The 42,952-nt window shown below is 47.9% G+C and carries 40 protein-coding genes, 1 tRNA gene and 2 pseudogenes; 7 read left to right on the plus strand and 36 right to left on the minus strand.

What is annotated here, in order from left to right; genetic code table 11:
* From ACLUXO_RS06895 to ACLUXO_RS06975, 17 genes and pseudogenes are all read right to left on the minus strand, one after another.
* Positions 1–467, minus strand: a pseudogene (locus ACLUXO_RS06895) (hypothetical protein); the annotation flags it as partial.
* An 18-nt stretch (positions 468–485) separates the two neighbouring features.
* Positions 486–581, minus strand: a pseudogene (locus ACLUXO_RS06900) (YSIRK-type signal peptide-containing protein); the annotation flags it as partial.
* A 306-nt stretch (positions 582–887) separates the two neighbouring features.
* On the minus strand, positions 888–2,207 hold the full coding sequence (murC, locus tag ACLUXO_RS06905) for a UDP-N-acetylmuramate--L-alanine ligase (RefSeq protein WP_412136907.1): 1,320 nt from the start codon (positions 2,205–2,207) through the stop codon (positions 888–890).
* A gap of 125 nt (positions 2,208–2,332) precedes the next feature.
* The gene (locus tag ACLUXO_RS06910) at positions 2,333–2,977 is read right to left on the minus strand and encodes a hypothetical protein (protein WP_412136908.1); all 645 of its coding nucleotides are present in this window, start codon (positions 2,975–2,977) and stop codon (positions 2,333–2,335) included.
* A 149-nt stretch (positions 2,978–3,126) separates the two neighbouring features.
* The gene (locus ACLUXO_RS06915; protein WP_412136909.1) at positions 3,127–3,918 is read right to left on the minus strand and encodes a hypothetical protein; all 792 of its coding nucleotides are present in this window, start codon (positions 3,916–3,918) and stop codon (positions 3,127–3,129) included.
* 6 nt (positions 3,919–3,924) lie between these two features.
* Positions 3,925–5,883: a type IV secretory system conjugative DNA transfer family protein gene (locus ACLUXO_RS06920; RefSeq protein ID WP_412136910.1), complete on the minus strand. Its 1,959-nt coding sequence runs from the start codon at positions 5,881–5,883 to the stop codon at positions 3,925–3,927.
* Positions 5,884–6,066: 183 nt separating this feature from the next.
* Positions 6,067–6,717 carry a hypothetical protein gene (locus tag ACLUXO_RS06925; protein ID WP_412136911.1) on the minus strand — a complete coding sequence of 217 codons (651 nt, stop codon included), beginning with the start codon at positions 6,715–6,717 and terminating at the stop codon, positions 6,067–6,069.
* A 136-nt stretch (positions 6,718–6,853) separates the two neighbouring features.
* The gene (locus tag ACLUXO_RS06930) at positions 6,854–8,605 is read right to left on the minus strand and encodes a hypothetical protein (protein WP_412136912.1); all 1,752 of its coding nucleotides are present in this window, start codon (positions 8,603–8,605) and stop codon (positions 6,854–6,856) included.
* Between the two features lie 102 nt (positions 8,606–8,707).
* Positions 8,708–9,466 (minus strand): hypothetical protein, encoded by a 759-nt coding sequence (locus ACLUXO_RS06935; RefSeq protein WP_412136913.1) that lies wholly within the window; start codon positions 9,464–9,466, stop codon positions 8,708–8,710.
* 143 nt (positions 9,467–9,609) lie between these two features.
* Positions 9,610–9,807 (minus strand): hypothetical protein, encoded by a 198-nt coding sequence (locus ACLUXO_RS06940; protein ID WP_412136914.1) that lies wholly within the window; start codon positions 9,805–9,807, stop codon positions 9,610–9,612.
* A 270-nt stretch (positions 9,808–10,077) separates the two neighbouring features.
* The gene (locus tag ACLUXO_RS06945) at positions 10,078–11,022 is read right to left on the minus strand and encodes a hypothetical protein (RefSeq protein ID WP_412136915.1); all 945 of its coding nucleotides are present in this window, start codon (positions 11,020–11,022) and stop codon (positions 10,078–10,080) included.
* Between the two features lie 405 nt (positions 11,023–11,427).
* A complete protein-coding gene (locus tag ACLUXO_RS06950; protein WP_412136916.1) occupies positions 11,428–12,822 on the minus strand; it encodes a TcaA 3rd/4th domain-containing protein in 1,395 nt (464 codons plus the stop codon).
* Between the two features lie 184 nt (positions 12,823–13,006).
* A complete protein-coding gene (ytpR, locus tag ACLUXO_RS06955; protein ID WP_412136917.1) occupies positions 13,007–13,654 on the minus strand; it encodes a YtpR family tRNA-binding protein in 648 nt (215 codons plus the stop codon).
* 22 nt (positions 13,655–13,676) lie between these two features.
* Positions 13,677–13,997 carry a thioredoxin family protein gene (locus tag ACLUXO_RS06960; RefSeq protein WP_412136918.1) on the minus strand — a complete coding sequence of 107 codons (321 nt, stop codon included), beginning with the start codon at positions 13,995–13,997 and terminating at the stop codon, positions 13,677–13,679.
* Positions 13,998–14,069: 72 nt separating this feature from the next.
* Positions 14,070–14,726, minus strand: a complete 657-nt coding sequence (gene trmB / locus ACLUXO_RS06965) for a tRNA (guanosine(46)-N7)-methyltransferase TrmB (RefSeq protein WP_412136919.1) — start codon at positions 14,724–14,726, stop codon at positions 14,070–14,072.
* A gap of 72 nt (positions 14,727–14,798) precedes the next feature.
* On the minus strand, positions 14,799–16,016 hold the full coding sequence (locus ACLUXO_RS06970) for an ABC transporter permease (RefSeq protein ID WP_412136920.1): 1,218 nt from the start codon (positions 16,014–16,016) through the stop codon (positions 14,799–14,801).
* Positions 16,009–16,749, minus strand: a complete 741-nt coding sequence (locus tag ACLUXO_RS06975) for an ABC transporter ATP-binding protein (protein ID WP_412136940.1) — start codon at positions 16,747–16,749, stop codon at positions 16,009–16,011. The genes ACLUXO_RS06970 and ACLUXO_RS06975 overlap by 8 nt, the downstream gene beginning before the upstream one ends.
* Before the next feature lie 103 nt (positions 16,750–16,852).
* On the opposite strand from ACLUXO_RS06975, the gene ACLUXO_RS06980 reads away from it, so the two are divergent.
* Positions 16,853–17,290, plus strand: a complete 438-nt coding sequence (locus ACLUXO_RS06980; protein WP_412136921.1) for an HIT family protein — start codon at positions 16,853–16,855, stop codon at positions 17,288–17,290.
* Positions 17,291–17,306: 16 nt separating this feature from the next.
* Positions 17,307–17,657, plus strand: coding sequence for a hypothetical protein (locus ACLUXO_RS06985; protein WP_412136922.1), 351 nt, complete (start codon positions 17,307–17,309; stop codon positions 17,655–17,657).
* A gap of 69 nt (positions 17,658–17,726) precedes the next feature.
* Here ACLUXO_RS06985 and ACLUXO_RS06990 read toward each other — a convergent pair whose 3' ends face one another.
* Together ACLUXO_RS06990 and ACLUXO_RS06995 are read right to left on the minus strand one after the other, a co-directional pair.
* Positions 17,727–18,143: a hypothetical protein gene (locus tag ACLUXO_RS06990; protein WP_279189187.1), complete on the minus strand. Its 417-nt coding sequence runs from the start codon at positions 18,141–18,143 to the stop codon at positions 17,727–17,729.
* Positions 18,144–19,073 (minus strand): dihydroorotate dehydrogenase, encoded by a 930-nt coding sequence (locus ACLUXO_RS06995; protein WP_279189186.1) that lies wholly within the window; start codon positions 19,071–19,073, stop codon positions 18,144–18,146.
* A 272-nt stretch (positions 19,074–19,345) separates the two neighbouring features.
* On the opposite strand from ACLUXO_RS06995, the gene pyrF reads away from it, so the two are divergent.
* The 3 genes from pyrF (at position 19,346) to ACLUXO_RS07010 (ending at position 21,734) form a co-directional block, all read left to right on the plus strand.
* Positions 19,346–20,068: an orotidine-5'-phosphate decarboxylase gene (pyrF, locus tag ACLUXO_RS07000; protein ID WP_412136923.1), complete on the plus strand. Its 723-nt coding sequence runs from the start codon at positions 19,346–19,348 to the stop codon at positions 20,066–20,068.
* Positions 20,058–20,681 (plus strand): orotate phosphoribosyltransferase, encoded by a 624-nt coding sequence (gene pyrE, locus ACLUXO_RS07005; protein WP_279189184.1) that lies wholly within the window; start codon positions 20,058–20,060, stop codon positions 20,679–20,681. Before pyrF ends, pyrE begins: the two co-directional genes overlap by 11 nt.
* 126 nt (positions 20,682–20,807) lie before the next feature.
* The gene (locus tag ACLUXO_RS07010; protein ID WP_412136924.1) at positions 20,808–21,734 is read left to right on the plus strand and encodes a peptidylprolyl isomerase PrsA; all 927 of its coding nucleotides are present in this window, start codon (positions 20,808–20,810) and stop codon (positions 21,732–21,734) included.
* A 73-nt stretch (positions 21,735–21,807) separates the two neighbouring features.
* On the opposite strand, the gene ACLUXO_RS07015 is transcribed toward ACLUXO_RS07010, so the two are convergent.
* From ACLUXO_RS07015 to ACLUXO_RS07060, 10 genes are all read right to left on the minus strand, one after another.
* Positions 21,808–22,893 carry a prephenate dehydrogenase gene (locus ACLUXO_RS07015; RefSeq protein WP_412136925.1) on the minus strand — a complete coding sequence of 362 codons (1,086 nt, stop codon included), beginning with the start codon at positions 22,891–22,893 and terminating at the stop codon, positions 21,808–21,810.
* Between the two features lie 41 nt (positions 22,894–22,934).
* Positions 22,935–24,224, minus strand: a complete 1,290-nt coding sequence (aroA, locus tag ACLUXO_RS07020) for a 3-phosphoshikimate 1-carboxyvinyltransferase (protein ID WP_412136926.1) — start codon at positions 24,222–24,224, stop codon at positions 22,935–22,937.
* A 52-nt stretch (positions 24,225–24,276) separates the two neighbouring features.
* Positions 24,277–24,804 carry a hypothetical protein gene (locus tag ACLUXO_RS07025; RefSeq protein WP_412136927.1) on the minus strand — a complete coding sequence of 176 codons (528 nt, stop codon included), beginning with the start codon at positions 24,802–24,804 and terminating at the stop codon, positions 24,277–24,279.
* Positions 24,804–25,970: a chorismate synthase gene (gene aroC / locus ACLUXO_RS07030; RefSeq protein ID WP_412136928.1), complete on the minus strand. Its 1,167-nt coding sequence runs from the start codon at positions 25,968–25,970 to the stop codon at positions 24,804–24,806. The genes ACLUXO_RS07025 and aroC overlap by 1 nt, the downstream gene beginning before the upstream one ends.
* Before the next feature lie 99 nt (positions 25,971–26,069).
* Complete coding sequence (locus ACLUXO_RS07035) at positions 26,070–26,606, minus strand: shikimate kinase (protein ID WP_270447606.1); 537 nt, start codon at positions 26,604–26,606, stop codon at positions 26,070–26,072.
* Positions 26,607–27,021: 415 nt separating this feature from the next.
* Positions 27,022–27,972 (minus strand): 3'-5' exoribonuclease YhaM family protein, encoded by a 951-nt coding sequence (locus ACLUXO_RS07040; RefSeq protein ID WP_412136929.1) that lies wholly within the window; start codon positions 27,970–27,972, stop codon positions 27,022–27,024.
* On the minus strand, positions 27,965–30,391 hold the full coding sequence (locus tag ACLUXO_RS07045; protein ID WP_412136930.1) for an AAA family ATPase: 2,427 nt from the start codon (positions 30,389–30,391) through the stop codon (positions 27,965–27,967). Before ACLUXO_RS07045 ends, ACLUXO_RS07040 begins: the two co-directional genes overlap by 8 nt.
* Positions 30,388–31,593: a metallophosphoesterase family protein gene (locus ACLUXO_RS07050; RefSeq protein WP_412136931.1), complete on the minus strand. Its 1,206-nt coding sequence runs from the start codon at positions 31,591–31,593 to the stop codon at positions 30,388–30,390. Before ACLUXO_RS07050 ends, ACLUXO_RS07045 begins: the two co-directional genes overlap by 4 nt.
* Before the next feature lie 2 nt (positions 31,594–31,595).
* Positions 31,596–31,949: a YlbF/YmcA family competence regulator gene (locus tag ACLUXO_RS07055; RefSeq protein ID WP_412136932.1), complete on the minus strand. Its 354-nt coding sequence runs from the start codon at positions 31,947–31,949 to the stop codon at positions 31,596–31,598.
* A 43-nt stretch (positions 31,950–31,992) separates the two neighbouring features.
* Positions 31,993–34,050 carry a transglycosylase domain-containing protein gene (locus tag ACLUXO_RS07060; protein WP_412136941.1) on the minus strand — a complete coding sequence of 686 codons (2,058 nt, stop codon included), beginning with the start codon at positions 34,048–34,050 and terminating at the stop codon, positions 31,993–31,995.
* Positions 34,051–34,220: 170 nt separating this feature from the next.
* Here ACLUXO_RS07060 and ACLUXO_RS07065 point away from each other — a divergent pair, with 170 nt between their 5' ends.
* Entirely contained in the window at positions 34,221–35,069 is an 849-nt protein-coding gene (locus ACLUXO_RS07065) for an RluA family pseudouridine synthase (RefSeq protein ID WP_412136933.1), read from the plus strand.
* Positions 35,070–35,163: 94 nt separating this feature from the next.
* On the opposite strand, the gene ACLUXO_RS07070 is transcribed toward ACLUXO_RS07065, so the two are convergent.
* The 7 genes from ACLUXO_RS07070 to ACLUXO_RS07100 form a co-directional block, all read right to left on the minus strand.
* Positions 35,164–36,075 (minus strand): ketose-bisphosphate aldolase, encoded by a 912-nt coding sequence (locus ACLUXO_RS07070; protein ID WP_003613944.1) that lies wholly within the window; start codon positions 36,073–36,075, stop codon positions 35,164–35,166.
* A 125-nt stretch (positions 36,076–36,200) separates the two neighbouring features.
* Positions 36,201–36,905 carry a L,D-transpeptidase gene (locus ACLUXO_RS07075; RefSeq protein WP_412136934.1) on the minus strand — a complete coding sequence of 235 codons (705 nt, stop codon included), beginning with the start codon at positions 36,903–36,905 and terminating at the stop codon, positions 36,201–36,203.
* A 174-nt stretch (positions 36,906–37,079) separates the two neighbouring features.
* The gene (locus ACLUXO_RS07080; RefSeq protein ID WP_412136935.1) at positions 37,080–37,649 is read right to left on the minus strand and encodes a sortase; all 570 of its coding nucleotides are present in this window, start codon (positions 37,647–37,649) and stop codon (positions 37,080–37,082) included.
* Complete coding sequence (locus ACLUXO_RS07085; protein ID WP_412136936.1) at positions 37,646–38,440, minus strand: hypothetical protein; 795 nt, start codon at positions 38,438–38,440, stop codon at positions 37,646–37,648. Before ACLUXO_RS07085 ends, ACLUXO_RS07080 begins: the two co-directional genes overlap by 4 nt.
* Before the next feature lie 279 nt (positions 38,441–38,719).
* Positions 38,720–40,270 carry a Rib/alpha-like domain-containing protein gene (locus ACLUXO_RS07090; protein ID WP_412136937.1) on the minus strand — a complete coding sequence of 517 codons (1,551 nt, stop codon included), beginning with the start codon at positions 40,268–40,270 and terminating at the stop codon, positions 38,720–38,722.
* A 15-nt stretch (positions 40,271–40,285) separates the two neighbouring features.
* Complete coding sequence (locus ACLUXO_RS07095) at positions 40,286–41,137, minus strand: NAD(P)H-hydrate dehydratase (RefSeq protein WP_412136938.1); 852 nt, start codon at positions 41,135–41,137, stop codon at positions 40,286–40,288.
* Position 41,138: 1 nt separating this feature from the next.
* Positions 41,139–42,425 (minus strand): D-alanyl-D-alanine carboxypeptidase family protein, encoded by a 1,287-nt coding sequence (locus ACLUXO_RS07100; RefSeq protein WP_412136939.1) that lies wholly within the window; start codon positions 42,423–42,425, stop codon positions 41,139–41,141.
* Positions 42,426–42,524: 99 nt separating this feature from the next.
* Between ACLUXO_RS07100 and ACLUXO_RS07105 the strand changes: the two genes are divergently transcribed.
* Positions 42,525–42,608: transfer RNA gene (locus ACLUXO_RS07105), tRNA-Leu, on the plus strand.
* Positions 42,609–42,952 lie beyond the last annotated feature (344 nt).

Genomic DNA, 42,952 nt, shown 5'->3' on the forward strand with positions numbered 1-42,952 from the left:
GGGGCAGCCTTTGCTGGGGCAGTTGAATCAGTACCTGCTGAGTCAACTGATCCCTTATTTTCACTCGGCTTTTCTAAAGCTTTGTCAGTACTGGTCTTAGGATTGGGATTGGTTGCAGAAGTATCAGTTGTACCTGCAGCCGCATCAGTACTCTTATTCTCGGGTGCAGTAGGTGTGGTTGGATTATTACTTGCGTCATTAACTACTGAACCAGCACTGTTCGTAGTAGCGGCTGCTACAGTCTTAGTTTCAGCTGTCGAATTGTTAGCTGGAGTTGTAGCCGTTGAGTCGGTCTTAGTTTCAGCAGCTAAAGTATCAGTTGTACCTGCAGCCGCATCAGTACCCTTATTCTCGGTTGCTTCTGAACTAGACGTAGCAGCTGAACCAGCACTGCTCGTAGTAGTGGTTGATGCCGTTTCAGACGGAGTAGGCGTATCTGCTGAAACAGTATTGCCAGTTCCCAGCATGAATGACACACCAATCAAGGCTGAAGCTAAACCAAAACTATATTTTCTAAACCCAAAGTGTTGCTTTTCTTCAAGCTTGCGCTCTTGCAACTTTCGATTGTTCTTAGACAACATTTTGCTAATCCCCACTTTCTATGAAAAGCAAAATTGTTATAATTATAATTACTCGAAGGCTATAACATCATGGTAAGCAAACAACCCGGCTAAACCACAGCTTAGTTATAAATCCATTATTTACACTATATATTGCCTTCACACTATATTTTAAATCCGTTCACATTATTGTCAATACTATTACGTATCGCGATAATCAGCCCTTTCATCATAAACAAGTAACAATATTATTATGCTTTTGCAAACAAAAAGACAAGATCTTCAACAACGATCTCGTCTTTTGAATTTTTACAATAAGAAAGATTTCTATTCTTCCAGCATCTTCTCAAATGCTACTTCGTATTTTGGAATATCCCCGGCCCCCATAAAGACGATGCATTCGCCCTTGTAGGCCAAAAGATCCTTCAAGTTATCGAAGTCGATAACTTCCGCACCTGGAATCTGACTGGTAATATCTTCGCTCTTGATATCGCCAGCCTTCTCTCTAGCTGACCCGTAGATCGGCGTCAAGAAGGCCTTGTCGACTCCCTTCAGAATTTCCACGTATTCTTCTGCAAACTCCTTGGTTCTAGAGTAAGTGTGCGGCTGGAAGATCGTTACCAATTTCCGATCGGGGAACTTCTGCCGGGCAGCTTGAATTGTTGCCCGCAGTTCCGTTGGGTGGTGAGCATAGTCATCAATTACCACCGTGTCGCCAAAGTCCTTTTCACTAAAACGACGCTTTGCCCCGGTGTACTTGACTAAACCCTTTCTGACCAAGTTTAGGTCAATTCCTTCAGTCACGGCAATTGCAATAACCGCCGTAGCGTTCATCACATTGTGGTCACCAAAGAGGTGGATCGTAAATTCGCCCAAATCTTCCCCGTGGGCCCGAACATGGAACTTAGCACCCTTGGTGGTCTTCACCACGTCAAAGGCTTGGAAGTCATCGCTGTCCTTCAAGCCGTAAGTGTACTTCTTGGCGGTCTTTGGCGTGATCTGCTTCAAGCGCTCGTCATCGCCCCAAACGAACAGTGCCTTCTTGGTTTGGTCAGCAGCAGTTTGGAAGGCGCTGGCGTAGTCGTCACGGTCTTTGAAGTAGTCTGGGTGGTCAAAGTCGACGTTGGTCATGATCTGATAGTCCGGGTGGTAGGCTAAGAAGTGCCGGCGGTATTCGTCAGCTTCGTAGACGAAGAAGCGAGAATTTTTAACGCCTTTCCCCATCCCGTCACCAATCAAGAAGGAAGTTGGTGCGGCTTCACTCAAAACCGTTGCCAAGAGGCCAGTGGTTGAAGTCTTGCCGTGTGAGCCAGCAACGCCAATACTAGTGTATTGTTGGACAATTTCTTCAACCGTGTCTGGGTAGCTTTGCCAAGCAACGCCCTTTTCTTCGCAAGCAGCCACTTCAATGTTGTCGCTCTTAAAGGCGTTACCCTTGACGATGACTTGCCCTTCGCCTTTGATGTTGTCCTTTGAAAAAGAAGCAACTTCAATCCCAGCTGCCTTGAGCGGGTCTTGAGTAAAGGTGTACTTGTCGATATCACTGCCGGCAACGTTGTAGCCTAAGTCGTGCAAGATCAGGGCTAGGGATGCCATCCCGGTACCCTTGATACCAATAAACCAAATTTGTTTTGTCTTATCTAACATTGTATTGCTCCATTATCTTCAATCATTCGCTTCTAATTTTAGCATTAATAGGAAAAGAAAAAAGAGCTCTAGCCGAGCTCTTTTGAAAAAATTGAGGAAAAATCAGGTTTGGATTAAGTAAGTGATTAGTAGTCTTCGTCTTGGTTGCTGCCTTGCTCGCTGATGTAGTCATCGATTTCTTGCTTATGCTGAGCAATGGTTTTATTTAGTTCTTCCTTGGTAAAAGTTTTCTGGTCCATTCCATGTGGGTGGGCTCCTGGAACAACGTCGTACTCTACCAAGACATCGTTGGCATTAACTGTAATATGGGTCTGATTGGCATATTTTTGCCCCTGATAAATGTACATATTAGCGACCTTGTCTGAATGGTAGAAGACACTAGATTCGCTAAAACCATATTTTGCATTTTCACCAGTTAGCCAAACTGCAGCAGCGTATTCTTCATCAGCATACTTCTGTGTTTGACTGCTGCTGGATGAGCTAGAAACCGCGCTTGATGATGACTGACTGCTTGTAATGCTACTGCTACTTGATTGTGAAGTCTGGCTACTTGAACTAGAAGAGCTAGCTTCAGATGAGGAGCTCTCACTAGATTGCTTTTTTACAGTCTTCTTGGAAGATGATTTCTTGCTAGAACTCTTCTCAGAAGACTGCTTTTTGCTGCTTTGCTTCGCTGTCTTTTCAGAGGATTGTTGGCTGTTGCTGCATCCCGCAACTAGTAACAGCGCACTAGCTGCCGACAATACTGTCAAAAATTTTCTTGCTTTCATTTATTTCTCTCTTTACAAACAAATACAATTCCAATAAAAGAGGATTAACAATTTTACCAAACTTAAATATTATTCCAGATATAATCAAGAAACTTGGATCATTATGAGAGGGTCAATATACTCATAACTTCTATCTAAATAATAAACTTCTAGTTTTGTAATTTACCGACCGTAGCAGCCATCGCATTATCAAACTCAACGGGCACAAGACCAGTAGCATAATAACAAAGTAAAAGCTTTACCAGGTCATCACTTATATCCCATTCATTTTTATCGCTTAAGTATGTAGCCATCACAGAGCCATACATCGTAATAACTGAATCTCTCCGCTTTAGTTTATGAATATCACAATTCGTATTATTCAGCGCTTCGGAAATAAAGCGCTTATATTCAGGCCGGATGACATAATCACCATCATCGCCAATAGGCTGAACAAAGTCAGTGAATGACAATTTGCCTTGAGCTATCGACACCCTGAATTGTGGATTCTCTTGCATCATATAAATATCAGACCTAATAATAGAATCAGCAAATTCGAGTTGACTTTTGTAATAATCATCTTCGACTTCGTCATCTTCGACTTTGTCTTCATCGGCATCTTCGACTTCATCATCTTCGGCATCGCCATCTTCATCGATACTTTTAAGTTTATCGACAGCTACCCCCAATGCATCATCAAACTCAACTGGCAAAATATCAAAATAAGCAAAATCACCCACCAAAATTTTTACCATATCATCACTTATATCCCATTCATTTTTATCGCTTAAGTATGTAGCCATCACAGAGCCATACATCGTAATAACTGAATCTCTCCGCTTAAGTTTATGAATATCACAATTCATATTATTCAGCGCCTCAGAAATCAAAGGCTTACAATCAGGCCGGATGACATAATCACCATCATCGCCAATAGGCTGAACAAAGTCGAATAAAGACAATTTACCCTAAGCCATTGGAAGACCATGATCTATCGGATCGTCATATATCGGATTGGTCTTTCTTCCTTTCTTAACGGTATCAATAACACATTTAATATTAACATCTGTAGATTCAAGCTCTTCAGTCAACGCACGTTTACCTTTTTTCACTTCCAACATGTGCATTTTCTTATTGTATTCTTCTATACTTTCAAAAGAAGGTACACCTTTTTTCTCTACCTTTCTAGGTAGAGAAAAGGGCTGAATATTTGCAATCATAAAATAGAAAGGCATAGTCTTACAGCAGATCGGAAGACTTGATTGATTCCTTCCTAACATTTTTTGCGTGACAAGGGAACGGAAAAGATATACTGTATTATCACCTTTATAAGATAACTCTTTTTTTGTAATTAAGCCTGCTGACCGGCTTTCTAGGTAGTCAATAGTTTTACCATCACCAGCAATAAACATGGTATTGGAGCAGTTAGCCAAGATACTGCTTGCCTCACTTCCATAGCGGTTTTGCAACTGGTCAATGTCCTGTATTGCCAAATCAAAGAGCAATTGACTACCTAGCCCACTGGCCAATTTGCCGCTGAGATTTGGAATTCTGTTTAAAAGCGGCAACTCATCAATCACAAAGTGTACACGGCGGTGGTCACCCGGCTTTTGGGTCTGGCGGTCTTGATCAAAGACATAATTGTAAAAACGGTTGATAAAGAGGGTCAAAAAGCCGTTCAATTGCGGCGCCCGAACGGAACTTTGTAGGTAGATCGCGCTTGGTTCTTTTAAAAGATCTGGGAAATTGATTTCATTATCGCTAGTGATTTCAAACAAACTAGTTGATTCCATTTGTCCCATAGGCCCCGTCATGCAGCCTAGAATGCTGGACCGCATTTTCTCGGAACTCGGCTGGTTTTTAATCCACATATCTTGTGCACTAACAATTTGCTGATACCAGAAGAATGAATGTGGATCAAGGCCAAATTTTTCCATATTTTGACATAAACATGCAAGCCTTCCGTTCGTGGTCAAGATAGGTTCAATTCGTAGGTAGTCGGAAGTTTTATTATTCAAAAAAGTTTCTCTTTCTTCCTTACTCCCCGAATAAAACTTACTATAGTTTTTCAAAGTGTAAAGTGTCAGCCTGTCAAGAAGATCTTCCTGCCTGTTATTGCTTCGCGACACGCACTCAGTTACAAAAGTAACAAAATCTCGATACACAGGAGGCTTTTTTGCCAAAGTTAGACGAATAGTATCATCAAATTCACCAACTATTTGATAGGTGTTGGTAATTAAAAAATATCGTAATAGTGCTTCACAGACATTTCTAGCAGCATCATTCCAATACTTATCATAACTGGATTCATCAACAGGCACCAGAATATCAACTAATTCATGGATAGCTTCATCAAAAGCATCAGCATTTTCTTTAACGATTGCCTGATATGCCGTTTCAAAAATATTCCAGTGGGAACTGGTGCTTGAATCGCTTGGATTAAAGTTGTAGATCTTATATCCATTGTCTTTGAAAAAGTTGCCACTATCTCTAAGCAGTTCACCTTTAGGATCATGGATAATAACAGTTGGTTTTTCTTCGCCTCTAGCCAAAATATTCAAAAGAGGCATGATAATCTTTTGACCTTTACCAGACCGGGTGACCCCAATAATCATCGAGTTAACAGTTGACTGGTCGATATAGTAATACCCATTGTTATCCACATGATGGACAGCATCCTGAAGAATTTCCCTCGTATCAGTATTTACTTTTTCATCTGGAGTCAAGAGTTCTTTGACAGCCCTATTATCCGGCTGATACCAGATGGGCAGGCCTCCATAACCAGGAAAACTGCCTTTCTGATCATTTATCTTGAGATATTGTGTTAAAATGGCTGGATCAATCTCATTGTCTTGAACCTGCTTGACGCCAAAGCCAATGTCAACATTATCGTTGTCCTTACCGATGACTCTATAGTTATTTAACATTAAGCAATTCCTTTTAATTATCTATTTCTAAAAGCAGCATTTCAAAAATAGGATGTCCCAAACTAATCTTGTAAAGACTATTTTGGTAATAACACAGTTGTTTATCGTTTATTTAAAGCAACTGTGCCAACTATCTTAGCATCATCATCTCCAACACCAAGATATATTTCTCAAAGTTGCAATTTACTTATGCCGGAAAAAACCTCCCAATTTTTTTAATGGGGATGAACTGCCTCTTTTTTCTTGACATATTTTATTTGCTAATTCAAACTCAGTTAGTCCAATTTCTACTGCTCCCACATGATTCAAAGTCCAAATTGGAATATTTTCTTCGAACAAAATATTTTTGGAAAGCTCACAATCCTTTAGGACCATAACGCCTGAAGTAGGCTCAGCCACGTAACCCATTTCTTTTCGCTTCTTTGAAAAATCTTTTGACCATTTAGAAATTTTTTTAGCATACTTATGATAAAAATCTTCCTGATTACGAAGTGCAGCTTGTATTTCCACACAATGTTCTAATGGATTAGATATATTAGGGACACCGGTTTGGGAAATTTCTTGATAAAATTCACGATCTAATTGGTCTAAAGGATCAAATCGTGGGGTCACAAATAAAGGCAAATTATCACTCTCTCCATATATTTGCCGGTGTCTCAGGTGCTCTAAAGCACTATCTAGCAAGTCAGCAGATACTTCATTCTGAGAAATTACCTGGTAGAGTCTATAGTACACTGGATCAGTTATGTCACTTAGATTTTTTGTACCGATATCTATTCCCAAAATATGACCAGAATATGGAATCATAGAATATACTGCGATGTTTGTTTTCATTTTTTATCTTTCTTAATATATATGTAACACATTTATTTTATAGTAATGATAAATTTATCTAGATTGTCAGTAATTCAACATTATTACATCCTTTATTTTTTCTAATAATCTACTATTAAATTGAGCTTCCTATCACCTATTCATTTCCACCATATCCTGATAAATCATGATAGTACCCTGCCTCTGAAAGCATATATTCCTGGTATTCCAAATATATTTTGTGCCATTGTTCCGAGGTAAACTCTTCTCTAAAACTTCTAAAAGGATAATCGCTGTGGATGATAATGATGTTGTCAAGGCGTTCAGCCGTTTTATGCTGATCTGCCCACTTTAAGAAATATTGAACGTCTTGATAGTGGGCGCTTTCCAAACGGATTCGTTCCTGGTCATTACGTTCTTGTGCACGGTGCAGGTTGGCTACTGTTTTGGCCATATACGGGAAGATTTTGACAACGTAGAATGGGGGGACATCTTCATGAACTGATTCGTCAAGAAGGTGACTTGTCATTAACTGGTAGCCCTGCTTATACCAAAAAATACGATCGTATTCATCGTCTAAACGATTGACGAGAGTAATGACTTCTTTAATATGCATGAGATTCTTATCGATAGTAAAACTATCGCCCCAAGCTTTTATCCGGCGATTTAACTCAGCCTCAATCTCGACATCACTTTCATCTGGATAATCATCATATATATTTTCATCTGAAGCAGTATCAAAAGAGTCTTCATCTGAGAAATCATCAAAAGACTCCACATCCTCAAAGTTATCATCTTGAACACCTTGTTGATCTCCATCTGAAGCGTCAGCAATATCTTCCTCAACATTCTCTTGGGCATTAAGATAGTTTTCTAATGTAACAAGCTTTAAACTATTTGGATAAAGCTCTGCCACTTTACTTAAACCGGTTTGTCGCTCAGCATTATCAACGTAGACGTTGGAACCAATAATTGTCCAATTCAGATTCTCTTCGGCACCATCATTTTTAACTGTTGAGTTTTCTAATATTCCTTTGTATTCATACGGTCTGTCTAAACTCCCAACAATCCCACCTGAAAAAGTAAGGTTAACATTTGATGCATTAACAATTGTATCGTCTGCAGGTGCATTGATGACATTAATTCCCTTTGTTATGGTTACATCGGAAATATGATCACTATTGAGAATCGGGAACCGAATAACATCAGATTTTTCTTCAAATCTTGGGGAAACGATATCGATTTCAAAATTGTCAATATTCCATGAACCATCAAATTCGGCGGGTCCTGACAAGACTTTCATCTTTTGCAAGTTGCCACTTTGTATTGAAGCAAAATAGGTAGCAAAGCCATCATTAATAATAGTAGCCTGCGATGCATCAAAATGTCTTGCCAGAACAACGGTTGTATACCCGTCTGTTTCATTCCCACGGGTATTAATTCTAACCTCTCCAAACATCTGGCACCTATCAGATACACTCATGACGCCATCTATGGTCGAATTAATAACCTTTAAAACATCAAAAGTACTATCAAAACTTTCAGTTGAAATCGCAACACCGTCACGTGCACCTTCAATGGCTCTAAATCTAATTATTGAATCCTTGATTGTTAAAGTACCAATAAAATCTTTGGCTATATAGATTGCAGAATTTCCAAGAGTTGTATTCATAACTTCTGCCGTATCAAAAGTTACATTTATATTGCCATGTAAACAAACAGACATGCTAAATTTACCTTTAAAGGTAACATCCCGCATCACGTCAATTGACCGAACACTTGTAGAAGTACTATTAGAAACAACAGTCATCTCTTCGCCTGGTGTTGACATAAGCCTAATAGCGTCACCAAAACTGGTAGATCCATGCATACCCATTAAGTCCAACTCTGGACAAATATTGATAATCAAAATTTAAGATCCTTTCTTGCAATGTTCAAATTAGGTAGATAAATCATCAAATATAGGCAATATGTTTTTATAATGAATTGCAAATAGACATAACTGATCCCATTATTCAATGTGCAAAGACCCCTTAATAGTGGTATTAACCATTGAAAACTTGCAGTTTTGCAAATACACATAATACTTATCCCCTACTTCTGTATTTTCGGGTACAAGAAATGCTGAATTCATAAATTCAACTTTTGACTCTCTTCCAATAAAATCACATTCTTTATTTCCTGAAACAAATTGAACACAGTTATTGAAAGTTGTCTCTGCATTATTCATAAGAAAGATTCTTGAATTAAATACTGTATCAATTACTTCTAGCTTACTGTTAACCACACTTAGCCCTGAAGTACTCCCCATAGAATAATCCTTATTAAAAAAGCAATTGTTGATCCTACCTGTTGACCCTTGTAACTCTACACTCGGACTTCCATCCTCTGAAGTTTTGATAAACGATACATTATCAAACTCAAATGTTGAATTAACAAATAAGCTTCCATAGCCCTGAGATCCAATTGCTATATCTTTAAGAGCTACACTAGTATCATCTGCATAAAAAAAGCCTAAAATCCCTGAGCCCGTGGTTCCTTTAATTGTTATTCTTTTACCCAAATTAAACAGTAAGTCACAGTCATTATTCGCAACAAAATTATTTAGATAGTAAGGCTGATAAGAACTAAGATCCACAATTACATTACTTTGAATTTCTAAAACATCACCATCTTTTGCGTCATTATATGCTTCTGGAAAGTTCCAAATTACCTCTCCATATTGACCAATTCCGCTATGTTCAACATTATCTATTCTATAGATAGCCATTTTTATTTCCTCGATTCTAAGATCATTCGATCGAACTTATTTTTTCGTTATGAATTTTTTATCAGATGACCACTCGTTACTATTGGACAATTGATCTCTTAATGGTCTTCCTTCTACATTCCAGTTCAAAAATAACATCAGAGTTAGTGAAATAATGCTATAATTCCCTTAATTCCCCAAATAATCAAGTTAATGAAGATATAAAGAAAAACAGCTGAAATTACCAAAATATTTGCTACAAACCAAACTTTATTACGAAGAATTCTTTGCTTTCTTTCAGACTCATACTGTCTTTCCCAGGAGCTTTTTGCAAAATATTCGTCCCAGTCTCTTTTACTCATAATTTTCAGCACCTTTCAGTATCTGTTAAATGGTCAGTTAGTTTGCTAGATACATTTGACCACATAGTATTTTTGGCTAACAACACGCATTAATCCAAGTTAAATTGGGTTCGCAATACATTCCAAGTTTTCAATCTTCAAAATAAGCGCACCTAACACGAAAATTAATTCGATATAAGTGCGCCTTTTTTCTTCAAAATAAATCTTGAATCCAAGTATTGTAGCTTTATCAGTGTAGCAACGCTATTTGATATTCAGATTATCTAGTATTTATTCACTATATTTCTTTTTCCAACTTTCGAAATCGTTCTGAGTCTGGCTTGACGTTGTATTAGCATTTTGAGCACTCTTTGCAGCATTTTGAGCATTCTTTGCAGCACTTTCAGCTGTACGTCTAGCATTCATTGCAGTAGTTGCAAGTTTATCTGCCATAAAGTTAGTTCTAGAACGATCTTCATCTTGTTGTTGACGAATATCATAAAGATCGTTTCGAAGCTGTTCATACTTCCCATCTTGTTCATTCAGCTTGTTTTCAACACGTTGATTATGTTGTTCTTGACGCCATACGTTCACAGCTTCTTTAAAGTTATCTGCACGATAATCAGACAGTACTTGATGAATCCCTACAATATCATCCAATGTAAAGTTCTTCGGAATTAGACTAAGATATTGTTGGTATCTTTCATCATTTACTAGGCTGCTATATTCATTCTTATAAGCATTACTTAGGGAATCTGTATCAGCTTCTACATCAATGTCAGTATCTAAATCGCCACTTTCAATCTTCTTTTTAAACCAGTGTTCCTTATAATTTTTTCTTCCCATGAAGTACCCAATACTCCCTAAAAGCAATCCAGCTAGAACCTCAGTCAGATTATCTACAAAGTTATTAGCTAAATTAGCTAAGTTACCAGTAAATAAATCTGAAATAATCTCATAAATAAAAGCGAATGCAAAAAGAACACCTAAGGCACCCCAGAAGTCAAAAAAAATCGCTAACCATCTAAGCTTATTTGCATAAAATGGTGCTAGTAAAAAATTCTTAATCATATTCTTGGGCTTTTTATACTCGGCCAACAAACGACTATCTCTAATCTCGTCATATCGATCAGAATACTTATTCTCAGCTTCATTAATCTGTTGAGTGTGGTTAATATAACCACCCAACAATGTAACCAAGTCTTCACGGCCTAAATTATCAATGGATAATGCCATCTTCTTACCTCACATTTACAACTTAATCTTTAATGGTTGACAGTTTAAGTATTGATCGTAGATCAATACTTTGTTATTCGTAGTATAACAACGACTTTTCGATTTAAGATTTTATAAAGTTTTTCTTTTGACTATATGAAAATCACAAAATCGCTTGTCTATTGCCATTCTTGCCTTTAAGTTTGTCTTTTGTTTTCTCTTTCATCTTTTCAAATTCAGTAGAAGCTGTATATTAGATACTAAGCACGCATTATCGTTTCATTCTTTTTTAAGCTTTAAATTATTACTGTTAAATTATCATTTTACCCTGCCTCAATTTTGAAGAATAAATAAAAGATCATATATCAGCTATATTTTCCTAACCCAATCAAAACAAAAACCAGAGCTCCTAAGAGCTCTGGTTTATTAACCATCCGTCGTAGTATCAGAAATCTTCTTAGCACCGCCTAATGACTGGATCAGGTACTCGCTGCCAGATTTCTCCACCACGCCGCTATATTCAAAAATTTGCTCGTGGACGTCACTTTCATGAACGAAGGTGTAGTCGATCCGGTAGATGACCTGACTCTCTGTGTCGCTCAGCGGATAAACGCCAGACACAGTCGCCGTTTGCGAGTAGCTCAAGATCTTGTCAGACTCATCCCACCGGTTGTTTTCCGACTTAATCTGCTGGTAGCCACTATTAGAGCTGCCGCCCACAAAGCGGTCTGGGTCAGGATCGTTATAGTTCGTATCAAACAAACTCTCCGCAACGCTTTTCCCAACTAGCCCTGACCACTTAGGCTGGATTAGGTAACCATCATCTTGCACCGTCACAGTCTCACTGCTCTCGTCGCTAGCCAGGTCGCTATAATCAGCATCACTGCTATCATAGCCCTCACTAGCTTCTTCAAAAGCACTGCCCAGATCAGTCACGGGACTAGACTGCACCACGTTATCCCCATTTTGGTAGGCCACATAAAGGCTCATATTCTTGGTCACCGGGTAGTCTTTCAGCGTCAAGACGCCGCTGTCATCCAAGCTGCCGGCATTTTGCCCATCGAGATAAACCACCCCATTGGGCACGCTTTTGACGGTAAAAGTCTTGGTGCTGATGTTCAAGTTGATGGTGTCGTTACTGTTGATGTTCACGGTTGAACTGGCAGAAAGCCTGCGGCCTTCAACTTCCGCAGTCACTTTTAGCCAATATTTCCCAGGAAATAGCAGCCCAAGCCGCTTGGTATAGGCATTCTCGCCTTTGGCAGTCAATTTCCCAACCTTTTCCCCATTGACCGTCACCTGCGAACCTTCATGGTTGGTCACGACCGACGGCTGGTAGGTTCTTACCTGTAGCTTGTATTTTGGAAAAATCCCCGCATAATGGCCGCTTTGAATCAAACGGAAGTCGCCATACTTGTTGTCACCCGCCTTAAAATTCTGCCCCATCCGGTTGGCGGCCGTTTGGTGCTCCTTGTAAAACTTCTGCAAGGGTGCCAAATTCTCATGGTTGACCGCTAAAGTAGCGCTGTCGGCCACAATGTAGCGGGTGGCATCCTCGTCTGGATTAACTAGCGTCGCCATGATCCAATCGACCTGCTTGTCCTTGCTGTACTGGCTGCTCCCCCACAAGTAGTAGCCATCAATAGCTAGCAAGGCTAGGGCTGCTAAGGCAATCGTCGTTTTCTGCTTCTTACCCTGCTTGCGGCCTACCCGGCTGGTCTTTTGGCTTTGGTCGATCAAGCTGGTTCCGCAATTTGAGCAAAAGGCACTGCCCTTTGCTAGTTCCTGGCCACAGTTTGGGCAGTATTTGACGTTTCTCATTCTTTTTTCCTCGACTTGTCTTTTATCTTTATAAAATTATAGCAAAGGTACAAGTGTTCGCTCAACTCCAACTTATACTTTTATGTTCTTTCTTCTATTTTTCCTTCCAAACTTTCCTCTTTTTTACAAAAGAAAAAATCCAGCACTAGCTTAGCTAATGCTGGATTTCTGATTTCTAGCGATCTTACAGCGTAATCACGCCGCTAGCGAGCAATTCGTCGCACTTGGTTGGTTCGAATTCGTCCCCAACCTTGAAGCTGTCAGGCACAACCATGATGCCGCGCTTTTGCGGAGCGTGGGCCAAGCCCAGTTCCCGGGCTGAGCAGATCATGCCGTCTGATTCAACCCCGCGCAAGGCGCCTGGCCAAATCTGTGCGCCATTTGGCATCAAGGTGCCAGGCAAAGCGACAACTACCTTTTGCCCTTCAGCGATGTTAGGCGCCCCGCAAACGATTTGGTGGTCTTGCCCGTCACCCACGTCAATTTGGGTGATGTGCAAGTGATCGCTGTCTGGGTGCACTTCACAGCTCTTAACGTAGCCATAAACCAAGCTTGGCTTGGCAACTTCCAGCTTGTCGCTAAAGCCGACTTCTGCCAGCTTCTTGTTCAAGGCAGCTACTTGTGCTTCGTCCAACTTGACTTCACCGTTTGGCAGCTTGTCATAATCCAATACCTGGTCAACGTTAAAGAAGTTAAAGCCAGTCAATTCGCCCTTGCCGTCCGTAACCCGGGTTACGTCAGCCTTTTCTTCGAAATTGCTTTCACCATCGCCCTGCGCCAAAATGACGATCAAAGTGTTGGGATAGCTTACTTTGTTAATGCTAGTGATCATTAGATCTCAAGTCCCCTCTTATCTAGTCAAGCGACCGCAAAAATGCTTCCACTTCCTGCTTGGTCTTGCGGTCTCCATTAACTAGTCTACCAATTTCTTGCCCATCTTGGTAGACAACAAATGAAGGAATTCCCATAATGTTCATTTCCTTGCATAAGTCGATTGAACCATCCCGGTCAATCTTGATAAACTTGCTGCTTGCGAAGTCAGCTTCAATCGCTGGCATGGCCGGTTCCAAAAAGCGGCAATCTGAGCACCAGTTGGCTGAAAATTCGACTACCGTCCGACCACTCTTGACTAAGTCGGCCAGTTTCTTTTGGTCAACTACTTTATATTCTTCCATCTTTACCTCCTGCTTACTTTTAATAAGGAATACTTTACTAGCTATTTTAACCGATTTTCCCAGCAAAGGGAATTATTTTGCTGAAAAGCCCGCGTGCAGGCAGTAGATCGGCTGCCCCTTGCTGGCAAACTTGTGCTCATACTCAGTTTCCACGTTCTTTTCCACGATGTCTTCGCTTTCATGGTGGAGGTCAACTGAGACGAAGTCAAAGTGCATCCCGTAATTGTTCATGCTCTTGACGCTGTAGGCAAAAAGGCCAGAGTTGTCGGTCTTAAATTCAATCACCCCATCACCCGTCAAAACTGCCTGGTACTTGGCCAAAAAGTCCTTGTAGGTCAGACGGCGCTTTTCATGCCGGCTCTTTGGCCAGGGATCGCTGAAGTTGAGGTAGATCTTGCTAGTGGAGTTTTCCCCGAAGTAGGCTACCAGGTTGGCCGCGTCGGCGCAGAGGATCTGCAGGTTGTCCAGCCCTTCATCTAGCTTCTTTTTCAAGATGATGCCGGCTGCCGTCTTCTGGATTTCCATAGCTACAAAGTTGCGGTCCGGGTTTTGCTTGGCCAAAGTGGTAATAAACTGCCCCTTGCCTGAACCAACTTCAATTTCGATCGGCTTATCATTGCCAAAGCGGGCCGCCCAGTCAATCTTTTCTGCTGGATCCGGCCGGTCCAAGGCGCTTTCCGGGTGCTCTTCTACCAGTTCATTTGCCCAAGGCTTGTTCTTTAAACGCATGTCTTTCTCTCTGTTCTTTCTATTTTTTGTCTATATCTGTTTTACTGTTTGCTTTATTTTTTATTCTTTTGCCTATTTTCTCCGCTTCTTGTAGCGGGCCTTTTTCGCCAGCTGCTGGGTCTTATTTGGCAGGTAGACTTTAGCCAAAAGCCCGCACCAGACTAAGAGCAGGAGGCTCCAGGCAAATTGGCCCGGCATAATGGCCAGCCAGAAAATTATAATCAGCCCCGTCTGCAAAAGCAAGGCCCAGGCCAAAACCCGGCTGACTTCCTGCCCCCGGTCTTTCTGGGCAATCGGGTAGACCCGGTACATGATGTTCTGGTCATATTTTTGCCCTAAAGGCAGAAGCTGCCAGACGGTTAAGTACATGACCAAGGCGGACAAAAGCAGGGCCCAGACCGGATCCTGGATCATGGCCGTCAATAAAACGGCAAAGGCCGTCATCCGGGCCAAAAGGTTCAAGTATTCCGGGTCCCGCAAAAGGCTCCGCCGGTACAAGAAGCTGTTTGGGCTTTCCTTGCCAAAAGGCGGCAATAAAAAGTCCAGGTACTTCCGCCGCTTGATGTTGGCCTGTCTTTCCTTGACGTCGGTAAACATGGCAAAGCCGGCGTAAACCGTCTCTTTCCGCCTTGCTTCATAGTCAATGGCGTACTGCCAGTCAAAGGCGGAATTTTTCCAGGCCCGTAAGGCCAAAACCGCGATAACGGCAAGAGCCAAAAGCAGGTACAAGGCATTTGGCAAGAAATACAAACTCGCCAAAAGCAGGGCTAATAGGACTAGCCTGATCAGCCAGGTCACCTGCTTAACCCTGTGGTCAAAGGTTAGGCTGCGGCTGACCGCCCCCTGCTCAAAGACCTTGGCAAAAAAGAGGGCCAAGACCAAGGAAAAGTAGTTGAGATTGGACAGGCCCATTTTTAAACTGGCGAAGGGATACATAATCCCGCCAGCTAAGGCCAAAAGCAGGGCCGGCAGGACTAAGCTGTAGCGGCGCATGGGAGCCAGGTAATCATCCAGCCGGTCGTCAGTGGCCAGCAGGAATTGCCGGTCAGCCGTCTGCAAGAGGGTCACCAGCTTGCCCGGCAAGTAGGCCAGCCAGAGCAAGGCGGATAATAGCAGGGGATAGTACCAGGCCTTTACCGGCAGGACCTTCATCACCTGGGCATACCAGAACATGACTGCCCCAAAGATGAAGATCAGAGCCAGGACAAAGAAATCGTTGAAAACCAGGGCCAAATACTTGGCTGACTGCTGGAAGTTGCTTTGCAGTCTCTTCTTCGCCAGCTCACGCATTTTTCTGCTCCTGGTACAAGAGCTGGTAGAGCTTGTCAAAGGAGTCGCTGGCCTTTAAGCCATAGTGGTCCCTGATTTCATCCAGGCTGCCGGTGAACTCGATCGTGCCCTGGTTTAAGATCGCGTAGGTCTTGATGGCCTGCTGGGCATCGGCTAATACGTGGGTGGTCATCAGAATTTCCTTGCCAGACTCTTGCGCTTCTTTGATGAGGCCGATGAAGTTGGCTACAGCCAGAGGGTCCAGGCCGGTAAATGGCTCATCGATCACTAAAAGCTGGGCGTCAGTCAAGAAGGCGGCCACGATCATCACCTTCTGCTGCATCCCTTTTGAAAAGTGCACCGGCAGCCAGTCCAATTTGTCTGCCAGGCGGAACATGGTCAAAAGCTCTTGAGCCTTTTCCCAGGCCTTATCCGGATCCAGCTGGTAGGCCAGGATGGTCAGTTCCAGGTGCTCTTTCAAGGTCAGTTCCGGGTAGATGACTGGCGTTTCCGGGATGTAGGCCACCAGCTTTTTAAATTCAGCTGGCTTTTCAGCTAAGTTGATCCCGTTTAAAGTAATTTTGCCGGCTTGCGGGCGCAGCAGGCCCAATAAGTGCTTGATGGTCGTGGACTTGCCGGCCCCGTTCAGGCCAATCAAGCCGATCGCCTCACCGGAAGCGATGGTCAGATTGACGTCTTTGATTACCGGGATGCCGCTGTAGCCCCCGGTCAAATGCGATATTTCTAGAGTCATATTTTCCCTATCTTTCTTCATGTTTTTCTCTGCCTCTTATGATAGCATGGAGACATAGAGAAACTGAAAAAATAACTCATTAAAATTGATCAGAGGTAACACAATGACTAAGGCTGAATTAATTGACGACTGTTTATTCTGTAAGATTATCCGTGGCGAAATTCCCAGCTACACCGTTTTTGAAAATGACGACGTGAAGGCCTTTTTGGACATTTCCCAGGTCAACGAAGGCCACGTATTGATGGTACCAAAGAAGCACTTGACCAACTTCTTTGACTACAGCGCTGAAGATGCCAGCCGCTTTATGCAATACGTGCCGGAGATCGCCAAGGCCATCAAGGCTTCTGACCCGCGAATCCAGGCGATGAACATCACCAGCAACAATGGTGAAGTTGCCGGCCAGGTGGTCATGCACTCTCACATCCACTTCATCCCCCGCTGGGAAGGCGACGGCATCAAGTTCTTCACCAGAAACAATGCCGACCAATACGACGAAAAGAAGTACCAGGAAGTCTGCGACCGGATCAAGGCCCAGTTTTAACTGAGGGGGAAGAAAAATGCGGAATTTCAAGCACTTTGGCCTGGGCTTCTTGCTCGGGGCAGCAGCAGGGGCGGTCTTCGCCTTTTTGCCAGATGAAAACGGCAAGAGCACTAGGGAATATCTCAAAGAAGACGCGGAAGACTTCAAAGAAAGCCACAAAGACCTGCAAGACGGCCTCTCCCGGGCCCAGGAAGCCGGCAGCCGCTTAGCCAGTGAATTGCCAGCAGCTGAGCAGATGGTCAGCGACCTCAACACCGACGTCGACCGCTTCAAGCAGGAAGCTGACGAGGAAATCGCCCGCCTGCAGGCCAAGATTGACAGACTGAGCAGCGAGCTCAACCAGGACCTGAACGAGAGCGAAAATTAATCAGAACATAAAAAAGTGTTGAATGATTACTCTTACCATGAAGTAATTACTCAACACTTTTTTCTTGCTCTAAACATATCCGCCATGGATAGTATCGTTTACTTGCAGTATGTCATACCGTTCAACGGCAATCTTTATCTTAGATCCAATTTTGTCATCAGTGATTCCTTGATTGTCAGGTTCTAGATAAAAAATATTATTTTTGGCATCTTGCAAACGTCTGAAGAATACATCTCCAATTTTTTGATTTTTGCCAAGAATAAATTCTTCCCCCGTTTCACTAATTTCACCCAGAATACCAATCTTGACATCATAAGACTGACCTACTTTTACAAAGTCAAAATCATTATTTCCGAGCAAATCAGAATCGTCAAAGACCGTAATTTCACTACCATCTGGTGATCCAAGAACTATATCCCTGGTAAATTCATATTGGACTATTTCTTTAACCTTATACATGTACTCTCTATAGTAATTCTTAGCCATTTAAGCCTTATTTGACTGCCACTGGCCAACCAAGCTGGTAACGTCACTTGCGCCCATGTCCGCCAAAACTGCTGGCAGACCGTCAACTACGTGCTTGATGGCCAATTTGTCATGGAAGGCCATGCTGCCGATCTGGACAGCGCTGGCCCCAGCCAAGATGAATTCAGCCGCGTCTTCCGGGCTGTTGATCCCGCCGACTCCGATGATCGGCAGACTAGTTGCCTGCTTGACCTGGGCCACCATGCGGACAGCCACTGGCTTAACCGCTTGACCGGACAAGCCGCCAAAGTCATTGCCTAAAACCGGCCGCCGGGTCTTTAAATCAAGGTGCAGGCCCAGCAAGGTGTTGATCAAGGTCAAGCCATCAGCCCCGCCTCTTTCCGCCGCCTGGGCAATTTCCACGATGCTGGTAACGTTTGGCGTCAATTTCACGTATACCGGCAGGTCCACTTTTTCCTTAACCAGGCGGGTGATCTTTTCCACCATTTCCGGCACGATGCCAAAAGTCATCCCGCCTTCAGACACGTTCGGGCAGGACAAGTTAAGCTCTAAAGCGTCCGGCTTGGCCGCGGCCAGAATTTCCGCGACTTCCACATAGTCTTCCACGCTTTCCCCGCCCACGCTGGCCAAAATTGGCAGGTCCGGGTGCTTTTCTCTTAAAGCCGGGATCTTTTCACTAGCCACGACCTCAGCGCCTGGGTTGGTTAAGCCTACGGCGTTCATGACCCCGTCAGCAAGCAAGGCAATCTGCGGCTGAGGGTTGCCGGTCCGGGAATGCCGGGTGGCAGTCTTTAAGACGATCGCCCCCATCTCGTCCCAGTTAAAATTCTCTGGCAAGTCGCCAAAGGCAAAGGTCCCACTCGCTGGCATTACCGGATTCTTCAGCTTCAAGCCTGGCAGTTCAACAGCCAAATTAACTTCTGCGGTCATTTTTCCTCCCGTGTGACTTCATGTGACTTCTTTAACTTTTCAATTCGCCAAAATTATCCTACAAAAAAATAAAAAAGGCAAGCTGGCCGGGCCCTTGATTTTTCAGAAAGTTCGTGATAGGCTTTTGTTAACTGAGCTTTAATTGGTACAGAGAGACCACAAGCAGCACAATCTTTTTGATATGCACGCATTCTGCCCGCCTGGGGTCTCTGTAGACTCTGGCGGGCTTTTCTTATGCGGTCATACGCGCTTTGTAAATTTAAGGAGTCGCAATGAACAAACCGTTATTTATCGCTTTGGACTATGATGATCAGGAAAAAATGTGGCTGTTCCTCAACCAGCTGAAGGACAAGCAGGGCCTGCACGTCAAGCTGGGAATGGAAATGTTCTACCAGTACGGGCCGAAAATTGTCCGTGATTTGTCCGCCAAGGGCTACCAGATCTTCCTTGACCTCAAGTTGCACGACATTCCCAACACCGTCAAGCGGACGGCCCACCAGCTGGCTGCTTTGGGCGTTTACTGCACGACTGTCCACGCCCTGGGCGGCAAGCAGATGATCCAGGCCGCTAAAGAAGGCCTGATCGAAGGTACCCCGGCCGGCAAGCCGGTGCCAAAGCTTTTAGCCGTGACTGAACTGACTTCCATCTCTGAAGAAGTCTTGAAGAATGAACAGCACTGCTCACTCAGCCTGGCTGACGAAGTAAAGAGCCTGGCCCACCAGGCCCAAGAAGCCGGGGCTGACGGGATCATCTGCTCACCACTAGAAGTCAAGGCGATGAAGAGTGAATTCAGCGACGACTTCATGTTCGTCACTCCGGGCATCCGGCCAAAGAGCTACCAAAAAGACGACCAGGCCCGGGTGGCAACACCTGCCCAGGCGCGGGAAAACGGGTCAACCGCCATCGTTGTCGGCCGGCCAATCACCCAGGCCGCTGACCCGCAAAAAGCATATGAAGAGATTTTGAAGGATTGGAGCAAGAACGATGCAAAATAACGAAATTATCCGCCAGCTGATCGACAAGAAGATTGTGACTATTTCCCCAGACAAGGACTTTGTCTACGCCAGCGGGATGCACTCCCCGATCTACACTGACCTGCGGCAAACCATCTCCTTCCCGGAACTGCGACAGGCAATCGCTGAAAACCTGGCCGCCTTGATCAGGCAAGAATTCCCGGAAGTTACGGTGATCGGCGGTGTCGCTACGGCCGGCATCCCGCACGCCGCCTGGGTTGCCCAAGTCATGAACCTGCCAATGGTTTACGTCCGCTCTAAGCCAAAGGACCACGGCCAAGGCCGGCAAATCGAAGGCCGCCTGTCCATGGACGACCACATCGTTTTGATCGACGACCTCATTTCAACTGGCGGCAGCGTTTTGTCAGCCGTGCAAGCAGTCAAGGACACCGGCGCCCACGTTGACGGGGTCAGCTCAATCTTTACCTACCTCTTGCCAGACGCTGACGAAAACTTTAAGAAGGCCGGCACCAAGTTTGCCCCGCTTTTGAACTACCGGGAACTGATTGAACAAGAAATTGCTGAAACGGTCAGCGAAGAACAATATAAGGAATTGTTGGCTTGGCACCAGGATCCTTGGAACTGGAAGCGGTAAGAGCTAGTAAAGAAATTCCTAAGAAAGGCGGATTTTTTCATGAACTTTGCCTCCAGTAACTCTCTAGCTGGAAAAATATGTTATATTAGTAACCAGTACGTATGAAGGATGTGGAGATTTAATTTTATGAAAAAGCATTTGAAGAAAATCGCCGTTTTGGCAGGTGCCGCAGCTATCGGTCTGTCCACTGCCGCTTGCTCAAGCAGCTCAGCTACTGTAGTTAACTACAAGGGTGGCAAGATCACTCAGGACGAATACTACGAAGCTATGAAGGACACTTCAGCCGGCCAATCAACTTTGGTCAGCCTGATCATCTACCGCACGCTGAAGGCCCAATACGGTGACAAGGTATCTTCAAAGAAGATCGACGCCGAATACAACAAGTACAAGAAGCAATACGGCTCAAGCTTCAGCACTGTTTTGAGCTACAGTGGCTTGACTACTAAGTCATTCAAGCAAAACCTGGCAACCAACCTCTACTCAGTTGCCGCTTTGAAGGACTTGAAGAAGCCAACTGCAACTCAAGAAAAGAACTGGTGGAAGAGCTACCACACCAAGACCACTGTGCAACACATTGTAGTTGCCAAGAAGTCAACTGCTGAAACTGTCATCAAGAACTTGAAGAGCGGTACTAGCTTCGCTACTCTGGCTAAGAAGTACTCAACTGACACTGCTACCAAGAAGAAGGCCGGCAAGCTTGCAGCCTTCGACTCAACTGACACCAGCTTGAGCAGCACTTTCAAGTCAGCTGTTTGGAAGCTTAAGGAAGGCGAATACACTACCACGCCAGTTAAGACTTCAGCCGGCTACGAAGTCATCAAGGTTTTGAAGACTACTGAAAAGGGCTCATACACTAAGAACAAGAGCTTCATCGACAAGCAGCTCTACGCTAAGTGGGCAGCTGACTCCAACACGATGACCAAGGTTATCAGCAAGGTTCTGAAGAAGGCCAATGTCAACATCAAGGACAAGGACCTGAAGGACAAGAACCTGCTGGCTAACTACTTGAACTCATCATCTTCATCATCAGCATCATCATCCAGCGCAAACTAATGCGGGCTGACGATTAGATGATAAAAAGACGCGATTCAAACGATCGCGTCTTTTTTCTTTGTTTATTTTGATGCTACTTTTTCATTTCATAAGCGGCCAGGATTTCCTTAGCCTGCCGGCGGTCGGCCTCTCTGGCAAAAGTCAGTTGCAGGACCCCGTCGATTTCTTCTCTGATTTCCAGAATCTGCAGGCTGACGATGCTGATGCCAGCTTCGGCCAGCAGGCGGGTCACATCAGCTAAAGCGCCAACTTGGTCGGGAATATTGACAAAGAGGTCGTAGTGGCCTGGCGCTGCCCCGACCTGGTCTGGCCCCAGCTTGTCCCGGCTGATTTTAGCCTTTTGGAAAAAGTCATAGAGGGCTGCCGCATCCCCGGCTCTAATCTCTTCAGCTACTTCCTGGAGCTCAGTCTGAAACTCTGCCAGCTGCTTCAAAATGTCCTCTGAATTGTTCAATAAAATCTGGCTCCACATGGTCGGGTCTGATGAAGCAATTCTGGTGATGGACTTAAAGCCCCCGGCAGCCAGCCTGGTTCCTAGCGGCTGGCCAGCAAAAGTCTCTTCAGTCTGGTTGACCAGGCCGGCAGCGATAATGTGCGGCAGGTGGCTGATCTGGGCCACGATCTTGTCATGTTCTTCTGCCGTCAGCTGCAACCATTTCACTCTAGTGGCTTTAAGCAGGTCTTCTAATTCCGGCAAGCGCTCAGCTGACTGGTCACTAGCTGGGATCAAGAAATAAAAAGCATTCTCGAAGAGCAAGGCCCGGCCGGCCCAAACCCCGGTTTTATGCGACCCGGCCATGGGGTGACCGGCAATAAAGTCGACCCCCTTTTTGGTCAAGGCTCGTGCCTGGTCAACAATCGCTTGCTTGATTGAGCCGACGTCAGTTACCAGGACTCCCTTTTTCAGCTCCATCTGGCTTAATTGCCGAATATCTGCCTTGATGGCTTCAACTGGTCCGGCCAAGATGATGTAGTCCGCCCCTTCTGCCCCTTGTAAACCTGGAAATACTTGGTCAGCCAATTGCTGGCTTAAGGCGTATTCCTGGGTTTTAGGGTCGGGGTCAGAGGCCAGGATTCTGATATCCGGATGCCCCTCTCTGATTGCCCGGGCCAGGGAGCTGCCGATCAGGCCCAAGCCCTTGATAAAAACTGTCGTCATTGCTATTCCTTCTGTTTTTGTTTTTGCTTGCTGTCTATAGATTACCTAACCAGCTTTTCCAAGTCGCTGAAAAAGCCCGGGTATGACACTGAGATGCTGTCTTCATTAGCCAGACGAAGCGGTTGCTCGCTCTTTAATGCCGCAATGGCCGCCATCATCCCCAGCCGGTGGTCGCCGTGGCTGTCCAAGGTGTCATCTTTGACCTGCCAGTTTTTCCGGCCCTTGATGATCATCCCGTCTGGCAGTTCCGTGATTTCTACGCCCAGTTTGCCTAATTCCTGGCTAACCGTCTTGATCCGGTCAGTCTCCTTGACTCTGAGCTCCTCTGCTCCGCGGATCTCGCTGGTTCCCTCCGCGCAAGCCGCTAGCAGCGCCACCAAAGGCAATTCATCAATGACGGCCGGGATGTCTTCCACCGTCAACTTAACTGGAGCCAGCTGGCTGGTTTCAATCGTCAAGTTGCCCAATTCTTCACCCTTGCTTGGCACTTGTTCGATGGAAATTTTTGCTCCCATCTGCGCTAAGACCTTGACGATCCCTGTTCGGGTCGGGTTGAGGTTAACGCGGGACAAAGTAACTTTTGAATTTGGCACGATGGCTCCGGCCGTCAGCCAAAAAGCCGCCGAAGACATGTCACCGGGCACTTCCACTTCCTGGCCCAGCAATTCTTGCCCCGGCTGGACATGGATGGTTAAATTGTCAGCTTCAGTTTCGATATCCGCCCCAAACTGCCGCAGCATGATCTCAGTATGGTTTCTGGTCGGCAGCTTTTCGATGATGGTTGACGGGCTATCTGCTTCCAGGGCGGCAAAAATCGCCGCGCTTTTGACCTGGGCGCTGGCAACTTCCAGCTGGATTTCCGCCCCGTGCAGCTTTTGCCCCTTGACCGTGGCTGGCAGGGTTCCGGCCGGGCTCAAGGCAATCTCTGCCCCGAATTTAGCCAAGGGCTGGCTGACCCGCTTCATCGGCCGCTTGCTTAAAGAAGCATCCCCGATCAATTGACTAACAAAGGAGCTACCGGCCAAAATTCCCAGCAAAAGGCGGGTTGTCGTGCCGGAATTGCCCATATCTAAAGCTTTATCCGCAGCCTTAAGTCCGTTTAATCCTTGCCCGTGAACGAGCAAGTTTTCTCCTTCCCGGTCAATTCTGACCCCTAAATCCTGGAAGGCCTTGACCGTGGTCAAGCAGTCCTGGCCGGGCAAAAAGTGCCTGATCCTTGTCTCGCCTTTGGCTATCGCCCCCAGCATCACGGCCCGGTGGGAAATGCTTTTGTCGCCGGGAACGGTTAAGCGGCCAGAGAGGCCATTTGGGGCCATCGCTAATTCTTTCATGCTTTTTTCTTTCTCTATTTTCTTGTCTGTCTTCGTATTTTGCCTAAGTTTACTACTTGATCTGGTAGACGCACCAGACCATGGGAATTTTGATCCGGGCGAGGACTTTTTCAAAAGGGCGCAGGGTCACGTTCTGCTCATTGGTTAAAACGTACTGCCCCCGCCGGCGGTATTCCTGGTAGGCCAGGTACTTGCTGGGACAGGTCACAATTTCTGCCTCTGGCACGTACTGGAGGAGCAGCTTGGCCACGGCGGCATGGGTAAAGGCTAAGCGGTTGTGGACATAGGAATTTTCCAGCAGCAGCATAGGGTTCAAGTTCATGACAAAGGCTTCTTTTAAACCCAGCTGCTTTTGGTAAAGGTAGTGCATGTCCCCCCAGGCCAGGCCCAGTTTCTGGGACTGAAAAGCTGCCGGGATCACGAGATAGTCACCAGCTAAGTCCGCCAGGTTTTCCAAGATGTCTTCAAAGCTGGCATGGCCGATGATTTCGATATCTGCTTTATCTTTATTATTTTCCCGGTAAAAAACTGCCGCCTTCCAGCTGTCGGTTGCCTCCGGCCCTAACGTGTGCAGCCTCACTAGTATTCCCGGCACTCCTGCCGGTAGCGGGCCAGTTCTTCTTGCAGTCTCTGCAGGCTGCTGGATTCAAACTGGTCACAGATGGCCTTGGCCAACTCCAGGGCAATTACGCTTTGAATAACCAGGGAGGCCGCCACGATTGAAGTCGTGTCTGACCGCTCGACGCTGGCCAGGTGCTTTTCCTTAGTGTTGATGTCCACCGTCTGCAGGGGCTGGTAGAGGGTCGGAATCGGCTTCATGGCTACGTTCATGACTACTGGCATCCCGTTGGTCATTCCTCCTTCAAAGCCGCCCAGGTGGTCGCTGAGGCGGCTGAAGCCTGCCCCCTTTTCCCAGTCGATCTGGTCCATGACCTGGCTGCCGAATTTGGTTCCCAGTTCAAAACCATCCCCGAAGCTGACCCCCTTCATGGCATTGACGCCAACAGCGGCCGCGGCAAGCTTGGCGTCCAGTTTCGTGTCCCAGCTGACGTAGCTGCCCAGCCCTGCCGGCAGGCCAGTTGCTACCAGGCGGATAATCCCGCCTAAGGTGTCACCATTTTCCTTAGTCTCTGAAATCAGCTGATGCAACTCTTCCACCTTGTCCTGGTCGATAACGTGCATGTCATTTTGCAAAATCTTCTGCCGGATCTCACTGACGTCCAGGGGCTTTTCAGAATCGGCTTCTACTGGCCCGACTTGCGCCACATAAGCCACCAGGTCGATATCCAGCTGCCGCAAAAACTGCTGGGCGATATTGCCCAAGGCTACCCGCAGGGTAGTTTCCCGGGCTGAGGACCGCTCCAAAACATTGCGCAGGTCCCGGTGCCGGTACTTCATCCCGCCGACCAAGTCCGCGTGGCCTGGCCGCGGGTGCACGAGTTTCCGCTGGGAGTTTTCCGCCGTTTCCTCAGCAGTTGGCGACATGATCTCGCCCCAGTTGCCATGGTCCCGGTTCTTGACCACCAAGGCTACCGGCCCGCCTAAGGTTACCTGGTGGCGGACCCCGCCGACGAATTCAACCTGGTCTTTTTCGATCTTCTGCCGGTCACCCCGGCCAAAGCCCCCCTGCCGCTGGCTTAAAGCAGCGTTGACTTCAGCAATGTCGATCTTCAGGCCCGCCGGCAGGCCTTCAATAATCGCCGTCAATTGTGGTCCATGGGATTCCCCCGCGGTTAAGTAGTACATGTGAGCTCCTTTGTTTCTATGCTTTGTCTTTTGTGTTTTCTCTTTTTACTTTGTTTCTTTTTTGCCATTTGCTTTTTTCTTCAACAATCATGGCAAAAGTTAGCGGACAGCCGTCATGAGATCGTCTTCTTCATTCCAGGCCTGGCAGAAGTCCAGGATCTGCTGGCAGATTTCCTCCGGGGTCAAGTGGTCAGTCTGGATCTTCAAGTTGGCCACCTGCTCGTATCTTTCCTGCCGGCTGGCCTTGAGCTTGGCCATGCCCTCTACGTCCAGGCTGTTGGCAAGCGGGCGATTCTTGTCATTGCCGATCCGGTCAACGATGGTCTGGATCTCCGCGTCCAAAAGGATTACCGGAGCACCGGAGTTGATCAGGCAGGCCGCGTTATCGTCCCGCATCGGGGTTCCGCCCCCGGTCGTGATCACCGCGTCTTTGCCAATATTGGCCAGCAGGGCCCGGTGCTCGCAGAGGCGGAAGTGGTCTTCGCCGAACTTGGCAAAAATTTCCGGGATGGTCAGCTTTTCTCTTTCCACAATGGCCTGGTCTAAGTCGATCTGCAGCTTATTCAGCTTTTTCGCCAGCAAATCGCCAACCGTCGTTTTCCCGCATGCCATGAAGCCAACTAATACAATTCTCATCTTGTCCACTCTTTCTAATCTAAAAAATAAAAACCACCTGTTTGGAAGACGTCTCCAATCCAGATGGTTGCATATCTATAAAAAAGTGGGCCCTTGCCCCAGCCATGCTAGATTGAATGTGTATCTAGCAGGCTCAACAAACATTGGCTAGCTGAGATACGAACGTCTCGCGTCCGTATCCGCGGACGCTTTAGTCGAAATAAGCATAGCCATAAAAGAAACTAGTCATGTTTGTCTTGAGCAAGTTCATTGTTAGATCCTCTCTTTTTAAATGATTTTTTAATTAAAGTAATTAAACCATCTCTCATTTAGTCTGTCAAGAGTTTAATCTAAAAAATCAAACAAGGAAAGAGAGAAATATATAAGGGAATAGAAAAACAGGAAAATATAGAAAATAGAAAAAGAAGAATTTTTCCTATCTTTCCTGTCTTGGCCGGTAATAGCGGCGGCCGTCCTGGGACATCAGCGGCGGGGTGAATTCGCCCGGCTTGGTCGTGGACAGTTCAGTCGTAATGGCGTTGACCGCCGCGTCCAGGTCGTCGATCCGGTGCAGAAGCTCTGCTTCAAGCAGCGCCGGCAGTTTTGGTGACCCGTACTCATAGCGGCCGTGGTGGGATAAGACCATGTGCCGGAGCAGTAGCAGGTCTTCACTGGCCAGGTCGATTTTCAGTTCCTGGGCAGCCAGCATCAGCTGCTCATCGATCAAAACCAGGTGGCCAACTAAATTGCCTTCTGCCGTGTACTGGGTCGCGACCGGGCCGGACAATTCCAGCACCTTGCCCATGTCATGCAAGATGCAGCCGGCATAAAGCAGAGACCGGTTGACGGCTGGGTAGTTGTCAGCCAAACCTCTGGCGTCTTTCAGCATGGTCAAAGTGTGGAAGGCCAGACCGCCTTTGTAGGCGTGGTGGTTGGACTTGCCAGCCGGGTAAGCGAAGAAGCGGCTGGACCACTTTTTCAAAAGGAAGTCCACCAGGTCATGCCAGTTCTTATTGTCGATCTGGGCCACAAAGGCCTTGATCTCCTTCTCCATGTCATCTGCCTTTTCCGGAGCAGAGGCCACCAATTGGCTCAAGTCCACCTGGTCGTCCGGGCTGACCGGATGAATGCTGAACAGCTTGATCTGGTCATGGTTGTGGTAGTCCTCAATCATCCCTGAGGCCTCAACCACCGTGCCGGCGTTGAAGCGGCTGGCATCCTCAGCCTTAGCCTGCCAGTAATTGGCCCGGATGCTGCCGGAAGAGTCAGCCAATTGCATGAGCAGGTAGTGCTTGCCCCTCTTATCTTGGCGCAGCTGGGAATTCTTGACCATCAAGACCAGGTCAAATTCTTCCCCTTCATTGTAATCCAGCAAACGTTTAAGCATCCTGCTCCTTCTTTCTGTATCTGATTGGCGCGCAGCTGACGGCTTCAGCCAAGTCTTCTCTGGCCGTAAAGACCAGGATCTGCTTGTCTTCGCTCATCTTCTTGAGCATGTCCACAATGTAGCCGGTCCGCGGGCCATCGAAGTTGACGAATGAATCGTCGATCAAGACCGGCAAGTCGATCTTGTCCTTGATCTGCATGACAAAAGCCAGTTTCAAGGCAAAATAGAGCTGTTCCTGGGTCCCCCGGGACAGGTAGGCCAGGGGGATCTTCTTTTTGTCTTTTCTGACCACCTTGAGCGGGGTCTTCTTGGACAATTTGGCCGGCAAAAGGATTTCCCGGTAGCGGCCGCCGGTCAAAATTTCCAGGTATTCCTGGGCTAATTTCAGCATCTTCGGGAAGCGGTCATTTGAGGCCAGATCCAGGGTCCGGCCAATGACTTCCCCGGCCAAAAGGCTGGCCAGGTAGTCCTGGCTGTCTCTTCTGAAGCTGTCGGCGATTTCAGCTAATAGCTGCTTGTCTTCCGCCACCTGGCTGGAAGAAGCATAGCGTTTTTCCTCAGCCAAAAGGTTGGCCATTTCCTGCTGGCGGGCTGAGACAGCTCTTTGCTTGTCAGCCAGCTCTTTTTCCAGCTCCGGCTTTTGCCCCAGCAATTTACTTGCATCCAGGCCATTTTCTTCAAAAGCCGCTAACTGGTCACCCAAGTTGTTCTTCAAAGCAGTGATCTGGGCAGATAAAGCCTTTTGTTCTTGCAGCTTTTGCGCTAATGCCTGGTAGGCTGCCAGGTTTTCTACCCCGGCAGTCTGGTAGATGGCCAAAAGCTGTTCAGTTAAAGCACTGATTTGCTTTTGGTAGTTCAAGTTGGCCGCCTTGACCTCCTGGCTGGCCCTTAGAGCCGCACTCTCAGCTTCCACCTGCTCTTCCAAGCGGCCCAGCTGCTGGCTGACAGCTGTAAGGTCACTGCCATCCAAGCCCAATTGCCGGGCCAGGTCAGCGGCCTGTTTTTCTTTTTGAGCGAGTTCTGCCTGGGCATTTTCCAAGTCCCGCCGGTTGATGGCCAGGTCCCGGTAAGGGGCAAGCAAGGAGTCGACCTTAACGCTGGCATCGATACCGTACTTTTCCTTAAAGGCTCCCGCCTTGTCCGGCCCCTTGGCGGGCTTTTTGAAGTAGGCATAAGCCGCTAAAGCCGCGCCGGCAAGGATTAACAATATTGCCAAAATCCGGTTTTGCCCGATCAAAGCCAGGCCAATTACCGCTACGATCAAGCCGACATATGGCGGCAGGGTCTTTGGTTTTTCTTCAGTTTTCTGACTGTCTTCCCAGTCAGCCTGCATCTGCTGGAACTGGTCCATGGATAAATCTGCCACTTGCGCTAAATGCGGGGTCAATTCTAAGAGGCTGGCCTGCTTTTCTTCCAGCTGCCCCACCTGCTGCTTGAGCATTTCCAGGCTCTGGCTGATTTGCCCCAGTTCCTGCCGCCAGGCCCGGACCTGGTCCTTTCTTTTGGCCAAAAGGGCTGGGTCAACCGCTGCTTTTTCTTCCTTGATGGAAGCCTTGAGGGCCTTGATCTGGGCACTAAGGTCCAGGGCCTTCTGGTAGAGCTCCTGGTCAAAAGCTACCGGGCTGACCTGCTTTTTCAGGTCCAGATAAGTCTGGTAGTTCTGCACCTGCTCCAGCTGCTTGTCCAGCTTCTGCAAACGGCTGGAGATTTCCTGGACCTCTTTTTCCAGCTTTTTAGCTGCTTTTTCTTCAGCCAGCCGCTGGCCTTCCAGCTGCTGGTAGGCATCGAATTCCTGGCCGTCAGCGGCCACCTTGTCTCTTTGCTCAGCTAATTTAAGCAAGTCCTGGTTGACCGGGGCCTTCTTCCCGCTTGGCTTGAAGAGGTCCTTGGCTTCCTTGTCAAAGTCAGCCCGGATGGCCAGAAGCTGGCTGCTCTGGGCCGCCCCCAGATAGTAGATGTTCTCCAGGATCTCGCCTTCAGACAGGGAGCTGACCTGGCGGAGGAGGTCTTCGTTAAAGATAAAGCTTTCAGCGTAAAAGCCCCCGTCGATATTTTGGATCTGGTCGTAAAAGAGGCTGGCCGGGACTTCCTGGCCGTTTAACAGGACCTTGACTGCCCCGGTCTTGCTCTTGTCCCCCTTGCTCCAAGTCCGCTCTAAGACATATTCCCCTGCATCGCTAGTAAAGACCAGCTGCCCGCCCATCGGGTAGCTCTTGGTCAAGGGTTCGTAGTCTTCAAAAAAGACTGAGCTGGTATTTTTCAAATTGAAGCCAAAAAGAATCTGCTTGATGAAGGCTACGGTCGTGCTCTTGCCGGCCTCATTGCCCCCGAAGAAGGCTGCTAAATTGCCCTCTGGCAGGTCAAAAGTCTCCTGGCTGAACTGGCCGAAATTGTAAATTTGAATCTGCTTGAGTCTCATTCTTCTCCCCCAGTCATTGCCTGCAGGCGGCTGGCCAGCTTGACGGCGACCAAGTCCCGGACCTGGCCGCGGAATTCCCCATCCTCTAAAAGCCGGCGGGCATATGGGTCCTTCTTGGCCCAGGAAGCGGCCAGCTGCTGGATCTTCTCGTCAGTCAAAACTTCTGCTTCAGCAGCAGCCAGGGCTTCCCGGTCGCTGTTGTTGAGGCTGACCAGGCCCCGGACGGATAAGCGGACGTCAACCAATTGTGCTGGGGCTAAAGCCGCGGACAGACCAGCCCAGGCCTCCTGGTCCTGCCAAAGGTCTATTTCTTCACTGGTCAAATATTCTGAGCCCGAAATCTTCAAGCTGAAGTAAGTCTTGCCTTGGATGTTTTCTTGCAAAAGTTCCAGGGCTTTGGCATGCAGGCTGCTCTTATCAATTGCCTGGTCCAGCTCTAAACTCAGCTGCTTCCAGGTAATCGGCGCTGTTTGGACAAAAGTCAGGCTGGTTTGCCCGCTGGTCTCATCGACTTCAGCCAGGTAGCAGCCCTTCTCCCCCAGTTCGCCGACATCCCGGCCTTGGATGTTGCCGGGGTAAACAATTAGCGGCTTCTCGCTTAAAATTTGCCGGGCGTGGATGTGACCGAGAGCAAAGTAGTCATAGCCCAGTTCCTTCATCTGGCTTAAGTCAAAGGGAGCGTAAACATTGCCGCTGGCCGCTCTTTGGGCCGCGTGCATTAGGCCGATGGTATAGCCCTCTTTTTCCGGGAACTGGTCCAGGAGGTCAGCTTCAATATGGTTCTGGCTGTAAGAGAAGCCGGTCACATTGTAGGCAAAGCCAGTCTTAGTCTTAAAAAATTCCCGGGCAACTTTTTCCTGGTCGCCCAAGAGGCAGAAGTAAGGACTGTTTTCGACCAAGAGATCCTGCCGGGTCATGTAATCGTGGTTACCGAAGATCATGACCACTTGTATCTGGGCGTCAGTCAGCCGCTTCACCTGCCGGGCTAAAAAGAGCTGGCTGGCCGGAGACGGCTTGTTTGAGTCAAAGGTATCGCCGGCGATTAAAACCAGGTCGACCTGCTCTTTTAAGGCCAGGTCCACGATCTTGGTCAAAGACTGGGCAGCTGACTGGCGGATTTCAGCATATTCCCTGTTTGGCAAAAAAGATAGTCCACGAAAGGGGCTATCTAAGTGCGCGTCAGCTAAATGAATGAATTTCATGATTAGGCTTTTCTCAAATCCTCGTATGCTTCAGACAAAGGCTGGCCGATATTCTTTTGTACGTCGTTGAGCAGGGTGTAAACAGCTTGTTCGGCCAAGAGCATGCTTTGCAGGGTGGTGTTTTGGCTGACCCGTTCGTTCAAGCTCTTGAAGTGGTCTTGCTGCTCCTCAGTCAATTCCTTGCCGGTTTGCTGGGCTTCCATGATTTCCATTTGGGCCGCGTCCAGTTCCTTGAACAAGGCCAGGCTACCCTCATCCGCCTTAACAGCGTTCATGGCTTCCTTCAAAGCCAAAAATTGCTGGGTTTCCCGCAAGTCGTTAGCTAATTGGTTGGCAGTGTCGTAAATGTTGACCATTTTTTCTTTTCTCCTTTTTTATTCCATAAAAAATTCTGTTTGCTTATTTTCCAGTAATCTTATTGTACCATGACTTAATCGTTGATTCGGCATTCTTTACCCCATCGCTGATCGATTCTTTCAGCTTCTTGCTCCAGTCCGAAGAACTTGAAGAAGAGCTGCTTGTCCCATTGCTTTGGGCCATGGAGTCAGCTGACTGGACGGTAAAGCTGGTCTGCTTGCTGTAAGGAAGGATCCGGGTCATTTCGTCTTTATAAAGGGTGGTAATCCCGGTTTCTGAAATCCCCTGCATGTAGTGGCTCTTGTCGGTCTTGTCAAAGCCGACCCAGGTAGCCACGACCACGTCCGGGGTGTAGCCGACGATCCACTGGTCCTTGGTCCCGTATGCAAAAGATACTTCAGTTGACCCGGTCTTGCCGGCTACTGAGTAGCCAGACGGCTTGGCGTTAACGGCCGTCCCGGAAGTGAAGACGCTGAGCAGCATCTGGGTCATTTCCTTGGCCGTGTCAGCTGAAATAATCTGGCTGGTCCCAGTATTGTTGTTTTCCGCGATCACGTTGCCGCTGGCGTCGGTGATCTTGGTGATCATGTATGAGCTGTCCGGCAGCTTCCCGCTGTTGGCAAAAGCTGAGTAGGCCCGGGCCATCTGCAAAGGACTGACCCCGGTGGACACCCCGCCCAGAGCTAGGGCCAGGTTCTGGTCACTCTTGGAGACGGTAATGCCGAACTTCTTCAAGTATCTGACCCCGGTGGACACCCCGATCTTGTTTAAAAGCCAGACAGCCGGGACGTTCTTGGACTGGGCCAGGGCCTGGTACATCGGAATCGTGGTCGAGTACTGGTTGTCGACGTTGACCGGCTCATAGCCGTTCTTGCCGAACTTCTGCCGCTTGTTGGAGAGGTCAGAGTCATAGTGGTAGCCGTTCTCCAGAGCCGGCGCGTAGACAGCCAGGGGCTTGATGGCACTGCCGGGCTGGCGCTGCATCTGCGTGGCCCGGTTGTAGCCTCTGAAAACGTGCTTGCCGCGTCCTCCGACCAGGGCCTTGACCGCCCCGGTCTTGGGATCCATGGCCACGCTGGCCCCTTGGGCCCGGGCCGTGCCGGCCGGGTTGACCGGGAAGTTGTACTTGTTCTTGAAGCTGGCCTGCATGGACTTCTGGTAGTTCTGGTCCAGGGTCGTGTAGATCTTCAGCCCCTTGCTCATGATCTCGTTTTCGCTTAAACCGTACTTGCTGATGGCTTCAGAGATGACGGCGTCAAAGTAGTAAGGATACTTGTAGCCGCTGGTCGCCTTATAGGTATCGACCAGGTTCATCCCCTCTTTTTTGGCCTTGTTGGCAGTCGTCTGGCTGATGGACTTGTTGTCGACCATCAGCTGCAGGATCAGGTTTCTTCTGGAAACCGAGTGCGAGAGGGAATCGATCGGGTTGTAGTAGGAAGGGTTCCGCAAAATACCGGCCAAGGTTGCCCCTTCAGCCACCGTCAATTGGCTGGCGTTCTTGCCGAAATACTTGCGGCTGGCATCCTGGACCCCGTAGACCCCGTTGCCAAAGTAGGCGTTGTTGAGGTACATGGCCATGATCTGCTTTTTAGAATAGACCTTGGTCACCTGGATGGCATAGAACATTTCCTCCACCTTCCGGGACAGGGTCTGCTGCTGGGTCAAAATGGAGTTCTTGACCAGCTGCTGGGTGATGGTCGACCCACCCCCGGCGATATTGCCCCCGTGGATGACATAGCTGACCGCCGCCCGGAGGATGCCCTTAGGACTGATCCCGATATTGGTCCAGAAGGTCCGGTCTTCTGTAGCGACTACGGCCTTTTGGACATTGGGGGAAATCTTGCTCAAGCTGACATAGGTCCCCTTGCCGGAAGACACGGATCCGGCCTTTTTGCCATTCTGGTCATAGATAACCGTGGTCTTGGCCAGGGAAGCCTGGAGGTTGGACAGGTTGGCTGTTTTGACTTTAAAGGTATAATAAGAAGATACAGCTAAAAAAAGGCTCAAAACGATCAAAATCACCCATCTTAGCAGTTGGAAGCGGTAGTTGATCCTTTTCAGCCATCCCCACAAGCCCTTTTTGGGCTGGGAGTCGTTCATTTGTTTACGCGCTTTGCGCCTGTTTTCCATTAATATCTGCTCCTTCGTTAGAACGTGGTCTAAACAGTTTGATTTTATCATAAAAGCTGGCCGCGGCTATCCTGCAAGGAGCAAGTTATCCATTTCTTAATTGCGCTAACAAGGTTTTTAGAAAGAAAATAAATCCAGCCATGATCTATCATTTCAGCTTAATCTATCCCGCAGACCGTCCACCAGTTTCCGTCAGCGACCTCTTAAGGCAGCTCTTGATTCCCCGCAAATGGCGGCACTATCTTCGCATTGAGCAGCAGGTTTTAGTCAATGGCCAATACCGCAGCTTCAACCAACTGGTCAAGGGCAATGAAAAAGTCGACCTTTACTTAGACCAGGTGGAATCCCTGCAAGGAGACTACCCGGCCAGCGGTAAAATGCCAAAAGTTGTCTACGAAGACGAAAATGTTTTAGTCATCGACAAGCCCAAGGGGCAAAAGACCCACCCCAACCAGGGGGAAAACGGAACGGCACTTAATGATTGCGCCAGCTACTTAGGCTACAGCCCCTACATCGTCCACCGCCTGGACATGCTGACAGGCGGGCTCTTGCTGGTCGCCAAAAATCCGGCGGTCGTCCCGATCTTAAACCGGCAGCTGACCAGCAAGACCCTAAGACGAGACTACCTGGCTACGGTCGACTTAAACAAAGAAATAGCATCTCAAGGCACAATTGACCTGCCGATCGGGCAAGACCCGTTTGATCAAAGAAAGAGGCAGGTCAGAGCTGACGGCTTAAGAGCAGTCAGCCACTTCCAGGTCTTAGCAAAAGACGAGGAGAAAAAGCAGGCTAAACTGCTGGTAACTTTGGAAACCGGCCGGACCCACCAGATCCGGGTCCACTTGTCGGCATCAGGCTGGCCGATCGTGGGCGATCCCCTCTACAACCCAAATTTTGCCGGTGAAGACTTAGCTTTAACTGGCTGGCGGCTCTCCTTCGTCAAGCCCTACAGCTTTGACCAGGTTACAGTCAGCTTGGACAAAAAATAAGCACACAATTGAATAAGAGCAAAAGAAAAAGGCCCTGTAGCAGCAAATGCTGTTACAGAGCCTTTTCTCATGAAGAAAATTCTGAAGCTTCAGATTATTCTTCGTTAAGTGAGCTTCTGTCGAATGAAGCGTCAGCTTCCTTGTCGTCGATTGATGGAGTACCCATCCAGCTGATCATTTCCTTCATTGAGTCAGTGATAGCTTCAGTACCTGGCAAGAGCAGCTTACGTGGGTCGTAACCCTTCTTGCTCTTGTCTTGGTCCTTGCCTTCTTCGATGTACTTGCGAGTAGCTTCTTGGAATGCAAGTTGGAATTCAGTGTTGATGTTGATCTTTGAGATACCCAAAGAAATTGCCTTTTCGATTTGGTCTTGAGGAATACCTGAACCACCGTGCAAAACAAGTGGAGTTTCAGGAACAGCTTCAGCGATTTCCTTAAGACGGTCGAAGTTCAAGCCGCTCCAGCCTTCTGGGTAAACACCGTGGATGTTACCGATACCGCAGGCAAGCTTGTCAACGCCAGCAGCTACGAAGGCCTTAGCGTCTTCTACTGAAGCAAGTTCGCCGGCACCTTGGTTTTCACCGATCTTGCCGATTTCAGCTTCAACAGAAATGCCGCGTTCGTGAGCCAGCTTGATGATTTCCTTGGTCTTGGCCAAGTTTTCTTCAGTTGGCAATGCGTGGCCGTCGAACATAACGCTTGAGTAACCAAGCTTGATACATTCAATAGCTGAGTCGTAGTCACCGTGGTCCAAGTTCAAGATAACTGGAACTGAGATGTTCATAGCGTCCATTGAGTCTTCTACCAAGTCCTTAACGAGCTTGTAGCCACCCATGTACTTAGCAGCACCAGTTGAAACTTGAATCAACAATGGAGTTCTGGTTTCTTCAGCACCACGAAGAAGAGCGCGGGTCCATTCCAAGTTGTTAGTGTTGTAGGCACCAACAGCGTAGTGTTCCTTACGAGCCTTCTTAAAAATGTCATTACCGTTAACGAAATAAGCCATAAAAATACCTCCTAAGCTTCTTACGACTCTATTGTACCCAATAATGAATATTTGAGCAAACAAATTCTTGCTTGTAAGCGCTTTATACCAAAAATATTTGTGTTCGCTTTCTCTATGCAGATTTCCTAACGCATTTTGAGGACAACCTTGCTGCCAACTGGCAGGCCCCCGTTCGATCTTTGCTCATAGATCCACTTGGCATCGCTGACTGACAAACGAACGCAGCCATGGCTGTCCGGCTTCTTGCCCAGGGTGGTCAAGTGGGCTCCGCCCTTGTAGCCATAGTGGTAGTTGCCGGCCTTGACCCCGGAATTGAAGTTGTTGATCGGGACTGAGTGGAAAAGGTAGACCCCGTGCTGGTGGTAGGAGACGTAATAGCGGGCCCCTACCCCGTTATTATTGTAGAAGACCTCGCCGGCTTCTTCCTGGATCCGGTAGTTGCCGACTGGGGTCCGGCTTTCTCCGTTCTTCTTGATCGCACCCGGAGAAGCGTACATGGTGTAGATGACTTTCTTGCCGGACATGACATAGGCCCTGGCTCCGAGAATTGACACCCGGATCCAGACATTCTTGTACTTGCGCAGGTCAGGGTACTTGCGCTTGGTTTCACTGGAGTAGAGATAGTAGTGGCCAGTCATGGGACGCATGTCACTCGGGTCAGCATAAGGTCTGTTATTTTCTTTTTTTGCGACCCGCTCCTTCTTCGGGGGGTGCTCTTGAACCTTGCTTTTGCCGCCGACTTCCGGCAGGGTCTCAAAGATTGGAATGATCATCAAGCAGGCGATTATGGCAATCAGCAGTATTCCGACACGTTTATGGGCCTTGTTCATCAATTACACTCTTTTCTTGATCTTCTTTTTATAACTCTGCAATCGCCAGCAAAGCGATTTCACAAAGAATTAAGCTTATTATCTTACAAAATACATCAAAAACCTAGTCAAACCACTTCAGTTTGCCCGAATTTTAACGAAAAAGCAATCCAAAATGGATTGCTCGTGAAAATCTTATTTGGTTTGTAACAAATGACATCTAACTGTAAAACGAGTCGTGCCATCATAAGTACAAGTGAACAGGCTCAGATCGTACTTGCTTTGCACCATCTTGCTGATGGCCGTCGGCTGCAGGACTTCCATTTTCTGGACCTGGTAGACATAGCGCTGGCCGGCCACGGCTTCAAAATAGACCTTGTCGCCGACTTTCAGCTGGTTCAAGCGGCCAAAATGGTTCACGAAATTGTGCCCAGCCACGGTCCAGTCCCGGTCCTTTGCCGTCCCCGTATAAGTCGCCGGGGAAACTTCCAGCTGGCTGAAGCGCCACTTGCTGGCTACCGGCAAAGTCAGATTTAAAGTCGGGAAATTAAGATAGCCGCTGTAGGCTGTTCCGTTGACTTTAATCGCGTCCTTGCCAGATTTCTTTGCTTTCGCAGTTTTTGGCGCCTGCTCGATCGTCCGTACGATTGCCTTGGCAGAACTGCCGGCGCGGTAGTCTTCAATTAAGTTGTGGGCCAACAGTAAACCGGCCAGCAAGATAAAGATGGCTCCTAGCGCCATTTTGCTTCTGCCTTTTTTTCTCATTTTTCACCTTTCTTCTGCTCAGCCCAGCCCCAGACAAACAGGGTCAAACCTGCCAAAGCCAAGAGTGGGATCGGCCAGTTTAACTGCCCCGTCTGCGGCAAGCGCGGAGTTTGCGGCAAAGTTGGAACCGTGCTGCCAGTTGCCGTCTTGCTGGTCTTCTTCTTGGCCGTAATGGTTGGCGTACCAGGATATTGCGGCTTGCTGGAGACCTTTCTGTTACTTGAGCTTGAAGACGACGGGGTGCTTGGCGTGTTAGGCGTAGCCGGTTTAGACGGCGTCTTCTGGGCGTCTTTCGGCTGGGCTACGATATTGTTGACCGTCTCCCCGTCAATCTTATATGGCAAGACCAGGCAGAAGGGATTGATCTTCTCATAGCCCGCCGCGCTGGTCGTTTGCACTACCAGGTAAACCGCGTTTGACTCCAGGCTGATTGAGGCATCCCCGCTGGAGGAAATTTCCGCCATTTGCGCGCTAAGCGACTTGCTACTGACATAATCAGCCAGGCGGCTGGCAAAATCCGCCGTCATTATCTCATTTTGCGACATGCCAGCAATATCTTGACTCATTTTAGCAAAATCACTGGTATATTGAAACTTTTTCGCTGAATCAAGCTTGGCTACTTGATAAACGACCAAATTCCCGCCGGAAATCGCCTTGCCTGTTTCCTGGTCCCGCATCTGCACCGTCAAAGAGCCGGTATCCGCTGCCTGGACAGGATTAACCGCGGTAAAAGCTAGAAGCAAGCTGGACAAGGCCACTAACAGGCTAAAAGTTTTCGCTTTGAAAAACAAGCCATCCACCATCTTTCTATTTATGTAATTGTATGCTCTTGCCTGCCGATGTTCCTTAACCAGCTGGATCAGCCAAATAAAAAGCAACAGGAACAGCAAGGCCACTACACTATAATATAGTATACGATAACCCTGCCCATTATTGTAATACTATAACAATCACTGATTTGCTTCTATGAAAGCAAAAAACAGGGCTCTTCCACATCGTGTGAAAAAGTCCTGTTTACTTTTACATTAACAAGCATATTGCTTGTTTGACCAAAAATACTGCTAAAAAGGCTACTTGTACTTGATAACAACCTTGGTACCCACCTTCAGCTTGCCTGAAGTCCGTTGACCGTACAGCCAGCGGGCGTCACTCAGGGTCAAGCGGATGCAGCCATGAGAGTCAGGCTTGGTCCCCTGCACAGTCAAATGGGCATTGCTGCCGACGCCGCCGTAGCCATAGTGGTAGCCCTTGTAGTAGACGCCAGAGCCGTAGTTGTTGATCGGCACGCTGTGGAACAAGTAGTCATTGCCGTAGTAAGCCAGGTAGTAACGAGCTCCTACGCCGTCTGAGGAGACAAAGGATGGGCCGTAGGCTGCCTTGATAGAGAAGGTGCCACGCGGCGTGTCGCTTTGGTACTTGCCGTTAACCATTTCAAAACGGCCGGCTGAAGAGTACATGGTGTAGATGACCTTCTTGCCGCTCATGACGTAAACCCGGTTGCCCAGGATGGAAACCCGGATCCAGACATTCTTGTAGTTGGCCAGGTTCGGGTAAGCCCGCTTCTCACTTGACTTGAAGTAGTAGTCCCCAGTCTTGGCCCGCATATCAGCCGGGTCATAGTAAGGAGCGTTGGCTGGCTTGTGCAGAACCCGCTTGTAGCTGACCTTGACCGTAACATTCTTGGTCTTGCTGGTCACTTTCTTGGCCTTAACCTTAGTGGTGCTGCGCTTGTAGCCACTTATAGCAGGAACCTTATAACCCTTCCAGGTCCCTTTTGACCACTTACCGTAGCTCTTTTTTGAGCTCTTGGAAGTCTTGGTCAATTTGCCATCAGTATAGGTTTTAGTCGTCGTGGTGGTGGTCGTTACCGTTCTGGACAGCTTAACCTTTTGAGTGATGGTCTTGTTCTTGCCCGGCCGGTCCAGGATGATCTTCCGGGTCTTGGTTACGTACTGCTTCTTCTTGCTCTTCTTGACCGACTTCTTGGTCGTCACGACTGAAGACACTTTAACCGTGATATCTACCGTGTCGGTTGACTTGTCAGTGTAAGTTACTAAAACAGTCCCCTTGACCGTGCCAGCCTTGGCCGTGTTTGGTGCCTGCTTCCAGGTCACGCTGGCCACGTTCTTAAGGCTGGAAAGGTTGCTGATGGCATCACTAGCTGACAAAGTCTTGCCCACCTTGACCGTCAAGCCGGTCTTAGCTACTGGGCTGTTCTGGCTGGCATAATTGGTTACTACCAAGTCGACTGCAACTTCGCTGGTCGTCCCGTCAGTATAAGTGATGACTACCGTTGCCTTCTGGCTGCCGACAGCTGACACGTCTGGCGTGGTCTTCCAGCTGTAACCCTGAACGCTCTTTAAATCAGCCTTGTTGCTGATGGCGTCAGAAGCATTCGGCAGAGTTCCCACAGGCGTGGTCAGCTTCTGTCCCTTGGCTTCCCGCTGGTTTAAAGCAGTTGACGTTTCCGGCGTGTCCGTCGTATTGGTTGACGTATTGGTCGTCGTCTCTGCCGTCTGCGCCGTGTCCGTGTCAGCCAAGGCTGCTTGGCTGCCCAGGCCACTGGTCAGCAGGGTCAAAGCTGCTACTGAAAGCAGGGTAAGATACTTTGACTTTTTCATAATTCCCTCCGATATCTAACAGGTGCTCAGGCGCTTCATCAAGCGCGGCATATAAGCAGAAATTTGCGTTGGCCGCACCAGGTAGGAGGACTGGTAAAGGTCGTCCCCTGCCCTTGAGTGGCAGTAAACTGCTGCTAAAACGCTGGTCAGCTTGGGGCCAAACTGGCCAAGAAAAGCGGCAATAATTCCAGCTAAAGTATCGCCCATTCCGCCCGTAGCCATTCCCGGGTTGCCGGCTGAATTGCGGTAGATTTCACCTGTAAAAGCATATACTCGCGTTCGATGTGCCTTCAAGACTAGTATAACATTTTTTATTTTGCCCGAGAACAAACGCGAAAGTGCCGCTTGGTTGGCCTGGTCTTCCTGGTCAGCAATCTTGATCCCGCTCAGCCTCTGCCACTCCATCTGGTGGGGCGTCAGAATGACCAGGCCGGCCTGAAGTTTTTTCAGCAGGTCAGGCTTTTGGCTGAGCAAGTCCAAGGCACTGGCGTCAAAAACAATAGTCTGGTCAGAACCTGCATGCTGGCAGACCGCTGCTAAAATTTCCCAGGCTTTTTCCTCCAAGCCCAGGCCCGGCCCGCACAAAACTACATTAGACCGGGAAATCTGCTCAGTCAGATCCGAATTGTAGTCAAGCACGGCTGCTTCTGGCAGGCGGGCGTGGAGGGCGGCAAAATTGACCGGGTCGGTTGCTACCGTCGTCAGACCCGCCCCGGAGTAAACCGCGGCTTCGGCGGCCATGCTGATGGCTCCGCCATACTGGTGATTTCCGCCAATCAGCAGGACCCGGCCGTAATTGCCCTTGTGGCTTTCTGCCGGCCGGGGGCGGACCACCTGCCGGGCTAAATCTTCATCAATGCTTTTCATCTTACTTGCTGCCAAAGATGCTCCGCCACAAACGGACGAAGAAGTTGGCCTCCTGGTTGTCCTGAGTTGCTACAGCTGGGGCAGTCACCGTCTTGCCACTAAGAGATGGCAATTTGCCGCTAGTTGCTGAGAACTTGTAGCTGGCCACCTTGTTCCCCTTCTTTACAGGGGCTGAAACAGCAGTCTTGGATAAGGAAGTCTGCAGCTTGCTGCCCTGCTTGGCCCAGATAGTCACTGTCTTGCCCAAAACAACCTTGCTGCTGGTTTCCTTGCCTTCTGGCACCTTGACCGTGTTGGCCCCGCTGATGCTGGACCCCTTCTTCAAGGTTACGGCCGTGTAGTTCTGGTAGACATAGTGCATCAATTTGGCCGTCTGCACGAAACGGGACGGGTCCTGGCTGTTTGCGTGCTTGGCACCCAAAACCACGGTGATGATCCGGTGGCCGTTTTTCTTCACAGTCCCGGCAAAGCAGGCACCGGCCTTGTCAGTCGTCCCAGTCTTCAAACCGTCAACTGGCAGATCCGAGTAGTAGCTGCTCAGCCCCTTCAGCATCCAGTTCCAGTTGGTCATCTGGCTTTGCGTTGAACCGGATGAGAAGGTAGTGCTAGTGATTGAAGTCGTCTGCAAGACTTCCGGGAAGTCCTTTAAGAGCTTCTGGCAGACGATGGCCATATCAGTGGCTGACATTTCGTTTTCAACGTCCTTGCCCACGCCCGAGTAAGCAGCTGAGCCAAGGTTGCCATTAGCCAAGCCGCAGGCGTTGTAGATCTTGGCGTCCTTAATCCCCCAGCTGGTCAAAAGCTTCCGCATCTTTTTAACAAAAGTTACCTGGTCGCCGCTGACAGCCTCGGCCAGGGTCATGGCTGCCCCGTTAGCGGATTCGATCAAAGTGGCCCGGTAAAGCTCCTTGATCGTGTAAGCATGGCCACTAGTTAATGGCACATTGGAATACTCAGTGTTCTGGCTGATCTTGGCAATCGCGGCCGTCGGCTTAGCCGTACTGGTCCAGGACAGCTTGCCCTCTTTAATGGCCTGCAGGGTCAGGTAAACCGTCACCAGTTTGGTCATGGAAGCAATCTGCCGCGGGGTCGTGGCATTCTTGGCATAAAGGATCTGCCCGCTGTCGGCATCAACGGCAATCGCGGCCTTGACGTCCAGGTTCAGGTCCTGCTGCTGGTAGTTGGCGGTTGCCGCCGCAACCGGCGCGGCCTGCCAAATACTTATTCCGGTCAGTAATAATCCGCTGGCTGCCAGACTCAGCAGCGCCTTTTTGATCTTTTTTAACAAAATCGCTCCTCTTTTCAAAAAAAATTACGAAAATTTCGAATTAGCACTTCCATTTTACCAAATTTTTGCTATTATTAAATATGTGCTGAGGCACGAGATGCCCACTTGGCGGAATTGGCAGACGCGCAGCGTTCAGGTCGCTGTTCTGGCAACAGAGTGAAGGTTCGACTCCTTTAGTGGGCATGAATGAATAGCTGGGACGTCCAGCATGGGAGTTTTAAGAGCTGACCTAAGGGTCGGCTCTTTTTTTGCTTCCTGGATTTTTCCAGCTCTTTGAGCATAGCAAATCTAGCAGAACTTACTCCTAAGAAAGAGTAAATTTTTTCTAAAAAGACAGAAAATAGACAAAAAAGAAGATCTCCCTCAAAAAAGGAGATCTTCTTTTGATGTTACTAGTTATGCAAAACTATTAGTGAGAAGCACCTGAAGTAGTGTCTGGTGCAGTTTCTGGAGATGAAGCACTAGTAGTTGCTTGAACTTGCAAAGCGTCAGCCTTGTCTTCTGAGTGGCCGGATGCACCTGAAGCC

The organism is Lactobacillus delbrueckii subsp. bulgaricus, from assembly GCF_046938665.1.
In the GTDB taxonomy this organism is placed as follows: domain Bacteria; phylum Bacillota; class Bacilli; order Lactobacillales; family Lactobacillaceae; genus Lactobacillus; species Lactobacillus delbrueckii_C.

Bases quoted from the DNA above. Each gene is read 5' to 3' on its own strand.
- ACLUXO_RS06945 (WP_412136915.1), bottom strand. From the start codon at position 11,022: ATGGCATTATCCATTGATAATTTAGGCCGTGAAGACTTGGTTACATTG.
- ACLUXO_RS07095 (WP_412136938.1), bottom strand. From the start codon at position 41,137: ATGAAAAGCATTGATGAAGATTTAGCCCGGCAGGTGGTCCGCCCCCGG.
- ACLUXO_RS07010 (WP_412136924.1), top strand. From the start codon at position 20,808: ATGAAAAAGCATTTGAAGAAAATCGCCGTTTTGGCAGGTGCCGCAGCT.
- ACLUXO_RS06980 (WP_412136921.1), top strand. From the start codon at position 16,853: ATGACTAAGGCTGAATTAATTGACGACTGTTTATTCTGTAAGATTATC.
- ACLUXO_RS06940 (WP_412136914.1), bottom strand. From the start codon at position 9,807: ATGAGTAAAAGAGACTGGGACGAATATTTTGCAAAAAGCTCCTGGGAA.
- aroC (WP_412136928.1), bottom strand. From the start codon at position 25,970: ATGTACTACTTAACCGCGGGGGAATCCCATGGACCACAATTGACGGCG.
- ACLUXO_RS07075 (WP_412136934.1), bottom strand. From the start codon at position 36,905: ATGAACAAGGCCCATAAACGTGTCGGAATACTGCTGATTGCCATAATC.
- ACLUXO_RS07040 (WP_412136929.1), bottom strand. From the start codon at position 27,972: ATGCTTAAACGTTTGCTGGATTACAATGAAGGGGAAGAATTTGACCTG.
- ACLUXO_RS07015 (WP_412136925.1), bottom strand. From the start codon at position 22,893: ATGACGACAGTTTTTATCAAGGGCTTGGGCCTGATCGGCAGCTCCCTG.
- pyrE (WP_279189184.1), top strand. From the start codon at position 20,058: ATGCAAAATAACGAAATTATCCGCCAGCTGATCGACAAGAAGATTGTG.
- ACLUXO_RS07035 (WP_270447606.1), bottom strand. From the start codon at position 26,606: ATGAGAATTGTATTAGTTGGCTTCATGGCATGCGGGAAAACGACGGTT.
- ACLUXO_RS06950 (WP_412136916.1), bottom strand. From the start codon at position 12,822: ATGAGAAACGTCAAATACTGCCCAAACTGTGGCCAGGAACTAGCAAAG.
- ACLUXO_RS07090 (WP_412136937.1), bottom strand. From the start codon at position 40,270: ATGAAAAAGTCAAAGTATCTTACCCTGCTTTCAGTAGCAGCTTTGACC.
- trmB (WP_412136919.1), bottom strand. From the start codon at position 14,726: ATGCGTTTAAAGAACAAGCCTTGGGCAAATGAACTGGTAGAAGAGCAC.
- ACLUXO_RS06990 (WP_279189187.1), bottom strand. From the start codon at position 18,143: ATGGCTAAGAATTACTATAGAGAGTACATGTATAAGGTTAAAGAAATA.
- ACLUXO_RS06920 (WP_412136910.1), bottom strand. From the start codon at position 5,883: ATGTTAAATAACTATAGAGTCATCGGTAAGGACAACGATAATGTTGAC.
- pyrF (WP_412136923.1), top strand. From the start codon at position 19,346: ATGAACAAACCGTTATTTATCGCTTTGGACTATGATGATCAGGAAAAA.
- aroA (WP_412136926.1), bottom strand. From the start codon at position 24,224: ATGAAAGAATTAGCGATGGCCCCAAATGGCCTCTCTGGCCGCTTAACC.
- ACLUXO_RS06995 (WP_279189186.1), bottom strand. From the start codon at position 19,073: ATGACCGCAGAAGTTAATTTGGCTGTTGAACTGCCAGGCTTGAAGCTG.
- ACLUXO_RS07050 (WP_412136931.1), bottom strand. From the start codon at position 31,593: ATGAAATTCATTCATTTAGCTGACGCGCACTTAGATAGCCCCTTTCGT.
- ACLUXO_RS07055 (WP_412136932.1), bottom strand. From the start codon at position 31,949: ATGGTCAACATTTACGACACTGCCAACCAATTAGCTAACGACTTGCGG.
- ACLUXO_RS06970 (WP_412136920.1), bottom strand. From the start codon at position 16,016: ATGCGTGAGCTGGCGAAGAAGAGACTGCAAAGCAACTTCCAGCAGTCA.
- ACLUXO_RS06985 (WP_412136922.1), top strand. From the start codon at position 17,307: ATGCGGAATTTCAAGCACTTTGGCCTGGGCTTCTTGCTCGGGGCAGCA.
- ACLUXO_RS06960 (WP_412136918.1), bottom strand. From the start codon at position 13,997: ATGGAAGAATATAAAGTAGTTGACCAAAAGAAACTGGCCGACTTAGTC.
- ACLUXO_RS06925 (WP_412136911.1), bottom strand. From the start codon at position 6,717: ATGAAAACAAACATCGCAGTATATTCTATGATTCCATATTCTGGTCAT.
- ACLUXO_RS06975 (WP_412136940.1), bottom strand. From the start codon at position 16,749: ATGACTCTAGAAATATCGCATTTGACCGGGGGCTACAGCGGCATCCCG.
- ACLUXO_RS06910 (WP_412136908.1), bottom strand. From the start codon at position 2,977: ATGAAAGCAAGAAAATTTTTGACAGTATTGTCGGCAGCTAGTGCGCTG.
- ACLUXO_RS07070 (WP_003613944.1), bottom strand. From the start codon at position 36,075: ATGGCTTATTTCGTTAACGGTAATGACATTTTTAAGAAGGCTCGTAAG.
- ACLUXO_RS07065 (WP_412136933.1), top strand. From the start codon at position 34,221: ATGATCTATCATTTCAGCTTAATCTATCCCGCAGACCGTCCACCAGTT.
- ACLUXO_RS07045 (WP_412136930.1), bottom strand. From the start codon at position 30,391: ATGAGACTCAAGCAGATTCAAATTTACAATTTCGGCCAGTTCAGCCAG.
- ACLUXO_RS07080 (WP_412136935.1), bottom strand. From the start codon at position 37,649: ATGAGAAAAAAAGGCAGAAGCAAAATGGCGCTAGGAGCCATCTTTATC.
- ACLUXO_RS06935 (WP_412136913.1), bottom strand. From the start codon at position 9,466: ATGGCTATCTATAGAATAGATAATGTTGAACATAGCGGAATTGGTCAA.
- ACLUXO_RS07060 (WP_412136941.1), bottom strand. From the start codon at position 34,050: ATGAACGACTCCCAGCCCAAAAAGGGCTTGTGGGGATGGCTGAAAAGG.
- murC (WP_412136907.1), bottom strand. From the start codon at position 2,207: ATGTTAGATAAGACAAAACAAATTTGGTTTATTGGTATCAAGGGTACC.
- ytpR (WP_412136917.1), bottom strand. From the start codon at position 13,654: ATGATCACTAGCATTAACAAAGTAAGCTATCCCAACACTTTGATCGTC.